The organism is Paracoccus versutus, assembly GCF_029909795.1.
Lineage (GTDB): Bacteria > Pseudomonadota > Alphaproteobacteria > Rhodobacterales > Rhodobacteraceae > Paracoccus > Paracoccus versutus.
The window spans coordinates 2,170,215-2,225,050 of the sequence record NZ_CP038197.1; the positions used below are offsets into that span (position 1 = coordinate 2,170,215).

Below are 54,836 nucleotides of genomic sequence, written 5' to 3' on the forward strand. Positions count from 1 at the left end.
GAGGGCTGCGAGATCGCCAGGTCCAGAAGCGCGATCTTGGCCTCGGCCGCCGCATCGCCCATGGTGGCCTTGGCCCATTGGCCGATCAGCTCGCCGGCCTTGAAATTGTCGGTGGCGAAGGTCGCGTCCGCCGCATCGACCGGGTCCAGCGGCGTGTCCAGCGCGATGACCAGCAGCCCGGCATCGCGCGCCGCCTGGAGGGAATCGACGATGGCCTTGGTGTCCGAGGCGGTGATCAGGATGCCCTTGGCGCCGTCCGCGATGCAGGCCTCGACCGCCGAGACCTGGCTTTCGTGGTCGCCGTCGATGCGGCCGGCATAGGATTTCAGCTCAAGCCCCAGCTCGGCGGCCTTGGCCTGCGCGCCTTCCTTCATCTTCACGAAGAAGGGGTTGGTGTCGGTCTTGGTGATCAGGCAGGCGCTGTCGGCCTGCGCCATGCCGGCGATCAGGGTCAGGGCCGTGCCCGCCAGCGCCGCGCGCAGCAGTTTGGTCTTGGTCATGATGTCCTTCCTCCTCTGGGCGGGTCTGACCGCCGCCTCCTGTAAAAGGCTGCCGAAGAAACGGGGGCTTGTCAATAAATCAATTTCGTTGATTTAATAGGGGAGGGAGGAAGCGACCATGCCGAACACCAATCCGGCGGCGACGCCGCAGGGGGTCCGCAGCCAGAACGAGCGGCTGATCCTGTGGCTGATTCGCCGCAACGGACCGATGCCGCGCGCCGCGCTGGCCCAGGCCACGGGCCTGTCTGCGCAGGCCGTCACCAACATCACGCGCGAGCTGATCGCCGCGGGCCTGCTGGATGCGGGGGGCGAGCGGCGGCGCGGCAAGGTCGGCCAGCCGCTACTGCCGCTGGCCCTGGCGCCGGAGGGGGCGCTGTTTCTGGGCCTCAAGGTCGGGCGCCGGGTGGCCGAGCTGGTGCTGGTCGATTTCGCCGGGGGCATCCGGCAGATCCGGGTGCTGCCCCATGCCTATCCGCAGCCCGACGCGATTCGCGACTTCGCCGTCGCCGGCGCGGCCGAGATCCTGGCCGAATTGACCCAAGCGCAGCGCGCGCGGCTGTCGGGCATGGGCATCGCCAGCCCCTTCTACCTGTGGGACTGGGCCGAGGAGATGGCCCCCTGGCGCGGCCGCGACCTGCGCGCCGAACTGGCGCAGGCGCTGGACCTGCCGGTCTGGCTGGAGAATGATGGCTCCTGCGCCTGCGGAGCCGAGATGATGTTCGGCACCCAGGAATTGCCGCAGGATTTCCTGTATTTCTATGTCGCGCATTTCGCCGGCGGCGGCGTGGTGCTGGACGGGCGGCTGCGGCTGGGGCCGTCGCGCAACGCGGGGGCGATGGGCTCCTATCCGGTGCCGGGGGGGCGGCAGGTGCTGGACGTGGCCTCGATTTCCGTGCTGGAATCGGCCTTGGGGGGCGACCTGCCGCTGGACGATGCGGCCTGGGATCTGCCGCCCGGTATCGTCCGGGAATGGCTGGACGAATCGGCGCGGGTGCTGTCCCATGCGGCTCTGGGGGCGGTGGCGGTGCTGGACCTGCCGCTGGTGGTGATCGACGGCGCCATGCCGGCCGTGCTGCGGGCCGGGCTGGTGCAGGCGACCGCGGCCAGCCTGGCCGGGATGCGCCACCACGGCGTCACCCTGCCCGAGGTGCGCGCCGGAGCCCTGGGCCGCCGGGCCCGCACGCTGGGGGCGGCCGCGCTGCCGCTGGGGGCGGGCTTCCTGCCGGGCGGCAGTTTCTCGGCCCCGCGGCCGGGCCGGAACGGGCATGAAACCCAGGGTGCGCCCGCGCGTTCCCGTGACGACAGGTGAAGAAAGGAAGCCGCGGCCATGGCCGACGATCCATACAAGGCGCTGGGGCTGGGCAAGAACGCCAGCCAGGACGACATCAAGCGAGCCTATCGCCGGATCGCCAAGACCGACCACCCGGACCTCAATCCCGATCCTGCCGCGCATGAGCGCTTCAAGGCCGCCTCTTCCGCCTATGACCTGCTGAAAGACCCCGAGCAGCGCGCCCGCTTCGACCGCGGCGAGATCGACGCCCAGGGGCAGGAGCAGCCGCAGCGGCATTACTATCGCGAATATGCCGAATCGGGCGACAACCCCTATCGCCAGCCGCATGGGTTCGACGATCTGTCGGACGTGTTCTCGGACCTGTTCGGCGGCCGTGCCGGCGGCGGCGGCCGGCGCGGCGGGGCGCGCAGCTTCGACATGCGCGGCCCCGACCAGCGCTTTACCCTGGAGATCGACTTCATGACGGCGGCCCGCGGCGGTTCGACCCGGATCACCATGCCCGACGGCAGCGTGCTGGAGGTCAAGATCCCCGAGGGCGCGCATGACGGCCAGGTCATCCGGCTGCGCGGCAAGGGCGGTCCCGGCATGGGCAATGGCGAGCCGGGCGACGCGCTGCTGACCCTGATCGTGGCCGAGGATCCCGACTGGAAGCGCGACGGCAACGACGTCGAGACCACGCTGCCCATCACCATCGACGAGGCCGTGCTGGGCGGCAAGGTCGAGGCGCAGACCATCGACGGCCCGGTGATGCTGACCGTCCCGCGCGGCGCCAGCTCCGGCCAGAAGCTGCGGCTGAAGGGCCGCGGCATCAGGGGCGCGGACGGGCGGCGCGGCGACCAGCATGTCGTGCTGAAGATCGTGATGCCGCCCAGGGTCGACGACGAATTGGCCCGCTTCATCGAAGAGTGGCGCCAGAACCATGCCTATGATCCGAGGAGGGGAAAATGACCCAGCCCCATCATACCCTGGCCGAGACGCTGGAGGCGATCAGCGACCTGACGCCCGAGCAGCTGGAGCGCTATATCCGCGCCGGCGTGGTCGTGCCGGTGCAATCCGAACAGGGTCCGCTGTTTCGCGACATCGACCTGGCGCGGCTGAGCCTGGTCGTCGACCTGGCCGAGGGCTATCACCTGGACGAAGAGGCGCTGGCCCTGGTGCTGTCGCTGGTCGACCAGCTGCACGGGCTCAGGGGCGACATGCGGGCGATCCTGGACGCGGTGGCGCGCGAGCCGGTCGAGACGCGGGTGCGGCTCAAGGCCGCGATCCGCGAGGTGCGGGTGGTGACGCGCTAGTCCGCCCTGCCGCAGCCGGGCAGGGCGCGGCCGGGCAGCTCGGCCATGATCGCCAGCCGCTCGGCCTCGGTCATGCGGCCCCAGCCGGCGATCTCGTCGATGCTGCGCAGGCAGCCGGTGCAAAGCCGGCTTGCCGGCTCGATCCGGCAGATGTTGACGCAAGGCGTCGAGGGCTTCATCCGCCGGCCCCCAGGAAGCGCAGCCGGTCCAGCGCACCTTGCAGGATATAGCCGGCCGCGACCTGGTCGATGACCTCGGCGCGGCGCTTGCGCGAGGTGTCGCCCTCCAGCAGCGCGCGTTCGGCGGCGACGGTCGACAGCCGCTCGTCCCAGAAGGTGATCGGCAGCGGCGTCAGCCGTTCCAGGTTGCGGGCAAAGGCGCGGGTCGATTGCGCCCGCGGCCCCTCGCTGCCGTCCATGTTGCGCGGCAGGCCCAGCACCAGCCCGACCAGCGCCCGGTCGGCGGCGATCTGCAGCAGCGCCTGCGCATCGACGGTGAACTTCGTGCGCCGGATCACCGTCAGCGGCGAGGCGACGCTGCGCAGCCCGTCGCTGACCGCGACGCCGATGGTCTTGGTGCCCAGGTCCAGCCCGGCGACGGCGCCGGTGCGGGGCAGGGCTGCGGCAAAGCTCTCGACGTTCTCGCAGATCATTCCAGCCCGGCCTGTTTTGCCGCCGCCTCGATCACCTCCAGCGCCGCGGCATCGCCGGCGAACTGCTTGCGCGCCTCGCCCAGGATGTCGTCGGCATGGTCCTTTTGCCCGATCACCGGCAGGGACGAGATCAGCCGCGCCCATTCCTCGGGCGTGCCGCCCTGGGTGGCCAGCCGGGTCTCCAGCCCCTTGACCATGCCCTCGACCATCTGCTGGCGCTCTTCGGCGGTCATTTCCTCGGCCGCGGCCATGGCGTCGGCATCCGGGCCGGGCATCGCGGGCAGGCTGGGCATGCCCGGCGTGCCCGAGGCGGCGGGTTCCGGCGGGGTATAGTCCGGGTGGCCGGCAAACCAGGCCAGATCCTGGATCGAGCCCCGGATCGGCGCGATCCAGGGCGCGTCCTCGGGCCCCTCGGCCAGCAGCCGGGCCCAGACCGGAAACGCCTGGTCGGGCCGGCCGTTCTGCAGGTGCAGCAGCCCGGCCATGAAGCGCGCCTGCGGATTGCGGGCATCGCGCGCCAGGGCCTGGGCCACGGTATCCTCGGCCTCGCGGGTGATGATGCCGCCCGCCGCCTCGATCGTCAGCCCGGCCAGCCGCGCCAGATCCTCGGCGCTGGCCTTGTCGCCGCGCAGGGCAACCAGCCGGCGCTGCGCATCCTTGGCGGCGACCAGGTTGCCCAGCCGCTCCTCGTGCTCGGCCAGAAGCTCCAGCCCGCGCGGGTCGTTGGGGTTCTTCATGACCGCCTCGCGCAGCCGCTCGATCAAGGCGACATAGTCGGCGTCGGGCTCGGGGCGGGCGGGGCGGGGGGCCTGCGCCTCGGCCTCGGCCTGGCTGGGGCGGGTGTCGTAAAGCTCCTGCGCCTGGGCGATGCGCTGCGCGATGGGGGCGTCGGGCCGGTCGGGCTGGCCCAGGCGCTGGTAGGTCAGGAAGGCCCCGCCCAGCAGCACGGCCAGCAACGCCAGCGCCGCCCAGCCGCCGGCGCTGCGCCGGGTGCTGCCGGCGCGTTCCAGCGCGCGGTCGGCGGCCAGCACCTTGCGCCCGATCTCGACCCGCAGCCGCTCGGCATCCGCCGTGTCGATCACGCCGCGCTCCAGATCGCGCTCGACCTCGCGCAGCTGGTCGCGATAGATTCGCAGGTCATAGGCGGCGGCGGGCTCGGCCGCCTCGCCCTGCCGGCGCAGAAGCGGCGCGGCGATGGCCACGGCCACCACCCCCGCCAGCGCGGCGCAGATGATCCAGAACATCGGCTTCCTCTCTTTGGCTGGTCCGGTGATAGCGGTTTTCCGCTGGCCGAGAAAGTCAAAGCCCTGCGACAAATCGCGAACTGGACCGCGGGACATCTGCGCCGACCCCTGACGCAATTCGACAATCGCCCCGTCGCAACGCGGCTTGCCCGAAAACCGCCCTCGCTTCACTCTGCATGGATCGAGTCGCAAGAGGTTCCCCCATGCCCGCATCTGCAAGTTCCAGCACCGGCCGCTATTCGGTCTTTGCCATCGCGAAAGAGGCGATGCGGCTGCATACCGGCTGGAAACGCGCCTGGGCCAGCCCCGAGCCCAGGAAGAAATACCAGGTCGTCATCGTCGGGGCCGGCGGCCACGGCCTGGCCACCGCCTATTACCTGGGCAAGAATTTCGGCATCACCGATGTCGCGGTGATCGAAAAGGGCTGGCTGGGCGGCGGCAACACCGGCCGCAATACCACCATCATCCGGTCGAACTACCTGCAAGACCCGTCGGCGGCGATCTATGACAAGGCGCTGAAGCTTTATGAAAACCTGTCGCAGGATCTGAACTACAACATCATGTTCAGCCCGCGCGGCCTTCTGATGCTGGCGCAGACCGAGCATGAGGTGCGCGGCTACAAGCGCACCGTCTATGCCAACCAGCTGCAGGGCGTGGCGACCGAATGGGTCAGCCCCAAGCGCATCAAGGACATGCTGCCGATCATCAATATCGAGGGGCCGCGCTATCCGGTCCTGGGCGGGCTTTACCAGGAACGCGGCGGCACCGCCCGCCACGACGCCGTGGCCTGGGGCTATGCCCGCGCCTGCTCGGCCATGGGCATGCATATCATCCAGAACTGCGAAGTGACCGGCATCGAGACCGAAAACGGCCAGGTCAGGGCGGTGAACACCGGCAAGGGCCGGATCGAATGCGACAAGCTGGCGCTGATCGCCGCCGGCCACAGCTCGGTCCTGGCCGAGATGGCGGGCTTCCGCCTGCCCATCGAATCGCTGGCGCTGCAGGCGCTGGTGAGCGAGCCGATCAAGCCCTGCTGCGACCTGGTCATCATGGCCAACACCGTCCACGGCTACCTGTCGCAATCCGACAAGGGCGAGATGGTGATCGGCGGCGGCACCGACGGTTTCAACAACTACACCCAGCGCGGCTCCTGGCACCATGTCGAGGAAACCGTGCGCGCGCTGATCGAGACCTTCCCGATGCTGTCGCGGCTCAAGATGCTGCGGCAATGGGGCGGGATCGTCGACATGACCGGCGACCGCTCGCCCATCCTGTCGGCCACGCCGGTCGGCAACATCTTCGTCAACTGCGGCTGGGGCACCGGCGGCTTCAAGGCCATCCCCGGCTCGGGCTGGGCCATGGCGGAACTGGTGGCCAAGGGCCAGCCCGGCCCGCTGGCCGCCGATTTCGGGCTGAACCGCTTCGTCCAGGGCCGCTTCATCGACGAAAGCGTCGCCGCGGGGGTGGCGCATTGATGCGCAGCGCGGGCATGATCCTGCCGGCGCATGCGGTTTTTGGGCCGATTTTTGCCCAAGTGCCGGTTGCGGCGGAAAATTTTTCGCAAGGGTTGGGAAACTGTTCCTCGTCTGGTGAATTGTTGGATTACGTCACCATGACCAAGGAGTTTTCTTCATGGCCGAACAGAACAAGAGCAACCTCTGGCTCATCGTCGGCGTCGTCGTCGTCGTGCTGGTCGTCATTTACTGGTTCGTGTCTTCAGGCACCGAGCCAACCGCGACCGAGCCGCCGACCGCGCCGGCCGTCTCGTCCGAACCCGCACCTGTCGATGACGGCGCCGTCTCGGTCGAGCCGCCGGCCGATGCTGCTCCGGCCGATCCCGCTGCTCCCGCCCCGGCCGAGCCTGCCACCCCGGCTCCGGCCAACTAAGGCGCCCCTTTCGGCGCCTTCGGGCGCCCTCTCTCTCCAGCGCCGGGGGGCGATTTGCCCCTCGGCTTCTGGCCATGCCGTGTTCGGCGGCCGCGCGGGCTGCCCCGGCGATGACCTGCTGCGCCCAAGCGCGGCGCACCCGCGCCCCCTCTCTGCAAGCCGCAAAGCCCGCGCCGCCGCGCCGGGCATTGCCGGCTGCGCGCCCTTCATCGACCTTTCGCTTTCCATTGCCGCCATGCGCGCCCGGCCGACCCCCTGGGCGCCGGCCCGCCTGCGCGTCCTGCCGCCCAAGGAGTGATCCATGCTGACCCTGACCTGTCCCTATTGCGGCGTCGCGGCCGAGGAAACCGAGCTGCAGCCCGGCGGCGAGGCGCATCTGAAGCGCTTCGGCCCCGGCTCGTCCGATGCCGAGTTCGAGGCCTATCTGTTCGCCCGCAAGAACCCCAAGGGCGTGCATTTCGAGCGTTGGCGCCATGCCTATGGCTGCGGCAAGTGGTTCATGGCGGCGCGTGACACCGCCACGCTGCAGGTCTTTGGCACCTACAGCGCCCAGACCCCGCATCCCACGCCCGAGATCGTCGCCGCAGTCCAGGCCGCCCGCCCGGATTGGCAGCCCGACTGGACGCCCGCCGCCGCCGAAACCTCCGCCGAAAGCCTGAACGCATGACCCAGACCGGACCCTTCCGCCTGCCGCGCGGCGGCCGCCTGATCGACCGCGCCTATCAACTGCCCTTCCGCTTCGACGGCCGCCAGATGCGCGGGGTCGCGGGCGACACGCTGGCCTCGGCCCTGCTGGCGAACGGCCAGCTGATGATGGGCCGCAGCTTCAAGTATCACCGCCCGCGCGGCCCGATCGCCTCGGGCGCGGAAGAGCCGAACGCGCTGCTGGGCCTTGGCCAGGGCGGCCGGTTCGAGCCGAACCAGCGCGCCACCACCACGCCGCTGGTCGGCGGCATGGCCACCACCAGCCAGAACTGCTGGCCCAGCCTGAACGCCGACATCGGCGCGATCAACAACTGGATGTATCGCTTTTTCCCGGCGGGCTTCTATTACAAGACCTTCATGCATCCGCGCCCGTTCTGGAAGCATGTGTTCGAGCCGATCATCCGCCGCTCGGCCGGCCTGGGCAAGGCGCCGACCGAGGCCGACCCGGACAAGTACGAACAGGCCTATGCCCATGTGGACGTGGTGGTCGTCGGCGGCGGCATCGCCGGGCTGACCGCCGCCCGCGACGCGGGCCGCGAGGGCAAATCGGTCTGGCTGGTCGAGCAGACGCCGCATTTCGGCGGCCGCACCCCCACCGACCATGCCGAGGGCCAGGCCCGCGTCGATGCGCTGCTGGCCGAGCTGCGGGGGATGGCCAATGTCACCCTGCGCCGCTCGACCCAGGCGACCGGGCTTTACGACCACGGCTATCTGCTGGTGCGGGAATCGCTGGCCGACCACGACCCGAACGCCGGCATTCCGCGCCAGCGCCTGTGGCGCCTCCGCGCGGGCCATGTGATCGTCGCCACCGGCGCGCTGGAGCGGCCGCTGAGCTTTGCCGGCAACGACGTGCCGGGCGTGATCCTGGCCTCGGCCGTGCGGGATTACATCGACAATTACGGTGTGGCGCCGGGCCGCCGGATCGTCGTCGTCACCAATAACGACGATGCCTATCGCACCGCGCTGGTGGCGCTGGATGCGGGGCTGGAAGTCGCCGTGGTGATCGACGCGCGCAGCACGGCCGAGGGCGCGCTGCCCGCGGCTGTCCGCGCCCGCGGCGTGCGCGTCCTGACCGGCTGCGCCGTTGCCGGCATCAAGGGCGGCCAGGCGGTCGAGGCGGTCAAGATCTGCGCCCATTCCGGTTCGGGCCAGGTGACCGAGACCGTGGATGCCGATTGCGTCGCCATGTCCGGCGGCTGGTCGCCGGTCGTCCACCTGTGGAGCCATTGCGGCGGCAAGCTGAACTGGTCCGACGCGCAGTCGATGTTCGCGCCCGATCCGAACCGCCCCCCGACCGGGGCCGACGGCAAGGCGATGGCCAGCTGCGTGGGTGCGGCGGCGGGCGACCTGCTGGTCTCGGAGTTGACCGGGGCGCAGGCCGAGGCGGCGACCATGCCGGTCTGGGTCATGCCGGCCCACGCCACGCGCAAGATGAAGTTCAAGATGTGGCTCGACTTCCAGAACGACGTGAAGGTCTCGGATGTCGAACTGGCCGCGCAGGAAGGCTATCACAGCGTCGAGCATACCAAGCGCTACACCACGCTGGGCATGGCGACCGACCAGGGCAAGGTCAGCAACATCAACGGCCTCGCCGTGCTGTCCAATGCGCTGAACCAGCCGATCCCGGCCACGGGCACGACGACCTTCCGCCCGCCCTATACGCCGCTGACGCTGGGCACCATCGCCGGCGAGGCGCGGGGCGAGATCTTCCAGCCCTTGCGCAAGACGCCGATGCATGGCTGGCACGAGGCGCAGGGCGCCTTCTTCGAGCCGGTCGGCCATTGGCGCCGCCCCTATTGCTACCCCAAGGGCGGCGAAAGCCATGGCGACGCGGTGGCGCGCGAGATCCGCGCGGTGCGCGCCTCGGTCGGCACGCTCGACGCCTCGACCCTGGGCAAGATCATCGTCAAGGGCCCGGATGCGGGCAAGTTCCTCGACATGATGTATACCGGCATGATGTCCACCCTGCCGGTCGGCAAGTGCCGCTATGGCCTGATCTGCAACGAGAACGGCTTCCTCATCGACGACGGCGTGGCCGCGCGGCTCAGCGAGGACACCTGGCTGGTCCATACCACCACCGGCGGCGCCGACCGCATGCACGGTCATTTCGAGGACTGGCTGCAATGCGAATGGTGGGACTGGAAGGTCTGGACCGCCAACGTCACCGAGCAATGGGCGCAGGTCGCCGTGGTCGGCCCCAAGGCCCGCGTGCTGCTGGAGCGGCTGGGCGGCCAGATCGACCTGTCGCCCGAGGCGCTGCCCTTCATGGGCTGGATCGAGGGCGAGATCGCCGGCATCCCGGCGCGGGTCTATCGCATCAGCTTCTCGGGCGAGCTTTCCTTCGAGGTGGCGGTGCCCGCGAACCGGGGCCTGGAGCTTTGGGAAAAGCTGCATGAGGCCGGGCGCGACCTGAACATCACCCCCTACGGCACCGAGGCCATGCACGTCATGCGCGCCGAAAAGGGCTTCATCATGATCGGCGACGAAACCGACGGCACGGTGATCCCGCAGGATCTGGGCATGTCCTGGGCGATCAGCAAGAAAAAGACCGACTATATCGGCAAGCGTGCGCAAGAGCGCAGCTTCATGACCGATCCCGGCCGCTGGAAGCTGGTGGGCCTGGAAAGCGTGGACGGCCGGGTGCTGCCCGACGGGGTCTATGCGGTCGACCAGGGCGTGAACGCCAATGGCCAGCGCAAGGTGCAGGGCCGCGTGACCTCGACCTACATGTCACCGACGCTCGACCGGCCCATCGCCATGGGCCTGGTGCGGCAGGGGCCGGACCGCATGGGCGAGGTGCTGGAGTTCCCCGTCGCGGGTCAGGAAAGCTACAAGGCGCGGATCGTCGATCCGGTCTTCTATGACAAGGAAGGGAGCCGGGCGAATGGCTGAGGCACTGGCGAAGATCTCTCAGGTGCAGGACTGGGGCATGATCCAGATCCGCGCCGACCTGGCGCGGGCGGGCGATGCCATCGCCGGGGCGGCAGGGGTCGCGCTGCCCGAACAGGGCCGCATCACCGCTGACGGCAGCCGTTCGCTTGGCTGGATGTCGCCGGACGAGCTGCTGCTGATCCTGCCGCGGGCCGAGACGGCCGAGGCGCTGGCCGCGTTGCAGGACGCGCTTGCGACCGAGCACGCGCTGGCGCTGGATGTCAGCGACATGCGCGCGGTGTTCCGCATCCAGGGCGCCCGCGCGCTGGACGTGCTGATGAAGCTGTGCCCGACCGACCTGGCGGCCATGCCCGAGGACGGGCTGCGCCGCACCCGCGCGGCCCAGGTCGCCTGCGGCATCTGGCGCGAGCCGGGCGGCTATGTGCTGATCGGCTTCCGCTCTGTCACCGACTATCTGCGCGGCATCCTGACCGGCGCGGCGGCGCCGGGCACGCAGCTTAGCCCGCGCTAGGACTTGTGGCCGCGGCAGGGCGGCGTATGGATGGGGTGAAAGCCACCCGGTTGATTCCATGCGCCCCGCCCTGCCTCTGCCCATTCTTCTGGCCGGCCTGATTTTGCCGGTTCCCGCCGCCATGGCGCAGGACTGGGGGCAAGAGCCGCCGGTGGTGATGATGTGCCAGATCATCGACCACAGCGGCACCGGCTGGGTGCCCGAGTTCATCATGATGACCCGCCAGACCTCCGGCCCGCGCCAGGGCCGGATCGAGGTTTTCGACCCGATCCTGCAACGCATCCTCGGCCAGCCGATCGAGGCCAGGATCACCGCCGACGACCGCACCAGCCGCACCTATGGCTGGGCGCTGGCCGGGGTGCGCAATGCCTCGGGGCAGCGGACCGAGCGGCTGGACTACCGGCTGACGGTGCAAAAGGCCGATGGCAGCGCGCGGGTGACGGCGACGGCGCTTGGCTATGACAATGTCATGACCGGGACCGGGGCCTGCGGCTCGCCCGGCGGGGGATAGGGCAGGAACCCGCGCCGCCTTGAAGGCGTTTAGCGGCCGACAGGGCTTTTCCCCGACTGGCTCCTGTGCCAGAACACAATCCGAAACCGTTGGAAAGGAAATCGAAAATGGCCTTCACGCTTCCCGATCTTCCCTATGCTCACGACGCGCTGGCCGCTGGCGGCATGTCCAAGGAGACGCTGGAATACCACCACGACAAGCACCACAAGGCCTATGTCGACAAGCTGAACGAGCTGATCGCCGGCACCGAATGGGAAGGCAAGAGCCTCGAGGACATCGTCAAGGGCACCTACCAGTCGGGGGCCGTGGCGCAGAACGGCATCTTCAACAACGCCAGCCAGCATTGGAACCATGCCCAGTTCTGGGAAATGATGGGCCCGAACCCCGGCGCCATTCCGGGCGAGCTGGAAAAGGCCCTGACCGAAGCCTTCGGTTCGGTGGACGAGTTCAAGAAGAAATTCGCCGAGGCCGGCGTCGGCCAGTTCGGCTCGGGCTGGGCCTGGCTAGTCAAGGACAAGGACGGCAGCCTCAAGATCACGAAGACCGAGAACGGGGTGAACCCGCTCTGCTTCGGCCAGACCGCGCTGCTGGGCTGCGACGTGTGGGAACACAGCTATTACATCGACTTCCGCAACGCGCGGCCGAAATACCTGGAAAACTTCCTCGACAAGCTGGTGAACTGGGAAAACGTGGCCTCGCGCCTCTGACCCCCGGCAAGACGCCGCATCAAGGCCCGCCCCGTTCGGCGGGCCTTTTCCATGGCGGGCGGAATCGGGTTGCGGCGGGGCGCATCCGGCGCCAGGCTTTGCCCGATGCGCAAGGAGACGAGATGAAACCGCTGCTGCCCGCCCTTTGCCTGGCCCTGATCCCCCTTGCCGCGCCGGCCCAGGATGCGGCGCTGGTCGTCCGTGACGGCTATGCCCGCGCCGCCAATCCGCGCTCCGGCGCCGCCTTCATGGTGATCGAGAATCGCGGCGCCGATGCCTGCACGCTTTCCTCGGTCGCCTCGGACGCGGCCGAGCGCGTCGAATTGCATACCCATCGCGACGAGGGCGGCGTGATGCGGATGGTCAAGGCGGATCCGATCCGCATTCCCGCCGGCGAGTGGCACGAACTGGCGCGAGGCGGCGACCATGTGATGCTGATGGGGTTGAAGCAACCGCTTGCGGATGGCGACCAGCTGGCGCTGACGCTGGACTTCGGCCCCTGCGGCAGGGTCGAAACCCGCCTGCCGGTGGATAACGGGCGCATGCCCGGACCCGCTGCGGGGCATTAGCGCCGGCCTTCGGCCTTTTCGATCAGCGCCTCGACCTTGGGGCCCAGCGATTGCACGATCAGCCCGACGCCTTCGGCCGAGGCATGCAGCCCGTCGGCTTGCAGCATGGTCCTGTAGCCTTCGTCCGGCAGGTCGAAAAGCGGCTGATACAGGTTCTCCATCAGCAGCGCGTCGTGCTGCGCGGCCATGCGCGGCCAGATCCCGGCCCAGTCGCGGCTGAGCGGCTCGTCATGGTCGGGCGAGGCGATGCCGACCAGCAGCAGCGGCCGGCCGGTCTTGCCGGCCTGGCCCAGGATCGAATCCAGGTTGTCCTCGACCATGGCGGGGGAAAAGCCCATCAGCAGGTCGTTGCCGCCCAGCTCGACGATCACCGCGTCGGGCTTGTGGCGGGCCAGCGAATAGCTGATCCGCACCCGCCCGCCGGCGGTGGTGTCGCCCGAAAGCCCGCCGTTCAGCACCAGCACGTCATGGCCGCGCGCCCTTAGCCAGTCCTGCAATTGCGGCACCAGCCCGTGCTTGCGCGGCAGGCCGTAGCCCTCGGTCAGGCTGTCGCCAAAGGCCAGGATGCGCAGCGGCGTCGCCGCCGCCATCGGTGCGGCCGCAAGGGCCAGGATCAGGGCAAGGGCTTTCAGCTTCATGCGGCACGCCTCAATCGCAACGCGTTACTGACCACGAAGACCGAGGACAGCGCCATCGCCCCGGCCCCCAGCATGGGTGACATCTGCGGCCCGCCAAAGGGCACCAGCGCCCCCATGGCCACGGGAATCAGGGCCACATTGTAACCGAAGGCCCAGAACAGATTCTGCCGGATATTGCGCATGACGCTGCGTGACAGGCGGATGGCCCGCGCCACGCCCATCGGATCGCCGCCGACCAGCACCACCTCGGCCGATTCGATGGCGACGTCGGTGCCGGTGCCGATGGCGATGCCGGTTTCGGCCGCGGCCAGCGCCGGGGCGTCGTTGATGCCGTCGCCGACGAAGACCGTGCCCGGCCCCATCTCGCGGATGGCGGCCAGCTTGCCCTCGGGCAGCACGCCCGCGGTCACGCGGTCGATGCCCAGCTTGCGGCCCACCGCCTCGGCCGTGGCCTGCACGTCGCCCGAGATCATCTCGGTTTGCAGGCCGAGCGCGTGCAGCTCGGCCACGGTCTGGGCCGCCTCGGGGCGGATCGGATCGGCCAGCGCCATGGCGGCGGCGTGCCGGCCGTCCACGGCCAGATGCACCGGGGTCGCGCCGTTCGCCGCCCAGCCCTCGGCCGCGGCGATCAGGGCGGGGGCGGCGGGAATGCCCGCCTCGGCCAGCGCGGCGGCATTGCCGATCAGCAGCGCGCGCCCCTCGACCCGCGCCGAAAGCCCGCGCCCGGCATTGGCCGCGACCGCCTCGGCCGGGGGCAGGTCCAGCCCCTTGTCCCGCGCGGCGCCGACGATGGCGGCGGCCAGCGGATGCTCGGAACGCGACTCGGCCGCGGCGGCAAGGCGCAGGGCGTCCAGGGGGGCGATGTCCTCGGCCTCCAGCGCGGTCAGGGCGGGGGCGCCCTGGGTCAGCGTGCCGGTCTTGTCGAAGCCGACGATGCGCGCCTCGGCCAGCCTTTGCAGCGCATCGCCGCGCCGGAACAGCACGCCCAGCTCGGCCCCGCGCCCGGTGCCGACCATGATCGAGACCGGCACCGCCAGCCCCATGGCGCAGGGGCAGGCGATGATCAGGACCGAGATCGCCGCAACCAGTGCCTGTCCCAGCGCGCCGGTGAAGATCATCCACAGCACGAAGGTCAGCAGCGCCAGCCCCATCACCAGCGGCACGAAGACCGCGGTGATGCGGTCCACCAGCGCCTGCACCGGCAGCTTGGTGGCTTGCGCGTCCTCGACCATGCGGATGATGCGGGCGAGCACCGTGTCGCCGCCGGTCGCGGTCACGCGATAGGCCAGCGCCGCATTGCCGTTCACCGTGCCGCCGGTCACGGGATCGCCGGGCTGCTTGGCGACCGGCACCGGCTCGCCCGTCAGCATGGATTCGTCCACCGCGCCGCTGCCCTCGGTCAGCACGCCGTCTACCGCCACCCGCTCGCCAGGGCGCAGATGCACGATATCGCCGGGGCGCAGCTCGGCCACCGGGACTTCCACGATCTGGCCGCCGCGTTCCACATGGGCGCTGTCGGGCGCAAGTTCGATCAGCCGGCGGATGGCGTCGCCGGCCTGGCCCTTGGCGCGCGCCTCGAGCCAGCGGCCCAGCAGGATCAGCGTCACGATGACGGCGGCGGCCTCGAAATAGACATGCACCGAATCCGGCGGCAGCACGCCCGGCGCAAAGGTCGCCACCGTCGAATAGAGCCAGGCCGCCGAGGCGCCAAGCGCGACCAGGCTGTTCATCTCGGGCGCGCGGCGCATCAGCGCCGGAAAGCCGATGCGGAAGAACATCCGCCCCGGCCCGGCCAGGACCGCCGTGGTCAGCAGGAACTCCAGCACCCACAGCGTGCGCTGGCCAAGCGCCATGTGCAGCCAATGGTGGAAGGCCGGGAAGGCATGGCCGCCCATCTCGGCGACAAAGACCGGCAGGGTCAGCGCAAGGGCGATCAGGAAGTTGCGCTTCAGCGCTGCCGCGTCGCCGCCATGGTCGTGCATGTGATGGCCGGCCTCGGCCTGCACCTGCGCCGGATAGCCCTTGGCGGTCACGGTATCGGCCAGCGCCTGCGGCGCGACGGCGGGGGAATGGCGGATGGTGGCGCTGGCGGTGGCCAGGTTCACCTGCGCCGAATCCACGCCGGGCAGCGCGGCCAGCGCCTTTTCGACCCGGCCCACGCAAGAGGCGCAGCTCATGCCCTCGATCGCCAGGCGGGTTTCAAGCGGCTCGGCCGGGTAGCCGGCGCTTGCCAGCGCCTCGACGGCGCGGGGCAGGGCCTCGGGCGCGGCCAGGCGGAAATGCGCCCGGCCGGTGGCCAGGTTGACCCGCGGCTCCTCGACCCCCGGCACGGCGGCCAGCGCCTTTTCGACGCGGGTCACGCAAGAGGCGCAGCTCATGCCCGAGACGGTCAGCTCGGCATCGTTTGGGTGATGTTTCATCGTTTTGTCCTGTCAGAATGGCGGAAAAGACGCGATTCAGACAGGATGGGGCGGGGCCTGCGGATGTTGCGGCACATGGTGCAGGCCGGGCTGCCGCGGCGGCCCCTCGCCCGGCGCGGGGCGCCAGCGCAGCGGATGGCCGTCGCCCGCCAGCACGGGGCGGGCCAGGCGCGGACGGGCCGCGACATGGCAGCGGCAACCGCGACCGCCCCGGCCCCGGCACAGATGCGGGGCGCGCGTGGGCGCGCGGCGCGGCGGGCGGCGGATGGAGGCACAGGTCGCGCAGGTCATGGCAGGGCGGTCCTTTCCCGATGCAAGCTAGGCACGTTTGCCGCGCGTTTCAACCGCGTCACGGCGCTTTGAGTTGATCCCGGACGCCCAAGCGGTTAGGCGCATGGTCAAGAAACGCAAGGATTCAGGACGGACAGATGAACCGCAGACAGATGCTGATGGCCGCCTTGCCGCTGGTGGCCGCGCCTTCGCTGGTTTTCGCACAGGGACAGGCGCAGCCGGCGGCGCTGACCACCCAGGCCGAGCCCAAGCGCGACCCCTATGCCCCGACCGAGGTCTCGATCCGCAACGATTTCGAGGTCGGCAGCATCGTCGTCGTCTCGAAGGACTTCTTCCTCTACCACGTCGTCGCTCCGGGCCGGGCGGTGCGCTATGGCGTCGCCGTCGGCAAGGCCGAGCTGGTCTGGAAGGGCCGCGCCACCGTCGGGCGCAAGACCGAATGGCCCAGCTGGACGCCGACGCCGGCGATGATCAAGCGCAATCCCGGCCAATATGCCCGCTGGGCCGACGGCATGCCGGGCGGCCCCGGCAACCCGCTGGGCGCGCGGGCGCTGTATCTTTACGACGCCAAGGGCAACGACACCTCGATCCGCATCCACGGCACGACCGAGCCCAATTCGATCGGCCGCGCCGTCTCGAACGGCTGCATCCGCATGCGCAACGAGGCGGTGATGGACCTGTTCGAGCAGGTGCCGATCGGAACCCCCGTCTACGTCTACTAGGTGGACATCCGACTGACATCGCTGTCGGACCCGGCGCTGTCCGGGTTCGATACCGTCATCGATACGCGCTCGCCCTCGGAATATGCCGAGGATCACCTGCCGGGCGCGATCAACCTGCCGGTGCTGTCCGACGAAGAGCGCGCGCAGGTCGGCACGATCTACAAGCAGGTCTCGCCCTTCGACGCCCGCAAGCTGGGCGGCGCCATGGTCGCCGCCAATGCCGCGCGCCATATCGCCGGGCCGCTGGCGGGGCTGGGCGGCGCCTGGCGGCCGCTGGTCTATTGCTGGCGCGGCGGCCAGCGCTCGGGCGCCTTTGCCGGCATCCTGTCGCAGATCGGCTGGCGCGTCGGGCGGCTCGAGGGCGGCTACAAGGCCTGGCGGGCGCTGGTGGTGGCGCGCGTCGCCGCGCGCGTCGCCGCGCCGGTGCTGGTGCTGGACGGCAATACCGGCAGCGCCAAGACCGAGATCCTGGCGCGGCTTGCCGCGCGCGGGCATCAGGTCGTCGACTTGGAGGGGCTGGCGAACCACCGCGGCAGCCTGTTCGGCGCCATGCCGGGCGGCCAGCCGTCGCAGAAGCGCTTCGAAAGCCGCCTTGCCATGGCGCTGGAGGCGCTGGACCCCGCGCGGCCGCTGCTGGTCGAGGCCGAAAGCTCGCGCATCGGCGATCTGAACCTGCCCCGTGGCATCTGGCAGGCGATCACCGCGGCGCCGCGCATCCGCCTGGCGGCGCCGGTCGAGGCCCGCGCCGCCTATACCGCCCGCGCCTATGCCGAGACCTGCGCCGACCCCGAGGCGGTGGCAAGGATCGTGGGCCTGTTGCGCCCGCTGCACCCGGCCGACCGGATCGAGGGCTGGCTGCGCATGATCGACGCGGCCGACTGGGGCGGGTTGGCCGAGGGGCTGATGCGCGACCATTACGACCCGCGCTATGAAAAGCACCGCGCGCGTCATGACGACGGGCGCGGGCCGGTAGTGGCACTGGACGGGCTGGAAGACCTGGAGGCCGCCGCTTCGGCGGTCGAGGCGGTGCTGGTCGGGCTTGACCCTGCCATGCCGGCGCCGGTGGTGCGGCCGGCGGCCTCCGGCGGGGATATTTGAACACGAAAGAAGCCGGGGTCAGGCGCCCTGGGCGAGAAAGCGGCGCAGGATGCGTTCCAGCTTGGCCGCACCCAGGGGTGCCATGGCCTTGGTGTGTTCATGGCTGATCGATTCGTCCGAGAGGCCCGCGCCCATATTGGTGATGACCGAGACGGCGGCGCAGCGTAGGCCGAGGAAGTGCGCCAGGATCACTTCGGGCACGGTGGACATGCCGACCGCATCGGCGCCCAGGATGCGGGCGGCGCGGATTTCGGCCGGGGTTTCGAACGAAGGCCCCGAGAACCAGCAATAGACCCCCTCGGGCAGCGCGATCCCCTCGGCCTCGGCGGCGGCTTTCAGCCCGGCGCGGATGCCTGGGTCATGGGCTTCGGTCATCGGCACGAAGCGCGCCTCGGAAGGCTCGCCGATCAGCGGGTTGGTGCCGGCGAAGGCGATGTGGTCCGACAGCAGCATCAGCGAGCCCGGCGGCATCGCGGCGCGCAGGCTGCCGGCCGCATTGGTCAGGATCAGACGCTCGGTGCCGAGCGCCTTGAGCACCTCGAGCGCGGGGCGCATGACATCGGCGCGGCCGGATTCGTAGTAATGCGCCCGCCCGCCGAGGACCGCGACGCGCCGGCCCTCCAGCGCTCCGACGACCAGTTGCGGCACATGGCCCGACACCCCGGCATGGGGAAAGCCCGGCAGGTCGGAATAGGGAATGGCCACGCCCTCGACCGCCGCCGCCAGATGCCCGAGGCCGGAGCCGAGGACCAGCCCGTATTCCGGCGGCGCCGCGCCGGCGCGGTCGCGGATCAGGCGGGCGAGTTCAGCGTTCCTTGACATAGGGCTCTCCTCCCGCACGCGGCGGTATGGCGCGGCCGACGAAACCGGCCAGGATGACGACGGTCAGGATATAGGGCAGGGCGTTCATGAACATCGAAGGCACGGTGACGAAACCCAGATCCAGGTTCGGAAAACGGTTCGCCACCGCCTCGAGCAGGCCGAAGAGGAAGGTCGCCCCCAGCGCCCCCCAGGGCCGCCACTTGGCAAAGATCAGCGCCGCCAGCGCGATGAAGCCGCGCCCGGCGGTCATTTCCTTGACGAAACCGGCCGAGATGCCGGTGGCCAGATAGGCCCCGGCGATGCCGCACAGCATCCCGCAGATCATCACCGCGGCAAAGCGCAGCCGGACGACCGAGACGCCGGCGGTATCGACCGAGGCCGGGTTCTCGCCCACGGCGCGCAGCCGCAAGCCGAAGCGGGTGCGGTAAAGCACCCACCAGGTCAGCGGCACCATGGCGAAGGCGACATAGACCAGGACGGTGTGGCCCGAGACCAGCTCGGCATAGATCGGACCGATCACCGGCACCGGGCGCAGGCTGTCGGCGAAGGGCAGGGTGATCTCGCCGAAGCGCGCCGCGCCGGAAAGCGAGGGCGTGCGCCCGCCCAGCCCGAAGATCTTCTGTCCCAGCAGCACCGTCAGCCCCGAGGCGAGGAAGTTGATCGCCACGCCCGAGATCAGCTGGTTGCCGCGAAAGCCGATCGAGGCCAGCCCGTGCAGCCCGGCCATGGCCGCCGCCCCGGTGATGCCTGCCAGCAGCCCCAGCCAGGCGCTGCCGGTGGCATAGGCGACCGAGGCCGAGGCGAAGGCCGCCATCAGCATCTTGCCCTCGAGCCCGATGTCGAAGACCCCGGCGCGTTCCGAATAAAGCCCGGCCAGGCAGGCCAGCAGCAGGGGCGTCATCAGCCGCACCGCCGAATCGAGGATCTGGATCAGCGTCGCGAAATCCATCACGCCCCCTTTCGGCGCAGCGCCGCGAACAGCCGCTCCAGCGGCATGCGCACCATGTTGTCCAGCGCCCCGGTGAACAGGATCACCAGCGCCTGGATGACCACGATCAGCTCGCGCGGGATCGAGGTCCACAGCGCCAGCTCGCCCCCGCCCTGGTAGAGGAAGCCGAAGAGCAGCGCCGCCAGCAGCACGCCAAGGGGATGGTTGCGCCCCATCAGCGCCACGGCGATGCCGATGAAGCCGGCGCCCTCGACCGCGTTCAGCACCAGCCGCTCGGCCTCGCCCATGACGTTGTTGACCGCCATCAGCCCGGCCAGCGCGCCCGAGACCAGCATGGCCAGCACGGTGATGCGCACGGGCGAGATGCCGGCGTAAAGCGCGGCGGGCTCGGACTTGCCGAAGGCGCGGATCTCATAGCCCAGCCGCGTGCGCCAGATCAGCAGCCAGACCAGCAGGCAGGCGGCGATGGCCAGAAAGAAGGTGACGTTGGCGGGGGTGTTGCGGCCCCATTCGACGCCCAGCCCCAGCGCCATCTCGGAAAGTTTCGGCAGATGCGCCGCCTCGGGGAAACGGGCCGAGGCCGGATCCATGCTGCCCACCGGCCGCAGCACGTTCACCAGCATATAGTTCAGGGCCGCGGCGGCGATGAAGTTGAACATGATGGTGGTGATGACGATATGGCTGCCGCGCCGGGCCTGCAACCAGGCCGGGACCAGCGCCCAAAGCGCGCCGAACAGCGCCGCCCCCATGGCCGCCGCCGGCAGCGCCAGGGCCCAATGCGGCCAGGGCAGGGCCAGCACCACCAGCGCCACGCCCAAGCCCCCCATGGCGGCCTGCCCCTCGCCGCCGATGTTGAACAGCCCCGCATGATAGGCAACCATCACCGCCAGGCCGGTAAAGACGAAATTCGTCGTGTAATACAGGGTGAAACCCCAGCCATAGCTGGACCCCAGCGCGCCCTGCACCATCACCTTCAGCGCCTCGGCCGGGCTTTCGCCGATGGCCAGGATCACCAGCGCCGAGATGGCAAAGGCCAGCACCAGCGAGATCAGCGGCGTCAGGATCACATCCGCCCATTTCGGCATTCGCTCCATCAGCCCGCCTCTCCCGGCTTTCTCCGTTTTCCAAATACCCCCGCCGGAGGCATGCGACGCCTCATCCCGCACCGCCGCCGGCATCGGCGCGCGGCGGTTCCACCCCGGCCATCAGGCAGCCCAGGTCGCCGGTCGTCGCCTCGGCGGGCAGCCGTTCGCCCATGATGCGGCCATCGAACATCACCAGGATGCGGTCGGACAGCGCCATGATCTCGTCCAGCTCGACCGAAACCAGCAGCACCGCGCGGCCGGCGTCGCGCAAGGCGACGATGCGCTTGTGGATGAATTCGATGGCGCCGATGTCCACCCCGCGCGTCGGCTGGCCGATCAGCAGCAGCTCGGGGTTGCGCTCGACCTCGCGCGCCACCACGATCTTCTGCTGGTTGCCGCCCGAGAAGCTTTTTGCCGCAAGGTCCGGGTTCGGCGGGCGGATGTCGAAACGCTGGATCTTGCCCATCGCATCGGCGCGGATGGCGGCATTGTCCATCAACGGGCCGCGCTGGAACTCCGGTGCATGGTGATAGCCGAAGGCGATGTTTTCCCAGGCGGTGAAATCCATGATCAGCCCCTCGGCCTGCCGGTCCTCGGGGACATGGCCGATGCCGGCGCGGCGGCGGGCGCGGCCGTCGGCCCCCGGACCCTGCAGCGGCAGGGGCCGGCCGCCAAGCCGGATCTCGCCCTGCAGCCGTGCCCCCGCCTCGGGAAAGCCGCCCAGGATCTCCAGCAGCTGCGTCTGGCCGTTGCCGGCGACGCCGGCGATGCCCAGGATCTCGCCGGCGCGGATCTCCAGGTCGATGCCGCGCAGCCGCTCGACGCCCTCGGCATCGACCATGCGCAGGCCCCGCACTTCCAGGACCGGGGCGCCGGGCCGGGCGGGGGGCTTGTCCACCCGCAGCAGCACCTTGCGGCCCACCATCAGCTCGGCCAGCTCGGCCGGGCCGGTCTCGGCGGTCCTGACCGAGGCCACCATCTCGCCCCGCCGCATGACCGAGACATTGTCGGTGATCTCCATGATCTCGCGCAGCTTGTGGGTGATCAGGATGATGGTCTTGCCCTCGTCCTTGAGCCCGCGCAGGATGCGAAACAGGTGGTCGGCCTCGGCGGGGGTCAGCACGCCCGTCGGCTCGTCCAGGATCAGGATGTCGGCGCGGCGATACAGCGCCTTCAGGATCTCGACCCGCTGCTGGTGGCCGACCGACAGCTCCTCGACCAGCGCGTCGGGATCGACCTGCAACCCGTATTCGGCTGCCAGCCGCTTCAGCTCGCCGCGCGCCCGCGACAGCGAGGGGCGCAGCAGGCGGCCGTCCTCGGCGCCCAGGATCACGTTTTCCAGCACGGTGAAGTTCTGCACCAGCTTGAAATGCTGGAACACCATGCCGATGCCGGCGCGGATCGCGGCCTGGCTGTCGGCGATGGCGACGGGCTTGCCGCCGACCAGGATCTCGCCCGCGTCGGGGCGATAGAAGCCGTTGAGGATCGACATCAGCGTCGACTTGCCGGCGCCGTTCTCGCCGATGATGCCGTGGATGGTGCCGCGCGGCACCACCAGGTCGATGTCCCTGTTGGCCTGCACCGGCCCGAAAGCCTTGGAGATCCCCCGCAATTCGATCGCCGGGGCGGGCGTGGCCGTCATTCACTGCACCGGGCAGGTGTTGTCGGCCATGTAGTCGTGAACCTTGATCTCGCCCGCCTCGATGGCCTTGGCGGCGGTATCGATGGCGCCGGCGATCTCGTCCGAGATCAGCGGCTTGTTGTTCTCGTCCATGGCCAGCGACACCCCGCCCGAGGCCAGGTCCATGACCCTCACGCCCGGCTCGACCTCGGTCCCGGCCTTGAAGGCCTCGTAGACGGAATTGTCCACGCCCTTGACCATCGAGGTCAGCACCTTGCCCGGATGCAGGTGGTTCTGGTTGCTGTCCACGCCGATCGACAGCACGCCGGCATCCGCCGCCGCCTGCAGCACGCCGATGCCGGTGCCGCCCGCCGCGGCATAGACCACGTCCGCGCCTTGCGAGACCTGCGCCTTCAGCAACTCGCTGCCCTTCACCGGGTCGTTCCAGGCCGCCGGCGTGGTGCCGGTATAGTTGATGATCAGCGTGCCGTCCGGCCGGGTGGCCTTGAAGCCCTGGGCATAGCCGCATTCGAACTTGTGGATCAGCGGGATGTCCATGCCGCCGATGAAGCCGACCGTGCCCGATTTCGACGCCAGCGCCGCCGCGACGCCGGCCAGGTACGAGCCCTGCTCTTCGGTGAAGACCACGGATTGCACATTGGGCTGCTCGACCACCATGTCGATGATGACGAATTTCGTGTCGGGATAGTCCGGCGCGATCTTGGCCAGCACCTCGCCAAAGGCAAAGCCGGTCATCACGATGGGATTGGCCCCGGATTGGGCCAGCCGGCGCAGGGCCTGTTCGCGCTGCGCCTCGGATTGCATCTCCAGTTCCTTGTAGGTGCCGCCGGTCTCGGCCTTCCAGCGCTCGGCGCCGTTATAGGCGGCCTCGTTGAAGGATTTGTCGAATTTGCCGCCGAGGTCGAAGATCAGCGCCGGATCGGCCAGGGCCGCGACGGGCAGCAGGGTCAGGCAGGCGCCGGCGAGCAGGGATTTCATCAGGGACATGTCGGACCTCAGGACGGTTTGCGGGCGAGTCGGCCCAGGATTGTCGGATTAGGGCGCATGGGCCGGAATCCGTCAACAATCTTGTCTGGGGTCAGAGCGCCTGCCGCATCAGCACCGCATCCAGTCCGGGGGCGTAATAATTCCGCCGCTTTCCAAGGGTTTCCCAGCCCGCGCCGGCATAAAGCGCGATGGCGGCCGCGTTGTCCGCGGCGACTTCCAGGAAGGCTTCGCGCGCGCCCCGCGTCCGTGACGTCGCGGCGAATTCGGCCAGCAGCGCCGAGGCCAGCCCGCGGCGGCGCGCCTCGGGGGCGATGGCCAGCGTCAGCAGCTCGGCCTCGTCGGCGATGGCACGGCCCAGCAGGAAGCCCTGCGGCCGGGTCAGCAGGAAATTCGGCGGGCCGGCCAGCAGCGCCTGGAACTCGGCCGCCGTCCAGGGCCGCGGATGCGCGGCAAAGCAGCGGCCATGCAGCGCTGCCAGATCCTCGGGCGTCATGACAGGATCAGCGGGCCGCGGTCGCGCGCCGGCGCGGCATCGGCCGGGCGTAGATAGATCGGCGCCGGGCGCGGCAGGTCCGGCTGGTCGCGCCGTGCGGCGGCGATGCGGGCGATGGCTTCGGCCAGCGGCATGGCCGCGGGCAGCGGCGCGGGGCCGGGCGGCAATTCATGCGCGGGGGCCTGTTGCGACCGGGTGGCGGCGCCGGTGCCGAAATCCTGCCAGATCACCTCGCCCATGCGCGAGGGCACGGCGACGCGGCAGGGGCGGGGCAGGCCATGCGCGGCCGCCTCGGTCACGCTGACGCCGACGGCGGGGATGCCCAGCGACAGCGCCAGCCCGCGCGCCGCCGCCACCGATATGCGGATGCCGGTGAAATTGCCCGGCCCGATGCCGCAGCCGATGACGGAAAGGTCGCGCCAGCCGACGCCCGCCTCGGCCAGCACTTGGCCAAGCAGCGGAAACAGCCGCTCGGCCTGGCCGCGGGCCATGTCCTCGTGGCGCTGGACCAGCAGGCGGTCGCCTTGCAGCAAAGCGGCCGCGCAATGCGCGGCCGATGTGTCGAAGCCCAGCGAGAGCGGCTCAGCCAACGGGACGGACCTCGGTCACTTCCGGGATGTAGTGGCGCAGCAGGTTCTCGATCCCCATCTTCAGCGTCAGCGTGGACGAGGGGCAGCCGGCGCAGGCGCCTTGCATGTGCAGGTAGACCACGCCGCGGTCGAAGCCGTGGAAGGTGATGTCGCCGCCGTCCTGTGCCACGGCCGGGCGCACGCGGGTATCCAGCAGCTCCTTGATCTGGCTGACGATTTCCGCATCCGGTCCGTCCTGGTCGTTATGGCCGCCGGCGGATGCGCCCTCGATGGCCGGGGCGCCGGACTGGTAATGCTCCATGATCGCGCCCAGGACCGAGGGCTTCAGGTGGTCCCAGACCGCGTCGTCGGCCTTGGTCACGGTCACGAAATCCGAGCCGAGGAAGACCCCGGTCACGCCCGGCACGGCAAAGATGCGGCGCGCCAGCGGGCTGGTGGCCGCGGCTTCGGCTGCGGGGAAATCGGCGGTGCCGCTGCCCAGGACGGTTTCGCCCGGCAGGAATTTCAGCGTCGCGGGGTTCGGGGTGGTTTCGGTCTGGATGAACATGGCGCAGGGCTCCTTTGAGGCGGATATGGGGATCGAAGGGCGGACAAGTCAAGTCGGAGGCCGCCCCCATCCCCGCCGGGCGGCCTTGAAAATGCGGCGCAAACCATCGGCGCATGACCCAGGGCCGCCGCCGGGGGGCGGCGGCATTCGCCAGGTGCCGCGACCATCCGCCGCAGCGGGCGGCTCAGGTAATCTGTTCCAGCCGCTCGCGCGAGATGTCGCCGGGCACGATGGTGACGGGGCAGGGCAGGTTCGCCACCTCGCGCATCAGCCGCGTGACCAGCGGCCCCGGCCCCGCGCTTTCGGTCGAGGCGGCCAGCACCACCACGCCGATCTCGGGGTCGTCGTGGATCTGGGCCAGAAGCTCGGCGCCCGGCTCGCCCTCGCGCACCACCAGCTCGGGCTCGATGCCGGGGCGGTCGCGCATCCATTTGGCGAAGACCTCGTAATGCGCCTCGATCCGCTCATAGGCTTCGGCGCGCATCACGTCGGCGACGCCCATGCCGTGCTGGATGGCCGTGGTGGGGATGACCGCCAGCACCTGCACCCCGCCTCCGGTCTTTGCCGCGCGCAGGGCGGCATAGCGGATGGCGTTCAGGCATTCGCGGGAATCGTCCAGAACCACCAGAAATTTCCGCATGAATCCCGCCCCGGTTGCCTTGGAATGAGCAAAGACTGGCCGAAAGGACACGCTTGCGCAAGTCCGGCACAGTTTTCGCCCTTGCGCTCATTCAAAATTAACGAGTGCTATGGTAGGCGGGAGAAGTAGCCACAGCGCCAAAACGCGGGACGGAATTGTGACGATTCACCAGGACTGGGAAAAAGCCGATATCGCACGGCTCGCCACAGTGGCCCAAGCCGAGATGTCGTGGTTCAAGGACCAGGCGCATGCGCCCGCCACGGCCACCATGCCCCTGTCGAAGCGGGTCTTCGACATCACCCTGGCGCTGGTGGCCCTGGTGCCGCTGTCCATCGTCATGGCGGTCTTTGCCCTGATCCTGCTGGTCTTGCAGGGGCGGCCGATCTTTTATGCGGCGCCGCGGATGGCGGCGCCGGGGCGGACCTTCACCCATCTCAAGTTCCGCACCATGCTGTGCCAGCAGGACGATTTCGGCGTCACCGGCGCGCACAAGGCCTGGCGCATCACGCCGCTCGGCCATTTCATGCGCCGCACCCGCATCGACGAATTGCCGCAGCTGTTCAACATCCTCAAGGGCGACATGAGCTTTGTCGGCCCGCGCCCGACCATCCGCGAATATGTCGAACGCTATCCCGCGGTCTATGGCCAGGTGCTGAAAAGCCGGCCCGGCGTCACCGGGCTGGCGACGCTGATCTATCACCGGCACGAGGACCGCATCCTGCGCCGCTGCAAGAGCGCCGAGGCAACCGAGGCCGCCTATGCCCGACGCTGCCTGCCGACCAAGCTCAAGATCGACCTGATCTACCAGAAGAACCGGACGCTGGCGCTGGACCTTTGGATCATCTGGCGCACCGTGCTGATCGTGCTTTACAAGGACGAGCGGCCTCGCCGCCGCGGCCGCAAGTAAGGCCCCCGGCGATTTTTCCGATGCGCGCGGATCCCCCGCCCCCGCCGGGCGTTATGGCGGTATATCCATCCTAGGCCTACAGGATTCTGACGCCACCGGCGCGGAAACGGAAAGGGAAATGCTTGCAGCGTAAGGCTCTCGTCACCGGAGGGGCAGGGTTCATCGGCAGCCACCTCGTCGACCGGCTGCTGGCCGGCGGAGAGGAGGTCGTCGTCCTGGACGATCTCTCCAGCGGCAGGGTGGACAATCTGCCCGCGGAGGTGCGGCTGGTCCGGGGCGACGTCTGCGATGCCGATCTGGTCGGCAGGCTGCTGGCCGGGGTGGACTGCATCTTTCACCTTGCCGCGCGGGTTTCGGTGCAGCTTTGCATCACCGACTGGATGGCCGCGCATCGCGTCAACCTGGGCGGCACCATGGCCGTGCTGCACGCCGCGCACCGGGCCGGCAACATTCCCGTGGTCCATGCCTCGTCCGCGGCGGTCTATGGCAACCGCGCCGGCGCCACCTGCCGCGAAAGCGACCTGCCCCTGCCGATTTCGCCCTATGCCGCCGACAAGCTGGCCGCCGAGCATCAGGCCGGCGCCATGGCGGCGGTGAACGGCCTTTCTTCGGTCGGGCTGCGGTTCTTCAACGTCTATGGCCCGCGCCAGGACGCGGCCTCGCCCTATGCCGGGGTGATTTCGCGATTCTGCGCCAACCGGCTGGCGGACCGGCCGCATGTGATCTTTGGCGACGGGCAGCAGAGCCGGGATTTCATCTATGTCGCCGATGTGGTCGAGGGCCTGCTTTGCGCCCGCGACCTGGCCGGGAGGGCGCCGGGCGCCCAGGTCTTCAACCTCTGCACCGGGGTCGAAACCACGCTGCTGGATCTGGTGCGCCAGATCGACGCGGTCGCGGGGCGGGGGGCCAGCGCCATCGAACACGCGCCGGCGCCCCCCGGCGACATCCGCGCCTCTTGCGGCTGTCCGCAGGCCGCGCGCGACCGGCTGGGCTTCGTCGCCGCCACGGACATGCGATCGGGGCTGGACATGCTTTGGGACAGGCTGGGTCCGGCCGGCTAGAGGGCATCTGCATCTGGGGATGCCCACCTTGCCCGAACTCTGTTTCAGGATCGAGAACCGGGGCGATCTTGAGCAGGCGAGCCCTGATCGATGGGCAATGGGGGGCGAATTGGACCACCTCTGCCGGGCAAGGCGGGTGACCGGGGCGGCAGCGGGACCGACAACCGGCTCCCGCATCGACGCGGTTCTGCGGCTGGCGCGTCGCGTGTCGCGACCTGCCGCCGGAGCCGGGGCGCTGGAAGAGCGCCTGCACTCGATTCCGCCGCGGGCCTCGCGCCAGGGTGTGGGGTTGTCTTTTCAAGGAGTTGAGAGCCGATCTCCGTCGATCGATGCCCCGATCTCAAGGGTCCATGCCGATGCGATCTCGCAGATGGTGCCGCGGCGGGCTGACCACGAGAGTTCATGCCGCGGTGGATGCACCCTGCCCGGCAAGGTTCCCAGTGACGCCTAGCCATGGCGCCGGTAGCCCGCAGGCCAAGGGATTGCTCTGCGGCCTGGCCGGCCCCTGCCAAGCCATCGCCGATGCCGGATGCGGCAGGGATTTGCCGGATGCGGCAGGGATTCCTGCGCCGGTTCATTTTTGGCGATCTGCGCGCCACCGCAGCCGGGCTGGAAGGCACCCCCCCGGCCGGAGTCTCCGTAAGAAGCGCCGCACGGTGGCATGTTTTCTTAAACCGGATCAAACCCTTCCGCCGCATCGCGCCCCGCTGCGAGGAAACCGTCGCCTCGTCAAAGGCATTCCCCGACAGCGCCGGCGCAATCGCATGGTTTCCTAAATGAAGGCGCCGGCTTGGTTCAGCGCCTCGGGGAAGGGCGGGGTGCCATAGCCGACCCCGGTCAGGTAAAGCCCCTGCGGCGGGCAGACCGGCCCGCAGGCGGCGCGGTCGCGGGCGGCCAGCGCCTCGGCCACGCGTCCGGGCGGCCAGGCGCCGGCGCCGACCCGCTCCAGCGTGCCGACGATCGAGCGCACCTGGTTGTGCAGGAAGGACCGCGCCCGCAGGGTGAAGCGGTATTCGCGGCCCTGCGGGATCGGGGTTTCCTGGATGGTCAGCTCGTCCAGCGTCTTCACCGGGCTCTGCGCCTGGCACATGGTCGAGCGGAAGGTGGTGAAATCGTGCCGGCCCAGCAGATGCGCCGCGCCCGCGCGCATGGCGGCCAGGTCCAGGGGGTGCTGCACCTGCCAGGCGCGGCCGCGGTCATGGGTCAGCGGCGCGCGGCGCGCGACCAGCCGGAACAGGTAGCGCCGCTCATGCGCCGAGAAGCGGGCGTGGAAGTCGTCCGCCACCCGCGCCGCGGCCAGCACGGCGACGGGGGCGGGCTTCAGGTGCCAGTTCAGCGCCTCGGACAGCCGGAAGGGATCCCAGTCGCGCTGCAGGTCGGCATGCGCGACCTGGCCGGTGGCATGGACCCCGGCATCGGTGCGCCCCGCCGCGGCGATCCGCGCCCCGGCCGTGAAACCGGGATCGAGCCGGCCGAGCGCCGCCTCGATGGCGCCCTGCACGCTGGGCCGGTCGGCCTGGGCCTGCCAGCCGGCAAAGGGTCTGCCGTCATATTCGATCAACAGGGCGAAACGGGGCATGGCTAGCGGCGCGGCTTGTCGGATTCGCGCGGGATCAGCAGGTCGTCGAGCGTCATCGAGCGCGGCAATTCGGCGGGCTCGGCGGGCTCGGCTGGCGCGGGCCGGGGCCGCACGCCTTCCCGTGCCAGCCGGTCGCGCAGCACGCCGATCTCGATGTCCAGGTCGCTGCGGCCGCCTTCCAGCAGCTTGGCGCTGCGGGCGGCAAACTCGGTTTCCAGGTCGTCCAGCAGCGTCTCGTAATCCCGGCGCGCGCGCGGGTCGCGGGTCTGGGCGTAGAGGTCGGCGAACTTGACCGTCGCGTCGCGCGCGCCTTGCAGGTAGACGCTGAGATAGCGGCGCAGGGCGGCGATGGTGTCGGGATTGTCCTCGACATGGGCGAAGAGTTCGCGCGCGGTGGCGGCGAACATGCCGACACGGGCTTCGAGCCGGCGGTCGCCACTGCGCAGGATGGCGTCCTGCATGGCCTTCAGATGCGCCTCGCCCTCGGCGACGATGCGTTGGGCGCGGTCCTGGCGGACGCCGTCGATGCCCTCCATGCCCTTGTCGCGCATCGGGTCGCCGCCGAAGGCGAGCCAGTGCAGCATGGCCCCGGCGACGCCGATCACCCCGGCGCCGGCCTCGGCCCCCGGCACATAGGCGCCCAGGGCAAGGCCGAGCCCGGTCAGGATGCCGCCGAAGAGCTTGCGCGGGATCGCCGGGCGGTGGGCGATGCGGCGGGCGTCATAGGCGGCCTCGGCCTGCAGCCCCTGGCGTGTCATCCACATGCCCGAGGCGATGGTGCCGAAGGCGATCAGATGCAGGGCGAGCCCGGCCGGATCCTGCCAGAAGGCGCTGATGAGAAAGGGGGCCGCCATGATCGTGACCCAGCGCGTTCGCGATTCCAGCGGATGCCGGATCTCGCCCGGTGCGGGGCGCGCGGGCGGGCGCGGGCCGGGGCCGTCCGGCCGGGGCTGCGGCGAGAAGCGGCCGCCGAAACGCCTTGCCATCGCCGCGCCCTCAGCCCGCGCCCAGGAAGGAGGCATAGAGCGTCAGGCCCATCAGCAGAAAGAAGGACAGGCGCTGCATGGCTTTCCGGGACATGGGCTTCCTTTCGGCGCGTCGGGCAATGTTGCCCGCAGGATATAGGGCCTTGCGGGCGGGAACGGAAGGGCGCGGCGGTCGGGGGGCTCTGCCCCCCGCGCCTCATGCGCCCCTTGATGGGGCGCGTGAGGCGCTCCCCCCGGAGTATTTGGGAAACGGAGAAAGCCGGTTTCGGGCGGGCGGTGCGGCATGCGGGGAAGGGGTGGAGCGGGTGATGGGAATCGAACCCACGTATTCAGCTTGGAAGGCTGCTGCTCTACCATTGAGCTACACCCGCGTCGCGCCTTTCTATAGGGGGCGGCGCGGGTTCGTGCAAGCGTCGCGCGCTTGACGCCTGCGGGGCGGCGGGGCAAGCAGGGCGGCATGATCGATATCCGTCCCGTGGCCAATATCGTCGGCAAGGTCGTCGTCACGCTGGGGACGGCGATGGCGCTGCCCATGCTGGTCGATTGGTGGCATGGCGACCCGCATTGGCTGATCTTCCTGGAATGCGGCATCCTGACCATGCTGGCCGGCGGGCTGGTGGCGCTGTCCACGCGGCAAAAAGACAAGTCGCTGACCATCCAGCAGGTGTTCCTGCTGACCGCGATGCTGTGGCTGGTGGTGCCGGTGGCCGGTGCGCTGCCCTTCATGCTGGGCGCGCCGCAGGCCAGCTTCACCGACGCCTATTTCGAGGCCATGTCGGGCGTCACCACCACCGGCACCACCGCATTCCCCGATCTCGACAACCTGCCCAAGGGCACCAACCTGTGGCGGGCCTTCCTGAACTGGGCGGGGGGGCTGGGGATCATCGTCGTCGCCATGATCTTCCTGCCGGTGATGAAGGTCGGCGGCATGCAGTTCTTTCGCTCGGAAGGCTTCGACACGCTGGGCAAGATCCTGCCCCGCGCCTTCGATATCGCGCGCGAGATGACCGGGGTCTACATCGCCATGACCGCAAGCTGCATGGTGGTCTATATCCTGCTGGGCATGAAGGGCTTCGATGCGCTGGTGCTGGCGCTGTCCACCTGTTCCACGGGGGGCTTTTCCAATTACGACGCCAGTTTCGCGCCCTTCATCGGGCCGGCGGAATATGCCGCCGCCTTCTTCATGATCCTGGCCTCGATCCCCTTTATCCGCATGGTGCAGCTGATCCGCGGCTCGGCCGAGCCGATCTGGCGCGACATCCAGGTCCGCGCCTATCTGCGCTGGACCTTCTATGCCATCGCGCTGGTGGTGCTGTACCGGCTGTTGTGGCTCGAGGCGAAGAACCCCTTCGACGTGATCCGCGAGACCACGTTCAACGTCGTCTCGACCTTTTCGGGCACCGGCTTCGCCTCGACCGACGTGACGCAATGGGGGCATTTCCCCTTTGTCGTGCTGATCGTGGTCGGGCTGATCGGCGGCTGCACCGGCTCGACCTCGTGTTCGGTCAAGGTGTTCCGCTATCTGGTGCTGTTCCAGGCGGTCAGGGCGCAGCTCAAGCGCATGCAGTCGCCGCACCGGGTGTTTCCGCTGCTTTATGGCGGCCGCCCGCTGGAAGAGGACGTGGTCGATTCGGTGATGGCCTTCTTTACCCTGTTCATTCTCAGCTTCGGCCTGCTGATCGTCGGGCTGGCGCTGACCGGGCTGCATCCGCGCACGGCGCTGACCGCGGCCTGGACCGCCATCGCCAATGTTGGCGTGGTCTGGGGGCCGGAGCTGACGCCCGAGGGGGCGGTGACGAATTTCCCCACCGCCTCGAAATGGCTGATGATCTGGGGGATGTATCTGGGCCGGCTGGAGTTGATCTCGGTGCTGGTGCTGCTGTTGCCGCGGTTCTGGCGCGGCTAGTCCTGCGCGATCGCCGGGGCGATGGCGGGCGCCTCGGGCCGGGCCTCGGTCGCGCCGGGGGCGAAGCGGGCCAAGTTGTCCGAGATCTCGGCCGCCAGCCGGTGCTGGTCCTGGGGGTCCGAGATCGGCCAGATCAGCACGAAGCCCTGCACCCGGCCGTCGACCACCCGGCCTTCGGCATGGCCGATATGGGTCTGGTTGCGCCCGTCCAGCGTGACGCTGCCGCGTTCCACCTTGCGCTCGGGCGCCGGCACCCAGCCGAGCGCGGTGACGAGGCCGGCGAGGTCCAGCATCTCTTGCTGGCCGCCGGGCTGCGAGAACAGGATCAGCGCCGCGCCCGAGCCGTCCTTGGGCCCATAGATCGACAGCGCGCGCTCGGCCCGGTCGAATTGCAGCTTCTCCATCGGCGCGGGCAGCATCAGGCCGGTATGGGCGTCGCGCAGCTCGGCCAGGCCCATCTCGGCCCGCCAGGCTTCGCGGCGGCGGATCAGTTCGGCCATGGCGGTCGCGGTATCGGGCGAGGCGCGCAGGCGCACGATTTCCTCGGCGATGGCGGCGCGGGTCTTGGGGCCGTCCTTGCCGTCGATGCCCCCGTCGTAATGGCCGGCCCAACGCAGGGCGCGCTGGATTTCCTCCAGCGGCGGCATGGGCACGGGGGCCGCATCCGGGGCAGGGGGGGCGCCCAGGTCCGGCACCTTGCCGATGATCGCGATCTCGCCCATCTCCTCGCCCGGCGCGAGGAAGGCGTCCTTGGGCACCGCGCCCGCATCCCGGAACGCCTGAAGCCAGGCGGTGCCGGTCGCCCGGTCCATCGGGCCAAAGCCGATGGTCAGCCGGCCGCCCGGCAGGGTCCACAGCCCGGCCTCGGGCAGGGTCTCGCGCCATTTCGCCAGCAATTCCTCGGCCCGCGCGCGGTCGGTGGTGGATTCGAGGCGCAGGAAGAACTGCTCGGGCGCGGGTTCGGGCTCTGCCAAGGCGCCGGCATCGGCGGTCGGGGTCGCAGCCTTGCCGGCCAGGTCGCCGGGGACGGGCTCGTCCCCTGCGGTCGCGGGCTGGGCCTGGGGGAAGGTCGAGGCATTGCCGCCGGGCGTCGTCGCCTGGGGATCGGCGGGGGGTTCGGCGGGCGCGGCGTCGCCGATCCGGGTCAGCTCGCGCCCCTCGGCGGCGGCCAGGAAGCTGTCGCCCGGCACCTTGCGCTGCAGCTTCAGCTGCTCCAGCCGCGCCGCCGCCTCTTCGCGCGGCATCGGGCCAAGCGCGATGCCGACCCAGCCGTCGGCCAGCGGGAAGGTCACGACATCGGGGAACTCCGCGCCCCAGTTCCGGGCGGTGGCGGCCGCGGCTTCCGTGCCGCGCTTGGCCTCGATGCGGATCACCACGTCCTCGGCCTGCGCCGCAAAGCCCAGAGACAGCGGCAGAGCCGCACCGATGACGAATGCAAAGCGCCGCATGGGCATGTCCCTCTCATTGACCCTGCGCCGCCCTCTGCCTAGAAGGCGGCAGACATTTCCTGCCAGTTATGCCGAAGGAAGCCCCGATGACCAGCCCAAAGGACAATCAGACGGCGAAACCCGTCTGCTTCCAGGACGTGATCCTGCGCCTGCAATCCTATTGGGCCGCACAGGGCTGCGCGGTGCTGCAACCCTATGACATGGAGGTCGGCGCCGGCACCTTCCACCCGGCGACCACGCTGCGCAGCCTTGGCGCCCGGCCCTGGGCCGCGGCCTATGTCCAGCCCTCGCGCCGGCCGACCGACGGCCGCTATGGCGAGAACCCGAACCGGTTGCAGCACTACTACCAGTATCAGGTCATCATCAAACCCTCGCCGCCGAACCTGCAGGAGCTTTACCTGGGCAGCCTTGCCGCCATCGGCCTGGACCCGATGATCCACGACGTGCGCTTCGTCGAGGACGACTGGGAAAGCCCGACGCTGGGCGCCTGGGGCCTGGGCTGGGAGGTCTGGTGCGACGGCATGGAGGTCAGCCAGTTCACCTATTTCCAGCAGGTCGGCGGGCATGACTGCCGCCCGGTCTCGGGCGAGCTGACCTACGGGCTGGAGCGGCTGGCCATGTATGTGCTGGGGGTCGAGCATGTGATGGACATGCCCTTCAACCCGCCCGGCAGCCCGATCCCGCTGAGCTACGGCGACGTCTTCCGCCAGGCCGAGCGCGAATATTCCCGCTGGAACTTCGAACAGGCCGATACGGACATGCTGCTGCAGCATTTCAAGGATGCCGAGGCGGAATGCGACCGCATCCTGGCCGCCGCGGACACGGACGGCGCCGGGCGGCGCATCCCGATGGCGCATCCGGCCTATGACCAGGCGATCAAGGCCAGCCACCTGTTCAACCTGCTCGATGCGCGCGGCGTGATCTCGGTCACGGAGCGCCAGGCCTATATCGGCCGCGTCCGGGCGCTGGCGAAACGCTGCGCCGACCTGTTCGTGACCACCGAGGCGGCTGGCGCGGTAGGGGGAGAGGCGGCATGAGCTCGGGCAAGATCGTCGCCTCGATGCTGGTGCTGGTGGCCGTCATGGCCGGCCTGGCCGTCTGGTATCTGCAGGTCTATGGCTTCTACGACCAGGTGGACGAGATCAGCGGTGCGCAGGACATCGTCGTCACCGATGCGCAGGGCGCCACCCATCCGGTCGCGGTCGCGGACTTCAAGGCGATCGACGCCACAAGCTCGCCCATCCGCTATCGCGCCTGCTTCACGCTGGACCCGGCCGAGCTGGCCGATGCCGCGCCCTATGCCGGTGCGACGCCGCTGAACGGGCCGGGCTGGTTCAAGTGCTATTCCGCCAGGGCGCTGACCGCCGACCTGGAATCGGGCGCGGCCCGCGCCGTGCTGGGCCAGGCCGAGATCCGCCCCGACGTGGACCGGGTGATCGTGGTCTATCCCGACGGCCGCGCCTTTGCCTGGCACCAATTCAACGACAAGACCCCCGAACGCGGAGTGATGGACTGATGCCCGACCTTCTGATCGAGCTTTTCTCGGAGGAGATCCCGGCGCGGATGCAGGCCCGCGCCCGCGAGGATCTGAAGAAGCGCGTCACCGACGGGCTGGTCGAGGCGGGCCTGACCTATCGCTCGGCCGGCGCCTTCTCGACCCCGCGCCGGCTGGTGCTGGCCGTCGAGGGGCTGACCGCGGAAAGCCCGACCACGCGCGAGGAACGCAAGGGCCCCCGCACCGACGCGCCCCAGGCGGCGCTGGAGGGCTTCCTGCGCTCGACCGGCCTGACCCGCGAGCAGCTGGAGGCGCGCGACGACAAGAAGGGCCAGGTCTGGTTCGCGGTGGTCGCCAAGCCCGGCCGTCCCGCCGCCGAGATCGTGGCCGAGGTGCTGGAGCGCACGATCCGCGACTTTCCCTGGCCCAAGTCGATGCGCTGGGGCGCGGGATCCCTGCGCTGGGTGCGGCCGCTGCATTCGATCATCTGCCTGCTCTCGGACGAATCCGGCGCCAGCGTGGTGCCGCTGGAGATCGAGGGCATCCGCGCCGGTGCCACCACCCGCGGCCACCGCTTCATGGCGCCGGATCAGATCACCGTCTCGGGCTTCGAGGACTACGCCGCCAAGCTGCGCCGCGCCCGCGTCATGCTGGACCCCGCCGAACGCGAGGCGGCGATCCGGCAGGAGGCGGCGAACCTCGCCTTCGCCCGCGGCTGGGAGATCGTGCCGGACGAGGGCCTGCTTTCCGAGGTCGCGGGCCTGGTCGAATGGCCGGTGGCCCTGATGGGCGCCATCGAGGACCGTTTCCTGTCCCTGCCGCCCGAGGTGCTGCAAACCTCGATGAAGGAACACCAGAAGTTCTTCTCGGCCCGCAATCCCAAGACCGGCCGCATCGAGGGCTTCGTCACCGTGGCGAATATCGAAACCCCCGACCATGGCGAGACGATCCTGAAAGGCAACCAGCGCGTGCTGGCGGCGCGGCTGTCGGACGCGGCCTTCTTCTGGGACAACGACCTGCGCGAGGCGAAAGCGGGCATGCAGGACTGGGCCGAGGGGCTGCGTTCGGTGACGTTCCAGAGCAAGCTCGGTAGCCAGGCCGACCGCATCGCCCGCATCGCGGCGCTGGCGCGCGAGATCGCGCCGCTGGTCGGTGCCGACCCGGACCAGGCGGAACAGGCGGCCAGGGTGGCCAAGCTCGACCTGCGCTCGGCCATGGTGGGCGAGTTCCCGGAACTGCAGGGCACCATGGGCCGCTATTACGCGCTGGCGGCCGGCCTGCCCGAGCCGGTGGCCGACGCCGCCCGCGACCATTACTCGCCGCTCGGCCCCTCGGACGCGGTGCCCTCGGCGCCGGTGTCGGTGGCGGTGGCGCTGGCCGACAAGCTCGACACGCTGACCGGCTTCTGGGCCATCGACGAAAAGCCCACCGGCTCGAAAGACCCCTTCGCGCTGCGCCGCGCCGCGCTGGGGGTGATCCGGCTGGTGCTGGTGAACGGGGTGAGGGTTGGGCTGCTCAAGCTACTTTCTGAAAAGTTAGAAACGCAACTGCACCCTATCTTTGAAAGCCAGGAGGAAAGAGGCGGTCTTGCTGTGGAAGAGCGGCTTAATCAGCGGGCAGCCGATAAAGCCTCTGACCTTCTCGCCTTCTTCCACGACCGCCTGAAAGTCCACCTGCGCGACCAGGGCATCCGCCACGACATCATCGACGCCGTGCTGGCGATGCCCGGCAGCGACGACCTCGTGCTGCTGGTCAACCGCGCCACCGCGCTGAACGACGTGCTCAAGACTGCGGACGGCACCAACCTGCTGCAGGGGCTCAAGCGCGCCGGCAACATCCTCGCCCAGGCCGAAGAGAAGGACGGCGTCGAATACAGCTTCGGCGCCGATCCGAAATTCGCCGAGACCGACGAGGAACGCAGCCTGTTCGCCGCCCTCGACAAGGCGGAACCGGCGATCCGCGAGGCGGTGCGGCTCGAGGATTTCCAGGCCGCGACCCAGGGCATCGCCAGCCTGCGCGCGCCCATCGACGCCTTCTTCGAGGCGGTGCAGATCAACACCGACAACCAGATCACCCGCCGCAACCGGCTGAACCTGCTCTCGCGCATCCGCGAGGCCGGCCGGCTGGTCGCGGATTTCGGCCGGATCGAGGGCTGACCCCCTTTTCTCCGTTGCAAAAATACTCCGGGGGGAGCGCCTCCGGCGCCCCGTCGAGGGGCGCAGGAGGCGCGGGGGGCAGAGCCCCCCGGCCCGCCGCACCACCTGCTGTTCTTCGCACTTGCAGCAATGCGCCGGCCATGCCTAATGTGACGGCATCATGACCGCGCTGACAGACCTAGGTGCCATCGTCGAAATCACCCCCTCGGCGGGGATCCAGACCGCACGCCACGGCTGGCGCGCGAAATGCCTGCAGCGCCTGATCCGCATGGAACTGCCGGTGCCGACCAGCTTCGCGCTGTCGGCCGAGGCGGTGCGCGCCATCGCCGCCGGCCAGATGCCCGACCGCGCCCGTCTTGCCGCCATCATCGAGCGCGCCGACGGGCTGGTCAGCGTGCGGCCCTCGGCGATGAACCCGGCCTGGGGCGGGCCGGGCACGGTGCTGAACGTGGGCATCAACCACGAATGCCACGCCCGGCTGGTGAAAAGCCGCGGCCAGGCGGCGGCGGATGCGATCTACCTGGGCTTCGTGCAATCCTATGCCATCCATGTCGCAAGGCTGGACCCCGACATGTTCTCGGACAGCGAGGGCGGGCTTGCCGCCGCCCTGCGCGCCTATGAGGACGAGACCGACGAGGAATTCCCCCAAGATCCGACCCGGCAGCTGGCCGAGGTGCTGCGCAGCATGGCGCGCGCCTGGGACGGGCCGACTGCGCGGCTTCTGCGCCAGGCCAAGGGCGCGCCGGCCAATGCGCCGCTGGGGCTGGTGGTGCAGGACATGGCGCTGGCCATCGGGCCGGGCGTCACCGGCTCGGGCACCATCCAGTTCATCGACAGCGTGACCGGCGCGCCGCGCCTGACCGGCCGGTTCCGCGGCCAGACCCAGGGCCGCTCCAAGGGCGAGGGGGCCGAGACGCTCTACCTGACCCGCGACCCGCGCGGCCCCTCGCTGGAGGAAGCGGCGCCCGAGGTCTTTGCCGATCTGGTCCGCTTCGGCGTCGCCGCCCGCGAACGCCTGCGCGAAGAGATGCAGATCGAATTCGTCGTCTCGGACAGCCGGCTTGCGATCATCGACGCGGTGCGGGTCAGCCGCAGCTCGCGCGCCAGCGTGCGAATCGCCGTGGCGCTGGCCCGCGACGGCATCATCCCGGCCGAAGAGGCGGTGATGCGGGTCGAGCCGCGGGCCCTGTCGGACCTGCTGCACCACCAGGTCGATCCGCGCGCGCCCCGCGACGTGATCGCCCGCGGCATCAATGCCAGCCCCGGCGCCGCCACCGGGCGCATGGTCTTTACCGCCGCCGCCGCCCAGGCCTCCGAGGCGCGGGGCGAGCGCTGCGTGCTGGTGCGCCGCGAGACCGTGCCCGAGGACATCCGCGGCATGCATGCCGCCGTCGCCGTGCTGACCGAGCGCGGCGGCATGACCAGCCATGCCGCGGTGATCGCCCGCGGCATCGGCCTGCCCTGCATCGTCGGCGCCAGCGGCATCTCGATCGACACCCGCGCCCGCACCATGCTGGTCGGCGGAAGGCTGTTCCACGAGGGCGAGGAGATCACCATCGACGGCACCTCGGGCGAGGTGCTGGCCGGCGCCGCCGAGATGCTGGAGCCGGCGCTGGACGAAAGCTTCACCCAGCTTCTGGAATGGGCCGACGCGCATTGCCGCATCAGGATCCGCGCCAATGCCGACACGCCCGAGGACGCCCGCACCGCCCGCATGTTCAACGCCCAGGGCATCGGCCTGTGCCGCACCGAGCACATGTTCTTCGACGACGAGCGCCTGCCGGCCATGCGCGAGATGATCTTCGCCGGCAAGCCCGAGGACCGGCGCCTGTCGCTGGAACGCCTCTTGCCGATGCAGCGCAGCGATTTCGCGGCGCTGTTCGAGATCATGGCCGGGCTGCCCGTCACCATCCGCCTGTTCGACCCGCCGCTGCACGAATTTTTGCCACATGACCGCGAAGGCATGCGGGAACTTGCCGAATCGCTGGATCTGCCCTTGTCGGACGTGACCCGCCGGGTCGAGGCGCTGTCGGAATTCAACCCGATGCTGGGCATGCGCGGCGTGCGGCTGGGCATCACCGTGCCCGAGATCTATGACATGCAGGCCCGCGCCATCTTCGAGGCCACCATCGAGGCCAGCCACAACGGCGACCCGGTGGTGCCCGAGATCATGATCCCGCTGGTCAGCGCCCGGCGCGAGGTCGAGCTGGTCAAGAACCGCATCGACGCGGTCGCCGCCGCCGTCAGGAACGAGACGCGCAAGGATTTCACCTATCGCCTGGGCGTGATGGTCGAGACGCCGCGCGCCGCGCTGCGCGCCGGCGACATCGCGGAACATTCGGCCTTCTTGTCCTTTGGCACCAACGACTTGACGCAGATGACCTATGGGCTGTCGCGCGACGACGCCGGCCGCTTCATGGGCACCTATGTCAACCAGGGCGTCTATTCCGAGGATCCGTTCCACATCCTCGACCGCGACGGGGTGGGCGAACTGGTCGCCATCGGCACCGAGCGCGCCCGCAGCCACAAGCCCGACATCACCATTTCGGTCTGCGGCGAACATGGCGGCAACCCCGAATCCATCGCCTTCTGCCTGCGGGCCGGGGTGAACTACGTTTCCTGCTCGCCCTTCCGGGTGCCGGTGGCGCGGCTCGCCGCGGCGCAGGAATCGATTCTCATGGGCCGGGAAGAGGCGGAATCGGCGGCCGGGACGGAGTCCTAGGACCAGCCGGTTTTGGCCGGAATCTGCCCGTTGGCCGTTTTGTCGTCGGCGGGTTTCCGCCAAAATCGTTTGATTTCAAGCGAATCGCGTCCCTCACGTCCATGTGGGCTGGATCGGCCCGCCTTGTTTCGGGCCTTTAACGCCAGACCGCCGCCCACGGGGCACCCCTCGGGCGGACCTTCCGACGAACCAGACCGGGCCGGGCCCGGACCGAAAACAGGACCAACATGTCGATTAGCAAGTCATGGCTGGCGCGCGTTTCCGTGTGTGTGGCTGTCGCCCTTTCCCCTGTCGCAACCACTCCGGCCATGGCCGACGGCAAGCACCAGGTCGCTTATGAAACCAAGTCCGGCCGCGCGACGCGCCAGGCGACCGTCCAGATCAATCCCGCCGATCTGCAATGCCTGTCCGAGGCGCTGTATTTCGAGGCCCGCGGCGAGGGCGTGCAGGGCCAGCAGGCCGTGGCCGAGGTGATCCTGAACCGCGTCGATCATCCGCGGTTTCCCAAGACCGTCTGCGGCGTGGTGAACCAGCGCGGCCAGTTCACCTATAACAAGAACGCCCGCATCCGCGAAAAGGGCACCTACGCCAGGGTGCAAAGGGTGGCCATGGCCGCCCTGGCCGGCGCGCCGCGCACCCTGACCAACGGCGCGACCTATTTCCACGCCCGCGGCGTCAGCCCCTCCTGGTCCAAGCGGTTCGAGCGCACGATTCGGATCGGCAGCCATACCTTCTACCGTTCGGACCGCCGGCTGGCCTCGAACTGAGGCGGCGACCCAGGGCGGCGACGCAAATCTGCCATGCCATGCGCGGCCCTGTCCCTTGCGGCGGGGCCGTTTTCCTGAAAACACGGGCGGCATGGACCAGCCTGACCGTATCCACCTGCGCGACTATATCCTTTCGGCCGAGATCGGCGCGTTCCAGACCGAACGCGGCCAGCCGCAGCGCCTGCGCTTCAACATCGACGTGGAACTGGCGACCCATGTCGTCGGCGTCAACGACGAGGTGGACCGGATCCTTTCCTATGACATCCTGACCGGTGCCGTGGCGGCCGGGCTGGCGGATCGCCGCTATGACCTGCTCGAGACGCTGGCCGAGAAGATCGCGGCGCAGATCCTGGCGCATCCGCGCGCGGCGCAGGTCTCGGTCACGGTCGAGAAGCTGGACCGCATCCCCGGCGCGCTGGGGGTGACGCTGGTGCGCCGCCAGGCGCGGGTCGAGGCCGACCAGGTCCGGGCGCCGATCCGGGTGGTCTTTCACGGCCGCGACCTGGCCCTGCCCGAGGGCGCGGTGGCGCTGGTTCCCGATGCGCCGGGCCTGCCGCTGCCGCAGGGCGGCAACCTGCGCGAGATCGCGCTGCTGGCGCTGGACCAGGCCGCCTGGGCCTTGGCCGGCCGCCTGGGGCTGACCGTGGCCGACAGCCGCACTGAGCTGGACTGGGCCGCGACCGAAGGCCGCGCCGTGGTCTGGGCGCCCGCGCGCATGGTGCGCGACGTGGCCGGGCTGGCGGCCGAGCCGCAGGCGCTTGCGCTGTGGCTGGCCGAGCGGCTGGGGGCAAGCCGCCTCGACTGGGCGCTGCCCGAGGGCGCCGCCCAGCCGGCGTTGCCGGCAGGTTTTTGCATTCCGACCGCACGTCTTTGATCTTCGTGCTTGAATCGGCCGTGCGCCGGCGTAGAGACGCAAGGCATGACCGATTACTTCCGCCCCATCCCATCTGAGACGGGCCGCTGGCAGCTGGCCGGCGGCTGGGTGCGTTTCTCGCAATGCGAGCTTTTGCGCCGCGGCGAGGCGCCGCGCGTGGTGGACAGCGCCCCGGATGCGGTGCTGGCGGCGCTGACCGCGCCCCGCGCGCCGCTGCTGGGCCTGTCCCTGGACCGGCCGCGCATCATGGGCATCGTCAATGCCACGCCCGACAGCTTCTCGGACGGTGGCGCCTATGACGGGGCCGAGCAGGCGCGGCTGCTGGCCGCACAGGGGGCCGAGATCCTGGACATCGGCGGCGAATCGACCCGGCCCGGCGCGCGCGAGGTGCCGGTGGCCGAGGAAATCGCCCGCCTCGCCCCCGCCATCGCTGCGGGCTGTGGCCTGGCGGCGATCTCGGTCGATACCCGCAAGGCCGAGGTGGCGCGGGCCGCCATCGCAGCCGGGGCGGGGCTGGTCAACGATGTCTCGGGCTTCGACTTCGACCCGGCCATGGCCGGGACGGTGGCCGCGGCGGGCGTGCCGGTCTGCCTGATGCACGCCCAGGGCATCCCCGAGACGATGCAGGACAACCCGAGCTATGGCGACGTGCTGCTGGACGTCTATGACGCGCTGGCCGAGCGCATCGCGCGGGCCGAGGCGGCGGGCATCCCGCGCGACAGGATCGTGATCGATCCGGGCATTGGTTTCGGCAAGACGCAAGAGCATAATCTGGCCATCCTGCGGCGGATCTCGGTCTATCACGGGCTGGGCTGCGCCGTGCTGCTGGGCGTGTCGCGCAAGCGGTTCATCGGCGGCATCGGCGGGGCCGAGCGGCCGGCGGACCGGGTGCCGGGGACGCTGGCGGTGACACTCTACGGGATCGCGCAGGGCATACAGATCCACCGCGTCCATGACGTGGCAGAAACAAGGCAGGGCCTCGCCCTCTGGCGGGCCGTGACCATATAGACAAGATGAGCGGGGCAAGATGAGCAGGAAACTTTTCGGCACCGACGGCGTCCGGGGCCGCGCCAATACCCATCCGATGACGGCCGAGATGGCGCTGCGCCTGGGTGCCGCCGCCGGCCGCTATTTCCGCCGCAACGGCGAGGATCACCACCGCGTCGTCATCGGCAAGGACACGCGCCTGTCGGGCTACATGCTGGAAAACGCGCTGACGGCGGGGCTGACCTCGACCGGCATGAACGTGCTGCTCCTGGGCCCGGTGCCGACGCCGGCGGTGGGCTATCTGACGCGGTCCATGCGGGCGGATGTCGGCATCATGATCTCGGCCAGCCACAACCCGGCGCAGGACAACGGCATCAAGTTCTTCGGCCCCGACGGCTTCAAGCTGTCCGACGAGGCCGAGGCCGAGATCGAATCCATCGTCGCGGGCGAGATCGTCCCGGCCCAGCCGCAGAACATCGGCCGCGCCAAGCGCATCGACGACGGGCGCGGGCGCTATGTCGAATATGCCAAGACCACCTTCCCCTCGGGCCAGCGGCTTGAGGGGCTGAAGGTGGTGGTGGATTGCGCCAACGGTGCCGCCTATCGCGCCGCGCCGGACGTGCTGTGGGAACTGGGCGCCGAGGTGATCCCGCTGGGGGTTTCCCCCAACGGGCACAATATCAACGACGGGCTGGGCTCGACCCATCCCGAGGCCTGCGCCCGCGCGGTGCTGGAACATGGCGCCGACATGGGCATCAGCCTGGACGGCGATGCCGACCGGGTGATGATCGTGGACGAAAAGGGCCAGGTGGCGGATGGCGACCAGATCATGGCGCTGCTGGCCGACCGCTGGGCGGCGCAGGGCCGGCTGCGCGGCGGCGCGCTGGTGGCGACGGTGATGTCGAACCTGGGGCTCGAACGCTTCCTGCAAAGCCGCGGGCTGCGGCTGGAGCGCACCGCCGTCGGCGACCGCTACGTGGTCGAGCGGATGCGCGGCGCAGGCTTCAACCTGGGCGGCGAGCAGTCGGGCCATATCGTGATGACCGACTACGCCACCACCGGCGACGGGCTGATCGCCAGCTTGCAATTCCTGGCGGCGCTGGCGGACAGCGGCTGGCGCGCCTCGGACCTGGTGGCGCAGTTCGAGCCGGTGCCGCAACTCCTCAAGAACGTGCGCTATGCCCAGGGTGCCGATCCGCTGTCCCAGGATAGCGTCCAGGCCGAGATCGCGCGGGCCGAGGCGCGGCTGAACGGCTGCGGCCGGGTGCTGATCCGCAAGTCCGGCACCGAGCCCTTGATCCGGGTCATGGCCGAGGCCGAGGACGAGACCGTGCTGCGTGAGGTGGTCGAGAACATCGTCGCGGCGGTCGAGAGGGCCGCCTGACCGTCTGCGCCATCGCCTTGGTGGCGGCGTCGGCGGGAGTATTTGAGAAACCGTGAAACAGGCCTGGGCGCGCCATGGGGGCGCGGCCCGGCATTTTCTCTGTTCCCCAAATACCCATGCGACCGTGCCGGCGTCGCTGCCGTATGGGTATTTGGGGAACAGAGAAGTTCGGGTGCCCGGCTAAAGGGCCGTCGGGTCGTGGTCGTAGAGCCAGGCGAAGCGCTCGATCAGCCGGGTCGGGGCGAGGCGCGAGACGGCGCGCAGCCCGGCATGGGCGACCGCGCGGGTCGGGCCGCGCAGGTGATAGTTGCGGGCATTGGCATTGGCCGCCTCGACGATGCGTCGGCAGCGCGGCTGGCGCAGCGTCTGGAACCGCGCCAGCGCGGCTTCCTGGTCCGGGCCCGCGTCGAGGCAGGCGGCCAGCACCCAGGCATCCTCGATCGCCATGACCGCGCCCTGCGCCATGAAGGGCAGGGTGGGATGGGCCGCGTCGCCGATCAGCGCCCGCCGGCCGTCCTGCCAATGCGCGGCGACCGGGTGGCGGAAGAGGCCCCAGATGCCGACCTGCTCGACCCGGTCCAGCCAGCCGGGCACCGGGCCGCCGAAGCGGGCGAAGGCGGCGCGCAGCTCGGAGGGCTCGCCGAGGATGGACCAGCCTTCCTCCTGCCAGTCCGGCCGTTCGACCACGGCGACGATATTGCGCTGGCCCTGGCCCAGCGGATAGCTGACCAGGTGCCGGCCCGGTCCCATGAAGACCTGCGCCACCGGCGCGGCATCGGGTTCGGCCGGGATCAGCGCGCGCCAGGCGGTCTGGCCGGTGAAGAAGGGGGTTTCGGGGCCGTTCAGCACCGCGCGCAGGCGGCTTTTCACCCCGTCCGCACCGATCAGCAGCGGCACCTCGGGCAGTTCGGCGACGTCATGGCCCAGTTCGATGCGGGCGCCGGCTTCGCGCGCGGCCTCTTCCAGCAGGGCGACCAGCCGCGCGCGATGCACGAGGCGGAACGGATCTCCGGGGCGATGCCGCGCCAGGTCCAGCCGCGCCACCATGCGGCCGGTCGAATCGCGCAGCTCGACCCGTTCGGAGGGCAGCGAGATCGCCCGGAACCGCGATTCGAGCCCCAGCGCCGCAAGGACCCGGCAGGCATTGGGCGAGATCTGCAAGCCTGCGCCCACCTCGCGCAGGGCGCCGGCGCGTTCCAGCACCGTGACCTCTGCCCCGCGCTGCGCCAGGGCGCAGGCCGCGGTCAGGCCGGCCACGCCTGCGCCGATGATGGTGACGGGGTGATGCTTCAGGCCGGACATGGCGCCCTTGGCTGCGAAAGCGGCCCCCGAAGGGGCCGGCGGGTCAGTCGTCGCGATGCACGCGCTCGCGCCGTTCGTGGCGTTCCTGCGCTTCCAGCGTCATGGTGGCGATGGGGCGCGCGTCCAGCCGCTTGAGGCTGATCGGCTCGCCGGTCATTTCGCAATAGCCGTATTCGCCGGTCTCGATGCGGCGCAGCGCGGCGTCGATCTTGGTCACCAGCTTGCGCTGGCGGTCGCGGGTGCGCAGTTCCAGCGAGCGGTCGGTTTCCTCGGAGGCGCGGTCGGCCAGGTCCGGCACGTTGCGGGCGCTGTCCTGAAGACCTTCCAGCGTTTCCGCGGATTGGTCCAGAAGTTCCTGCTTCCATGCGATCAGCTTGCGGCGGAAATACTCCAGTTGCCGTTCATTCATGAAAGGTTCGTCTTCGGCGGGGCGATAATCTTCGGGCAGAAAGGTCTGGGCTTTCATCGTTCCTCCGGGAGCCGGGCGACTGGATGCCCGATCCTTGGCGCCCGCATAAAGTATGGCAGACCAATTGTCACTAGCCCATTCCGACAGGTTTTCCTCGGCGGCTTGCGAAGCCGGCGGGTGCTGGCTAGGGTCGCGCAGATTGCGCAAAGGACAGGCGAATGCAGTTTTCATCGACCGAAACCTATGTGGCTCCTGCCGACCTGGCCATGGCCGTGAACGCGGCGATCACGCTGGAGCGCCCGCTGCTGGTCAAGGGCGAGCCGGGCACCGGCAAGACCGAACTGGCGCGCCAGGTCGCGGCCAGCCTGGACCTGCCCATCGTCGAATGGAACGTGAAATCGACCACCCGCGCGCAGCAGGGGCTTTACGAATACGACGCCGTGTCGCGGCTGCGCGACAGCCAGCTGGGCGAGGCGCGGGTTCACGACATTTCGAACTACATCCGCAAGGGCAAGCTGTGGCAGGCCTTCGAGGCGCCCGGCAAGGTGGTGCTGCTGATCGACGAGATCGACAAGGCCGACATCGAGTTTCCGAACGACCTGCTGCAGGAACTCGACCGCATGGAGTTCCATGTCTACGAGACCGGCGAGATGGTGCGGGCGCGGCACCGGCCCGTTGTCATCATCACCTCGAACAACGAAAAGGAGCTGCCCGACGCCTTCCTGCGCCGCTGCTTCTTCCACTACATCCGCTTTCCCGATGCCGAGACGCTGAAGCGCATCGTCGACGTGCATTATCCGGGACTGAAGCCGCGGCTGCTCGATGAGGCGCTGAGCCAGTTCCTGGAACTGCGCGAGGTGCAGGGGCTGAAGAAGAAGCCCTCGACCAGCGAACTCCTGGACTGGCTCAAGCTGATCCTGGCCGAGGATCTGGCGCCCGAGGATCTGCGCCGCCCCGCCGGCGAGATGCTGCCCAAGCTGCATGGCGCGCTGCTGAAGAACGAGCAGGACGTGGCGCTGTTCGAGCGGCTGGCCTTCATGGCGCGGCGGCAGCGATGATCCGCGCCCTGCGTCCCGATGACCGCAAGGGCTGGCAGCGGCTTTATGAGGGCTACCAGGCCTTCTACGGTTTCGCGGACCGGCCGCCCTCGTTTTACGACCGCGCCTTTGGCAGGCTGATGGCACGCGATCCGCGCGATTTTCACGGGCTGGTGGCCGAGGCGGACGGCCGGCTGCTGGGCCTGACGCATTACGTCTTTCACCCGAACCTGTGGCGCGACGAGGGGGTCTGCTATCTGCAGGATCTGTTCACCGCCCCCGAGGCCCGCGGCCGCGGCATCGCCCGCGCCCTGATCGAGGGCGTCTATGCCGAGGCCGATCGCGCCGGCATTCCCGCCGTCTACTGGCTGACGGCCGAGGACAATTATCCGGGGCGGATGCTCTATGACCGGGTGGGGCAGAAGTCGCCCTTCATTCGCTACAACCGCAAGCTGTAATGCAAGGGGCGGCCCGAAGGCCGCCCCCGCGATCTTCTGTCCCTCGCCTCAGCGCAGGCCGGTGGCTTGCAGCAGGCCCTTGCGCTTGGCCTCGTAGTAATAGCCGCGGGAATACCATTTCACCGCGGCGTCCTTGTTGCCGTCGGCGACCATATAGGCGCCGCGGAGGTATTTGACGCCGTACTTCAGGTTCGTCTCGGCATCCAGCAGCCCGGCGGGCTGGCCGCGATAGCCCATGCCGCGCGCGGTGGCGGGCAGGATCTGCATCAGCCCGTAATAGGGGCCGTTGCGGGCGCCCGGCCGATGGGTCGATTCGCGGATGATGACGCGATGCACCAGGTCCACCGGCACGTCGTATTCCGCGGCGTATTTGTTGATCAGCCGGCGCAGTTCCAGCGTCTCGTTGGGGTGCAGCGCGGCGACCTGGGCCGCCGAGGCGCGGGGTTCGACCAGATAGCGGCGGTCGGGATCGACCCGGTTGTCGCCGCAGGCGCCGACGGCCAGCGTGCCGGCCAGCGCCAACAGTCCGATAATGGATTTCATGACTGCCCCTTGTCTTTTCATTGACCAAGGGATTAGCCGCAGCTGCCAGAGTCGGGGAAATCAAAAGAAAGGACCGCCCGGTTCAGGGGCGGTCCGTCGGCGGAAACCCGCCGCAGCGCAGCGGCGGTTTCGGTGGCGATCCGCCGATCAGGCGTGGATCGCGCCGTCGCCGCAGGCCAGGGCGGCCTCGCGCACCGCTTCCGAGCAGGTCGGATGCGCGTGGCAGGTCAGCGCGATGTCCTGGGCCGAGGCGCCGAATTCCATCGCCACGCAGACCTCGTGGATCATCTCGCCGGCGTTCGGGCCGATGATGTGGCAGCCCAGCACCCGGTCGGTCTCGGCATCGGCGATCATCTTGACGAAGCCCTCGGCCTGGAACAGGGCCTTGGCGCGGGCATTGCCCATGAAGGGGAACTTGCCGACCTTGACCTTGCGGCCGCTTTCCTTTGCGGCTTCCTCGGTCAGGCCGACCGAGGCGACCTCGGGCGTGGTATAGATCACGCCGGGGATCACGTCGTAGTTCACATGGCCATGCTTGCCGGCGATGACTTCGGCCACCGCCATGCCCTCGTCCTCGGCCTTGTGGGCCAGCATCGGGCCGGGCACCGCGTCGCCGATGGCATAGATGCCCTTGACGCTGGTCTGCCAATGCTCGTCGATCTGGACGAAGCCGCGGTCGGTCAGCGCGACGCCGACCTTGTCGAGGCCAAGCCCGGCGACATAGGGGCGGCGGCCGGTGGCGACCAGCACGCATTCGGCCTTGATCTCATGCTCGCTGTCGTCCTTGCGCAGCTTGTATGTGACTTCGGCCTTGCCCTTTTCGACCTCGACCTCGGACACTGCGGCGCCGAGGACGAATTTCAGCCCCTGCTTGGCCAGGATCTTCTGGAACTGCTTTTGCACCTCGCCGTCCATGCCGGGGGTGATGGCGTCCAGGAACTCGACCACCGTCACCTCGGCCCCCAGGCGGGCATAGGCCGAGCCCAGCTCCAGCCCGATCACCCCGGCGCCGATCACCACCATCGACTTGGGAATCTTGGGCAGGGACAGGGCGCCGGTCGAATCGACCACCACGCCGGCGGCGTTGTCGACCTCGACCCCCTTCAGGCTGGCCGGTTCCGAGCCCGAGGCGATGACGATGTTCTTCGTCTCATGGATCTGGTCGCCGACCTTGACCTTGCCGGGCGCCTCGATGCTGGCCCAGCCCTTGAGCCAGTCGATCTTGTTCTTCTTGAACAGGAACTCGATGCCCTTGGTGTTGCCGGCGACCGTTTCGGCCTTGTAGCCCTGCATCTTTTCCCAATCGACCTTGGGCTTGGCGCCCATCAGGCCCATCTTTTCGAAGTTCTCGTGGGTTTCGTGCAGCATGTGGCTGGCATGCAGCAGCGCCTTGGAGGGGATGCAGCCGACGTTCAGGCAGGTTCCGCCCAGCGTCTCGCGCCCCTCGACGCAGGCGACCTTCAGGCCCAGCTGGGCGGCGCGGATCGCACAGACATAGCCGCCGGGACCGGCGCCGATCACGATCAGGTCATAGGTGGACATTCGGGTCTCCTTGCAGTTCGCGGCGCCTTTCGCGGTGCCGCCCGTTCGATTCAGGTGAATAAGGCGATCAGGATCATCGTCAGCGTGGCGACGAACCCCACCCCCCAGATGACCGAGCGCCAGGGCGACCAGCCATAGGCATAGGCGGGAACATAAAGCAGCCGCGCCAGCAGGTAGCTCCAGGCGCAAAGCACGGTCAGGGCCGAGCCGGCATCCGAAAGCACTACCAGCACGACGGCGATGGTAAAGAGGATCAGCCCCTCGAAATGGTTGTCCACGGCGCGGCGCAGGCGGCCGGTCAGGGCGGAAAACTCGGGCTGGCGGTCGCGCGGGCTGGCGTTCCACTTCGCGCCGACATCGCGGTTCATCGAGGCGGCGGCCAGGCCGATCTGCACGGCTTGCAGCAGCGCGGCCAGCGCCAGGGCGGTGGTCTCGGCGGCCATCAGGCGGTCTCGACGAAATGGAATGCGGTGGCCGAGACGCCGGCCTGGCTGTTGAAGACGCCCGCGGCGCCTTCCAGGTAAGCCTTCGCGGCGGCCGCGTCCCCGACCTGGAACAGCGCCCAGGCGCTCTGGTCGCTTTCGCGCCACAGTTGCAGCAGCGACAGGCCGTTATTGCCGCGATCCTCGGCATCCGCGTCGAAGGCGGCGCGGAAGCGGGCGTAATCGGCGATGCTGTAATGGGCGATCATCTGGGTCATGGAAGACTCCTCCGTTTCGGCCCGGCTTCCCGTCGGGATGAGCGGCAAGGCGGCCCCGTGCGGGTCAACGGGAACAGGCCGGAAAGAGTTGCGCGGCGCCTTGGGCTGGCCGGGGGCGGGCCTGCCGCCCCCGGAAGGCAGGGATCACAGATCCATCAGCAGGCGGCGCGGATCCTCCAGCGCTTCCTTGACGCGGACCAGGAAGGTCACGGCGCCCTTGCCGTCGACGATGCGGTGGTCGTAGCTCAGCGCCAGATACATCATCGGCCGGATGACGATCTGCCCGTCCACCACCACGGGGCGGTCCTGGATCTTGTGCATGCCCAGGATGCCCGATTGCGGCGGGTTCAGGATCGGCGAGGACATCAGCGAGCCATAGACGCCGCCGTTCGAGATGGTGAAGGTGCCGCCCTGCATTTCCGCCATGGTCAGCTTGCCGTCGCGGGCGCGCAGGCCCAACTCGGCGATCTCCTTCTCGATCCGGGCGAAGCTCTTCTGGTCGGCGTCGCGCACCACCGGGACCACCAGGCCGTTCGGCGTGCCCACCGCCACGCCCATGTGGACGAAGTTCTTGTAGACCACGTCGCCGCCGTCGATCTCGGCATTGACCTCGGGCACTTCCTTCAGCGCGTGGCAGCAGGCCTTCACGAAGAAGGACATGAAGCCCAGCTTGACCTTGTGCTTCTTCTCGAACTGGTCCTTGTAGGTGTTGCGCAGGTCCATGATGCCCTTCATGTCCACCTCGTTATAGGTGGTCAGCATCGCGGCGGTGTTCTGCGCGTCCTTGAGCCGGCGGGCGATGGTGGCGCGCAGGCGGGTCATCTTGACGCGCTCCTCGCGGGCGGCGTCCTCGGCGGAACTCGGCGCGCGCGGCGCCTGGGCGGGGGCCGGGGCGGGCGAGGCGGCGGCAGGGGCGCGGGCCACGTCCTCTTTCATCACCCGGCCGTCGCGGCCGGTGCCGGTGACGGCATCGCGGCCGACCCCGGCCTCGGCCATGGCCTTCTTGGCCGAAGGGGCGTCCTCGACATCCTTGCGCGGCGCGGGCGTTTCCGGGCCGGCGCCGGGCGATTGCACGGCGGCTGCGGCGGCCGCCGGGGCCTCGGCCTTGGGGGCCGCGGTCGCGCCTTCGGTGATGATGGCCAGCCTGGCGCTGGCCTCGACCGTCGCGCCCTCGGGGGCCAGGATCTCGGCCAGCACGCCCGCGGCGGGGGCCGGCACCTCGACCGAGACCTTGTCGGTCTCAAGCTCGCACAGCATCTCGTCCTGCGCGACCGCGTCGCCGACCTTCTTGAACCAGGTCGCGACCGTCGCTTCGGTCACGCTTTCGCCCAGGGTGGGCACCATCACGTCGACGGATTTTCCGCTCATCTTCCTCTGTCCTTCCTGAGCCTTCGTGCCCGCATCAGCCTTGGGCAACATTTCTTCCGGGCCGGCATCGCCCTGTTCCATGATCTGCGCGAGCAGCGCGTTCGGCGCGACCACCGTGCCCTCGGGCGCGACGATCTCGGCCAGCTTGCCGGCGACGGGCGAGGGCACCTCGACCGTCACCTTGTCGGTTTCCAGCTCGCACAGCATTTCATCCACGGCGACGCGGTCGCCCGGTTTCTTGAACCAGGTGGCCACCGTCGCCTCGGATACCGATTCCCCAAGCGTGGGGACGCGTAGTTCCACTGCCATGTCAGGCCCCGATGGTGATCGCTTCGTGGACCAGGGCCTCCTGCTCGGCCTTGTGGCGCGAGGCAAGCCCGGTGGCCGGCGAGGCCGCGGCATGGCGGCCGACATAGCGCGGCCGGCCGTGCTTGGCGCCGATGCGCGACAGCACCCATTCGATATTGGGCTCGACGAAGCTCCAGCCGCCCTGGTTCTTGGGTTCTTCCTGGCACCAGACGATCTCGGCATCCTTGAAGCGTTCCAGCTCCTTGGACATGCTCTGGGCCGGGAAGGGATAGAACTGCTCGAGCCGCAGGATATGCACATCCTCGGCACCGGCGGCGTCGCGGGCCTGCGCGAGGTCGTAATAGACCTTGCCCGAGCAGATCACCACGCGGCGGATCTTGTCGTCCGGGGCCAGCTTGAACTCGGACTTGCCGCGGTCGGCATCGTCCACCAGCACGCGGTTGAAGGTCGAGCCGGCCAGGAACTCGTCCGCCGTGGACACCGCCAGCGGGTGGCGCAGCAGCGATTTCGGCGTCATCAGCACCAGCGGCTTGCGGAAGGGCCGCTTCAGCTGCCGGCGCAGGATGTGGAAATAGTTCGCCGGCGTGGTGCAGTTCGCCACGATCCAGTTGTCCTCGGCGCACATCTGCAGCCAGCGCTCCAGCCGGGCCGAGCTGTGTTCCGGGCCCTGGCCCTCATAGCCATGCGGCATCAGCATGACGAGGCCGGACATGCGCAGCCATTTCTTTTCGCCCGAGGTGATGAACTGGTCGAACATGATCTGGGCGCCGTTGGCGAAATCGCCGAACTGGGCCTCCCACATGACCAGGCTGTTCGGCTCGGCCAGCGAATAGCCGTATTCGAAGCCCAGCACCGCATATTCCGACAGCATCGAGTCGATGGCCTCGTAGCGCGCCTGCCCGCCGCGGATGTGGTTCAGCGGGTAGTAGCGTTCCTCGGTCGCCTGGTCGACGAAGGCCGAATGGCGCTGCGAGAAGGTGCCGCGGGTCGAATCCTGCCCGGCGAGGCGCACCGGATGCCCCTCCAGCAGCAGCGAGCCGAAGGCCAGCGCCTCGCCCGTGGCCCAGTCGAAGCCCTGGCCGGTCTCGAACATCTGCTTCTTGGATTCCAGCAGGCGGCCGACGGTCCTGTGCAGGTCGAAGCCTTCGGGCACGCGGGTCAGCGCGCCGCCGATCTCGGCCATGGTCTCGGGCGCGATGCCGGTCTGGCCCAGGTTCTCCTCGGCATGCTCGGCCTCGAGCCCCGACCATTTGCCGTCCAGCCAGTCGGCCTTGTTCGGCTTGAAGTTCTTGCCGACCTCGAACTCCTCGTTCAGATGGGCCTGGAAGGCGGCCTTCATCTCTTCGATCTCGCCCTCGGGGACCAGGCCGTCGGCGACCAGCCGCTCGGTATAGCGTTGCAGCGTGGTCTTCTGGCCCTTGATCTTCTTGTACATCACCGGGTTGGTGAACATCGGCTCGTCGCCTTCGTTGTGACCGAAGCGGCGATAGCAGAAGATGTCGATGACCACGTCCTTGTGGAATTTCTGCCGGAACTCGGTCGCGACCTTGGCGGCATGGACCACCGCCTCGGGGTCGTCGCCGTTGACGTGGAAGATCGGCGCCTCGACCATCAGCGCGATGTCGGTCGGATAGGGCGAGGTGCGGCTGAAATGCGGCGCGGTGGTGAAGCCGATCTGGTTGTTCACCACGATATGGATGCAGCCGCCGGTGCGGTGGCCCTTGATGCCGGAAAGCTGGAAGCATTCCGCCACGATGCCCTGGCCGGCAAAGGCCGCGTCGCCATGCAGCAGGATCGGCAGCACCGCCGTGCGATAGGTCTGGTCGGACAGCTGGTCCTGCTTGGCGCGGACCTTGCCCAGCACCACCGGGTTCACCGCCTCGAGGTGCGAGGGGTTCGCGGTCAGCGACAGGTGGACGGTGTTGTCGTCGAAAGTGCGGTCCGACGATGCGCCGAGGTGATATTTCACGTCGCCCGAGCCGTCCACGTCGTCGGGCTTGTAGCTGCCGCCCTGGAATTCGTGGAAGATGGCGCGATAGGGCTTGCCCATCACATTGGCCAGGACCGACAGGCGGCCGCGGTGCGGCATGCCGATCACCACGTCCTTGACGCCAAGCGCGCCGCCGCGCTTGATGATCTGCTCCATCGCCGGGATCAGCGCCTCGCCGCCGTCAAGGCCGAAGCGCTTGGTGCCCATATACTTGACATGCAGGAACTTCTCGAAGCCCTCGGCCTCGACCAGCTTGTTGAGGATGGCGCGGCGCCCCTCGCGGGTGAAGGCGATCTCCTTGCCGTAGCCCTCGATCCGCTCCTTGAGCCAGCCGGCCTCTTCGGGGTTCGAGATATGCATGAACTGCAGCGCGAATGTGCCGCAATAGGTGCGGCTCATCAGGTCGACGATCTGGCGGATCGTGGCGATCTGCAGGCCAAGCACGTTGTCGATGAAGATCGGCCGGTCCAGGTCGGCCTCGGTGAAGCCGTAGGTCTTGGGGTCCAGCTCGCCGTGGTCGGGGATCTCGCGCATGCCCAGCGGATCCAGGTCGGCATGCAGGTGGCCGCGGATGCGGAAGGCGCGGATCAGCATGATGGCGCGGACGCTGTCCAGCACGGCGCGCTTGAGCTGCTCGTCGGTCAGGTTCACGCCCTTTTCGCCGGCCTTGGCGGCGATCTTGTCCAGCGCCGCCTTGGCCTCGGACTTGGGCAGCATCGGCCATTCGCCGGTCAGCGCCGCGGTGGTGTCGTCGGCGGGCACCGGCGGCCAGTCGGCGCGCTGCCAGCTTGCGCCCTTGGCCTCGCGGGTGACGACGGTCTCCTCGTCGCCCAGGCTGCGGAAGAAGGCGTCCCACGCCTGATCCACCGCCGCCGGGTTCTGGGCCCATTGGCCGTAAAGCTGCTCGACATAGGCCGCGTTATGGCCCTGCAGGAAGCTCGAATCGTGGAAGGCCGAGTTTGGGGATTGATCGTTCATTGGCTTGCCTCCGGGAAATCCTATCCGTTCGCGCCTTGATCAGGGGCGGTCGCATTGTTCGGGCCATGTCCGGGGGTGGTCCCGGCCATCAGCCTGGTCTGAAGATCCTGATACCATGCCGGCAGCCCGGCGCGCGGCTGGCGCAGCAGGGCGGGCAGGTTGCGGCCGGCCAGCAGGGCGCCGCGGAATTGCGGCAGATCCCAGCGGCCTCCGGCGATGTCCTTGGGCAGTTCGGCCAGCGTC

55 protein-coding genes and 1 tRNA gene (2 of these 56 cut by a window edge) are annotated in these 54,836 nt (G+C 69.3%); 27 read left to right on the forward strand and 29 right to left on the reverse strand.

Annotated elements, in window-relative coordinates; genetic code table 11:
• Positions 1-500, reverse strand: partial view of a sugar ABC transporter substrate-binding protein gene (locus tag E3U25_RS22015; RefSeq protein WP_036751878.1) — the start only. It extends 520 nt beyond the left edge of the window; the window shows 500 of its 1,020 coding nt (coding positions 1-500); it begins with the start codon at positions 498-500; its stop codon lies off the left edge, out of view.
• Between the two features lie 118 nt (positions 501-618).
• Between E3U25_RS22015 and E3U25_RS22020 the strand changes: the two genes are divergently transcribed.
• The 3 genes from E3U25_RS22020 to E3U25_RS22030 are packed head-to-tail and all read left to right on the forward strand — an operon-like array spanning position 619 to position 3,083.
• On the forward strand, positions 619-1,809 hold the full coding sequence (locus E3U25_RS22020; RefSeq protein ID WP_116223056.1) for an ROK family transcriptional regulator: 1,191 nt from the start codon (positions 619-621) through the stop codon (positions 1,807-1,809).
• An 18-nt stretch (positions 1,810-1,827) separates the two neighbouring features.
• Positions 1,828-2,739, forward strand: a complete 912-nt coding sequence (locus E3U25_RS22025; protein WP_036751873.1) for a DnaJ C-terminal domain-containing protein — start codon at positions 1,828-1,830, stop codon at positions 2,737-2,739.
• On the forward strand, positions 2,736-3,083 hold the full coding sequence (locus E3U25_RS22030) for a hypothetical protein (RefSeq protein ID WP_036751871.1): 348 nt from the start codon (positions 2,736-2,738) through the stop codon (positions 3,081-3,083). Before E3U25_RS22025 ends, E3U25_RS22030 begins: the two co-directional genes overlap by 4 nt.
• On the opposite strand, the gene E3U25_RS22035 is transcribed toward E3U25_RS22030, so the two are convergent.
• Genes E3U25_RS22035 through ccmI form a run of 3 tightly spaced genes read right to left on the reverse strand, consistent with a single transcriptional unit; the run spans position 3,080 to position 4,979 of the window.
• Complete coding sequence (locus E3U25_RS22035; protein ID WP_116223055.1) at positions 3,080-3,262, reverse strand: DUF1289 domain-containing protein; 183 nt, start codon at positions 3,260-3,262, stop codon at positions 3,080-3,082. The genes E3U25_RS22030 and E3U25_RS22035 overlap by 4 nt on opposite strands.
• Complete coding sequence (gene ruvX, locus E3U25_RS22040; RefSeq protein ID WP_036751867.1) at positions 3,259-3,735, reverse strand: Holliday junction resolvase RuvX; 477 nt, start codon at positions 3,733-3,735, stop codon at positions 3,259-3,261. The genes E3U25_RS22035 and ruvX overlap by 4 nt, the downstream gene beginning before the upstream one ends.
• A complete protein-coding gene (gene ccmI, locus E3U25_RS22045; protein WP_116223054.1) occupies positions 3,732-4,979 on the reverse strand; it encodes a c-type cytochrome biogenesis protein CcmI in 1,248 nt (415 codons plus the stop codon). Before ccmI ends, ruvX begins: the two co-directional genes overlap by 4 nt.
• 203 nt (positions 4,980-5,182) lie before the next feature.
• On the opposite strand from ccmI, the gene E3U25_RS22050 reads away from it, so the two are divergent.
• From E3U25_RS22050 to E3U25_RS22085, 8 genes are all read left to right on the forward strand, one after another.
• Positions 5,183-6,454 carry a sarcosine oxidase subunit beta family protein gene (locus E3U25_RS22050; RefSeq protein ID WP_036750370.1) on the forward strand — a complete coding sequence of 424 codons (1,272 nt, stop codon included), beginning with the start codon at positions 5,183-5,185 and terminating at the stop codon, positions 6,452-6,454.
• Positions 6,455-6,611: 157 nt separating this feature from the next.
• Positions 6,612-6,866 carry a hypothetical protein gene (locus E3U25_RS22055; protein ID WP_036750368.1) on the forward strand — a complete coding sequence of 85 codons (255 nt, stop codon included), beginning with the start codon at positions 6,612-6,614 and terminating at the stop codon, positions 6,864-6,866.
• Positions 6,867-7,167: 301 nt separating this feature from the next.
• Positions 7,168-7,533 carry a sarcosine oxidase subunit delta gene (locus tag E3U25_RS22060; protein WP_116223052.1) on the forward strand — a complete coding sequence of 122 codons (366 nt, stop codon included), beginning with the start codon at positions 7,168-7,170 and terminating at the stop codon, positions 7,531-7,533.
• Positions 7,530-10,463, forward strand: coding sequence for a sarcosine oxidase subunit alpha family protein (locus E3U25_RS22065; RefSeq protein WP_116223051.1), 2,934 nt, complete (start codon positions 7,530-7,532; stop codon positions 10,461-10,463). Before E3U25_RS22060 ends, E3U25_RS22065 begins: the two co-directional genes overlap by 4 nt.
• Complete coding sequence (locus tag E3U25_RS22070) at positions 10,456-10,974, forward strand: sarcosine oxidase subunit gamma (RefSeq protein WP_116223050.1); 519 nt, start codon at positions 10,456-10,458, stop codon at positions 10,972-10,974. Before E3U25_RS22065 ends, E3U25_RS22070 begins: the two co-directional genes overlap by 8 nt.
• 58 nt (positions 10,975-11,032) lie before the next feature.
• A complete protein-coding gene (locus tag E3U25_RS22075) occupies positions 11,033-11,485 on the forward strand; it encodes a hypothetical protein (RefSeq protein ID WP_036750353.1) in 453 nt (150 codons plus the stop codon).
• Between the two features lie 107 nt (positions 11,486-11,592).
• Positions 11,593-12,192 (forward strand): superoxide dismutase, encoded by a 600-nt coding sequence (locus E3U25_RS22080; RefSeq protein ID WP_116223049.1) that lies wholly within the window; start codon positions 11,593-11,595, stop codon positions 12,190-12,192.
• Positions 12,193-12,314: 122 nt separating this feature from the next.
• Positions 12,315-12,761, forward strand: a complete 447-nt coding sequence (locus E3U25_RS22085; protein ID WP_116223048.1) for a copper chaperone PCu(A)C — start codon at positions 12,315-12,317, stop codon at positions 12,759-12,761.
• Here E3U25_RS22085 and E3U25_RS22090 read toward each other — a convergent pair.
• From E3U25_RS22090 to E3U25_RS22100, 3 genes are read right to left on the reverse strand one after another with little or no spacing between them, the layout of a single operon-like run.
• Positions 12,758-13,399 (reverse strand): arylesterase, encoded by a 642-nt coding sequence (locus tag E3U25_RS22090; RefSeq protein ID WP_116223047.1) that lies wholly within the window; start codon positions 13,397-13,399, stop codon positions 12,758-12,760. The two genes, E3U25_RS22085 and E3U25_RS22090, sit on opposite strands and share 4 nt — an antisense overlap.
• Entirely contained in the window at positions 13,396-15,819 is a 2,424-nt protein-coding gene (locus E3U25_RS22095) for a heavy metal translocating P-type ATPase (RefSeq protein ID WP_116223046.1), read from the reverse strand. The genes E3U25_RS22090 and E3U25_RS22095 overlap by 4 nt, the downstream gene beginning before the upstream one ends.
• A gap of 36 nt (positions 15,820-15,855) precedes the next feature.
• Complete coding sequence (locus E3U25_RS22100) at positions 15,856-16,110, reverse strand: hypothetical protein (protein WP_072461057.1); 255 nt, start codon at positions 16,108-16,110, stop codon at positions 15,856-15,858.
• A gap of 137 nt (positions 16,111-16,247) precedes the next feature.
• Here E3U25_RS22100 and E3U25_RS22105 point away from each other — a divergent pair, with 137 nt between their 5' ends.
• Both E3U25_RS22105 and mnmH read left to right on the forward strand, forming a co-directional pair.
• Positions 16,248-16,832, forward strand: coding sequence for a L,D-transpeptidase (locus E3U25_RS22105; protein WP_072461056.1), 585 nt, complete (start codon positions 16,248-16,250; stop codon positions 16,830-16,832).
• On the forward strand, positions 16,833-17,930 hold the full coding sequence (mnmH, locus tag E3U25_RS22110; RefSeq protein ID WP_116223045.1) for a tRNA 2-selenouridine(34) synthase MnmH: 1,098 nt from the start codon (positions 16,833-16,835) through the stop codon (positions 17,928-17,930).
• An 18-nt stretch (positions 17,931-17,948) separates the two neighbouring features.
• On the opposite strand, the gene E3U25_RS22115 is transcribed toward mnmH, so the two are convergent.
• From E3U25_RS22115 to E3U25_RS22155, 9 genes are all read right to left on the reverse strand, one after another.
• Positions 17,949-18,752, reverse strand: coding sequence for a purine-nucleoside phosphorylase (locus E3U25_RS22115; RefSeq protein WP_116223044.1), 804 nt, complete (start codon positions 18,750-18,752; stop codon positions 17,949-17,951).
• Positions 18,736-19,701 carry an ABC transporter permease gene (locus E3U25_RS22120; RefSeq protein ID WP_116223043.1) on the reverse strand — a complete coding sequence of 322 codons (966 nt, stop codon included), beginning with the start codon at positions 19,699-19,701 and terminating at the stop codon, positions 18,736-18,738. The genes E3U25_RS22115 and E3U25_RS22120 overlap by 17 nt, the downstream gene beginning before the upstream one ends.
• Entirely contained in the window at positions 19,701-20,795 is a 1,095-nt protein-coding gene (locus E3U25_RS22125) for an ABC transporter permease (RefSeq protein ID WP_036750330.1), read from the reverse strand. Before E3U25_RS22125 ends, E3U25_RS22120 begins: the two co-directional genes overlap by 1 nt.
• A 61-nt stretch (positions 20,796-20,856) precedes the next feature.
• Positions 20,857-22,428 carry an ABC transporter ATP-binding protein gene (locus E3U25_RS22130; protein WP_116223042.1) on the reverse strand — a complete coding sequence of 524 codons (1,572 nt, stop codon included), beginning with the start codon at positions 22,426-22,428 and terminating at the stop codon, positions 20,857-20,859.
• Positions 22,429-23,415 carry a BMP family lipoprotein gene (locus tag E3U25_RS22135; protein ID WP_072461052.1) on the reverse strand — a complete coding sequence of 329 codons (987 nt, stop codon included), beginning with the start codon at positions 23,413-23,415 and terminating at the stop codon, positions 22,429-22,431.
• A gap of 91 nt (positions 23,416-23,506) precedes the next feature.
• Positions 23,507-23,908: a GNAT family N-acetyltransferase gene (locus E3U25_RS22140; RefSeq protein WP_116223041.1), complete on the reverse strand. Its 402-nt coding sequence runs from the start codon at positions 23,906-23,908 to the stop codon at positions 23,507-23,509.
• Positions 23,905-24,498, reverse strand: coding sequence for a tRNA (adenosine(37)-N6)-threonylcarbamoyltransferase complex dimerization subunit type 1 TsaB (tsaB, locus tag E3U25_RS22145; RefSeq protein WP_116223040.1), 594 nt, complete (start codon positions 24,496-24,498; stop codon positions 23,905-23,907). The genes E3U25_RS22140 and tsaB overlap by 4 nt, the downstream gene beginning before the upstream one ends.
• Positions 24,491-25,045: a NifU family protein gene (locus tag E3U25_RS22150; RefSeq protein ID WP_036750316.1), complete on the reverse strand. Its 555-nt coding sequence runs from the start codon at positions 25,043-25,045 to the stop codon at positions 24,491-24,493. The genes tsaB and E3U25_RS22150 overlap by 8 nt, the downstream gene beginning before the upstream one ends.
• Positions 25,046-25,229: 184 nt before the next feature.
• A complete protein-coding gene (locus E3U25_RS22155) occupies positions 25,230-25,685 on the reverse strand; it encodes a universal stress protein (RefSeq protein ID WP_036750313.1) in 456 nt (151 codons plus the stop codon).
• Between the two features lie 157 nt (positions 25,686-25,842).
• Between E3U25_RS22155 and E3U25_RS22160 the strand changes: the two genes are divergently transcribed.
• The 3 genes from E3U25_RS22160 to E3U25_RS22170 all read left to right on the forward strand — a co-directional run bounded on the left by E3U25_RS22160 (position 25,843) and on the right by E3U25_RS22170 (position 28,433).
• Positions 25,843-26,592, forward strand: a complete 750-nt coding sequence (locus tag E3U25_RS22160; RefSeq protein WP_116223039.1) for a sugar transferase — start codon at positions 25,843-25,845, stop codon at positions 26,590-26,592.
• Between the two features lie 122 nt (positions 26,593-26,714).
• A complete protein-coding gene (locus E3U25_RS22165; protein WP_116223038.1) occupies positions 26,715-27,653 on the forward strand; it encodes an NAD-dependent epimerase/dehydratase family protein in 939 nt (312 codons plus the stop codon).
• 549 nt (positions 27,654-28,202) lie between these two features.
• Complete coding sequence (locus E3U25_RS22170) at positions 28,203-28,433, forward strand: hypothetical protein (RefSeq protein ID WP_139293896.1); 231 nt, start codon at positions 28,203-28,205, stop codon at positions 28,431-28,433.
• Here E3U25_RS22170 and truA read toward each other — a convergent pair.
• From truA to E3U25_RS22185, 3 genes are all read right to left on the reverse strand, one after another.
• Positions 28,426-29,232, reverse strand: coding sequence for a tRNA pseudouridine(38-40) synthase TruA (truA, locus tag E3U25_RS22175; protein ID WP_116223037.1), 807 nt, complete (start codon positions 29,230-29,232; stop codon positions 28,426-28,428). The genes E3U25_RS22170 and truA overlap by 8 nt on opposite strands.
• A 2-nt stretch (positions 29,233-29,234) precedes the next feature.
• A complete protein-coding gene (locus E3U25_RS22180; protein ID WP_116223036.1) occupies positions 29,235-30,218 on the reverse strand; it encodes a 5-bromo-4-chloroindolyl phosphate hydrolysis family protein in 984 nt (327 codons plus the stop codon).
• Between the two features lie 297 nt (positions 30,219-30,515).
• A tRNA-Gly gene (locus tag E3U25_RS22185) sits at positions 30,516-30,589 on the reverse strand.
• A gap of 86 nt (positions 30,590-30,675) precedes the next feature.
• Between E3U25_RS22185 and E3U25_RS22190 the strand changes: the two genes are divergently transcribed.
• Positions 30,676-32,124, forward strand: a complete 1,449-nt coding sequence (locus E3U25_RS22190) for a TrkH family potassium uptake protein (protein ID WP_072461046.1) — start codon at positions 30,676-30,678, stop codon at positions 32,122-32,124.
• Here E3U25_RS22190 and E3U25_RS22195 read toward each other — a convergent pair.
• Positions 32,121-33,572 (reverse strand): peptidoglycan-binding domain-containing protein, encoded by a 1,452-nt coding sequence (locus tag E3U25_RS22195; protein WP_244295370.1) that lies wholly within the window; start codon positions 33,570-33,572, stop codon positions 32,121-32,123. The genes E3U25_RS22190 and E3U25_RS22195 overlap by 4 nt on opposite strands.
• A gap of 86 nt (positions 33,573-33,658) precedes the next feature.
• On the opposite strand from E3U25_RS22195, the gene E3U25_RS22200 reads away from it, so the two are divergent.
• The 8 genes from E3U25_RS22200 (at position 33,659) to glmM (ending at position 43,957) form a co-directional block, all read left to right on the forward strand.
• The gene (locus E3U25_RS22200; RefSeq protein WP_036750389.1) at positions 33,659-34,609 is read left to right on the forward strand and encodes a glycine--tRNA ligase subunit alpha; all 951 of its coding nucleotides are present in this window, start codon (positions 33,659-33,661) and stop codon (positions 34,607-34,609) included.
• Entirely contained in the window at positions 34,606-35,088 is a 483-nt protein-coding gene (locus E3U25_RS22205) for a DUF6446 family protein (RefSeq protein ID WP_011746884.1), read from the forward strand. Before E3U25_RS22200 ends, E3U25_RS22205 begins: the two co-directional genes overlap by 4 nt.
• Positions 35,088-37,223 carry a glycine--tRNA ligase subunit beta gene (gene glyS, locus E3U25_RS22210; protein WP_116223035.1) on the forward strand — a complete coding sequence of 712 codons (2,136 nt, stop codon included), beginning with the start codon at positions 35,088-35,090 and terminating at the stop codon, positions 37,221-37,223. Before E3U25_RS22205 ends, glyS begins: the two co-directional genes overlap by 1 nt.
• Positions 37,224-37,383: 160 nt before the next feature.
• A complete protein-coding gene (locus tag E3U25_RS22215) occupies positions 37,384-39,945 on the forward strand; it encodes a putative PEP-binding protein (protein WP_116223034.1) in 2,562 nt (853 codons plus the stop codon).
• A gap of 308 nt (positions 39,946-40,253) precedes the next feature.
• Positions 40,254-40,712: a cell wall hydrolase gene (locus tag E3U25_RS22220; RefSeq protein ID WP_240540279.1), complete on the forward strand. Its 459-nt coding sequence runs from the start codon at positions 40,254-40,256 to the stop codon at positions 40,710-40,712.
• Positions 40,713-40,803: 91 nt separating this feature from the next.
• Positions 40,804-41,586, forward strand: a complete 783-nt coding sequence (locus E3U25_RS22225; protein ID WP_116223033.1) for a dihydroneopterin aldolase — start codon at positions 40,804-40,806, stop codon at positions 41,584-41,586.
• Positions 41,587-41,631: 45 nt separating this feature from the next.
• Positions 41,632-42,594 (forward strand): dihydropteroate synthase, encoded by a 963-nt coding sequence (gene folP / locus E3U25_RS22230; protein WP_116223032.1) that lies wholly within the window; start codon positions 41,632-41,634, stop codon positions 42,592-42,594.
• Positions 42,595-42,613: 19 nt separating this feature from the next.
• Positions 42,614-43,957: a phosphoglucosamine mutase gene (gene glmM / locus E3U25_RS22235; protein ID WP_116223031.1), complete on the forward strand. Its 1,344-nt coding sequence runs from the start codon at positions 42,614-42,616 to the stop codon at positions 43,955-43,957.
• Between the two features lie 180 nt (positions 43,958-44,137).
• Here the strand turns inward: glmM and E3U25_RS22240 are convergent, their stop codons facing one another.
• Both E3U25_RS22240 and dksA read right to left on the reverse strand, forming a co-directional pair.
• Positions 44,138-45,316: an FAD-dependent oxidoreductase gene (locus E3U25_RS22240; protein ID WP_255469742.1), complete on the reverse strand. Its 1,179-nt coding sequence runs from the start codon at positions 45,314-45,316 to the stop codon at positions 44,138-44,140.
• Positions 45,303-45,725, reverse strand: coding sequence for an RNA polymerase-binding protein DksA (dksA, locus tag E3U25_RS22245; RefSeq protein WP_036750287.1), 423 nt, complete (start codon positions 45,723-45,725; stop codon positions 45,303-45,305). The genes E3U25_RS22240 and dksA overlap by 14 nt, the downstream gene beginning before the upstream one ends.
• A gap of 161 nt (positions 45,726-45,886) precedes the next feature.
• Here dksA and E3U25_RS22250 point away from each other — a divergent pair, with 161 nt between their 5' ends.
• Both E3U25_RS22250 and E3U25_RS22255 read left to right on the forward strand, forming a co-directional pair.
• Complete coding sequence (locus tag E3U25_RS22250) at positions 45,887-46,726, forward strand: AAA family ATPase (RefSeq protein ID WP_116223030.1); 840 nt, start codon at positions 45,887-45,889, stop codon at positions 46,724-46,726.
• Positions 46,723-47,163 carry a GNAT family N-acetyltransferase gene (locus E3U25_RS22255; protein WP_116223029.1) on the forward strand — a complete coding sequence of 147 codons (441 nt, stop codon included), beginning with the start codon at positions 46,723-46,725 and terminating at the stop codon, positions 47,161-47,163. Before E3U25_RS22250 ends, E3U25_RS22255 begins: the two co-directional genes overlap by 4 nt.
• A 48-nt stretch (positions 47,164-47,211) precedes the next feature.
• On the opposite strand, the gene E3U25_RS22260 is transcribed toward E3U25_RS22255, so the two are convergent.
• The 7 genes from E3U25_RS22260 to E3U25_RS22290 all read right to left on the reverse strand — a co-directional run.
• Positions 47,212-47,706, reverse strand: coding sequence for a lytic transglycosylase domain-containing protein (locus E3U25_RS22260; RefSeq protein WP_116223028.1), 495 nt, complete (start codon positions 47,704-47,706; stop codon positions 47,212-47,214).
• Positions 47,707-47,853: 147 nt separating this feature from the next.
• A complete protein-coding gene (gene lpdA / locus E3U25_RS22265) occupies positions 47,854-49,248 on the reverse strand; it encodes a dihydrolipoyl dehydrogenase (protein ID WP_036750277.1) in 1,395 nt (464 codons plus the stop codon).
• A gap of 50 nt (positions 49,249-49,298) precedes the next feature.
• A complete protein-coding gene (locus tag E3U25_RS22270; RefSeq protein ID WP_036750274.1) occupies positions 49,299-49,691 on the reverse strand; it encodes an MAPEG family protein in 393 nt (130 codons plus the stop codon).
• Positions 49,691-49,948 (reverse strand): hypothetical protein, encoded by a 258-nt coding sequence (locus E3U25_RS22275; RefSeq protein WP_036750271.1) that lies wholly within the window; start codon positions 49,946-49,948, stop codon positions 49,691-49,693. The genes E3U25_RS22270 and E3U25_RS22275 overlap by 1 nt, the downstream gene beginning before the upstream one ends.
• A 144-nt stretch (positions 49,949-50,092) precedes the next feature.
• Positions 50,093-51,625, reverse strand: coding sequence for a 2-oxoglutarate dehydrogenase complex dihydrolipoyllysine-residue succinyltransferase (gene odhB / locus E3U25_RS22280; protein ID WP_116223027.1), 1,533 nt, complete (start codon positions 51,623-51,625; stop codon positions 50,093-50,095).
• A 1-nt stretch (position 51,626) separates the two neighbouring features.
• Positions 51,627-54,593, reverse strand: a complete 2,967-nt coding sequence (locus E3U25_RS22285) for a 2-oxoglutarate dehydrogenase E1 component (RefSeq protein WP_036750265.1) — start codon at positions 54,591-54,593, stop codon at positions 51,627-51,629.
• Positions 54,594-54,613: 20 nt separating this feature from the next.
• A protein-coding gene (locus tag E3U25_RS22290; RefSeq protein ID WP_116223026.1) for a glycosyltransferase family 2 protein crosses the window boundary here: on the reverse strand, positions 54,614-54,836 show its 3' portion. The gene runs 941 nt beyond the window's last position; the window shows 223 of its 1,164 coding nt (coding positions 942-1,164); its start codon lies beyond the right edge, outside the window; its stop codon occupies positions 54,614-54,616.

Bases quoted from the DNA above. Each gene is read 5' to 3' on its own strand.
- E3U25_RS22020 (WP_116223056.1), top strand. From the start codon at position 619: ATGCCGAACACCAATCCGGCGGCGACGCCGCAGGGGGTCCGCAGCCAG.
- E3U25_RS22025 (WP_036751873.1), top strand. From the start codon at position 1,828: ATGGCCGACGATCCATACAAGGCGCTGGGGCTGGGCAAGAACGCCAGC.
- E3U25_RS22030 (WP_036751871.1), top strand. From the start codon at position 2,736: ATGACCCAGCCCCATCATACCCTGGCCGAGACGCTGGAGGCGATCAGC.
- E3U25_RS22035 (WP_116223055.1), bottom strand. From the start codon at position 3,262: ATGAAGCCCTCGACGCCTTGCGTCAACATCTGCCGGATCGAGCCGGCA.
- ruvX (WP_036751867.1), bottom strand. From the start codon at position 3,735: ATGATCTGCGAGAACGTCGAGAGCTTTGCCGCAGCCCTGCCCCGCACC.
- ccmI (WP_116223054.1), bottom strand. From the start codon at position 4,979: ATGTTCTGGATCATCTGCGCCGCGCTGGCGGGGGTGGTGGCCGTGGCC.
- E3U25_RS22050 (WP_036750370.1), top strand. From the start codon at position 5,183: ATGCCCGCATCTGCAAGTTCCAGCACCGGCCGCTATTCGGTCTTTGCC.
- E3U25_RS22055 (WP_036750368.1), top strand. From the start codon at position 6,612: ATGGCCGAACAGAACAAGAGCAACCTCTGGCTCATCGTCGGCGTCGTC.
- E3U25_RS22060 (WP_116223052.1), top strand. From the start codon at position 7,168: ATGCTGACCCTGACCTGTCCCTATTGCGGCGTCGCGGCCGAGGAAACC.
- E3U25_RS22065 (WP_116223051.1), top strand. From the start codon at position 7,530: ATGACCCAGACCGGACCCTTCCGCCTGCCGCGCGGCGGCCGCCTGATC.
- E3U25_RS22070 (WP_116223050.1), top strand. From the start codon at position 10,456: ATGGCTGAGGCACTGGCGAAGATCTCTCAGGTGCAGGACTGGGGCATG.
- E3U25_RS22075 (WP_036750353.1), top strand. From the start codon at position 11,033: ATGCGCCCCGCCCTGCCTCTGCCCATTCTTCTGGCCGGCCTGATTTTG.
- E3U25_RS22080 (WP_116223049.1), top strand. From the start codon at position 11,593: ATGGCCTTCACGCTTCCCGATCTTCCCTATGCTCACGACGCGCTGGCC.
- E3U25_RS22085 (WP_116223048.1), top strand. From the start codon at position 12,315: ATGAAACCGCTGCTGCCCGCCCTTTGCCTGGCCCTGATCCCCCTTGCC.
- E3U25_RS22090 (WP_116223047.1), bottom strand. From the start codon at position 13,399: ATGAAGCTGAAAGCCCTTGCCCTGATCCTGGCCCTTGCGGCCGCACCG.
- E3U25_RS22095 (WP_116223046.1), bottom strand. From the start codon at position 15,819: ATGAAACATCACCCAAACGATGCCGAGCTGACCGTCTCGGGCATGAGC.
- E3U25_RS22100 (WP_072461057.1), bottom strand. From the start codon at position 16,110: ATGACCTGCGCGACCTGTGCCTCCATCCGCCGCCCGCCGCGCCGCGCG.
- E3U25_RS22105 (WP_072461056.1), top strand. From the start codon at position 16,248: ATGAACCGCAGACAGATGCTGATGGCCGCCTTGCCGCTGGTGGCCGCG.
- E3U25_RS22115 (WP_116223044.1), bottom strand. From the start codon at position 18,752: ATGTCAAGGAACGCTGAACTCGCCCGCCTGATCCGCGACCGCGCCGGC.
- E3U25_RS22120 (WP_116223043.1), bottom strand. From the start codon at position 19,701: ATGGATTTCGCGACGCTGATCCAGATCCTCGATTCGGCGGTGCGGCTG.
- E3U25_RS22125 (WP_036750330.1), bottom strand. From the start codon at position 20,795: ATGGAGCGAATGCCGAAATGGGCGGATGTGATCCTGACGCCGCTGATC.
- E3U25_RS22130 (WP_116223042.1), bottom strand. From the start codon at position 22,428: ATGACGGCCACGCCCGCCCCGGCGATCGAATTGCGGGGGATCTCCAAG.
- E3U25_RS22135 (WP_072461052.1), bottom strand. From the start codon at position 23,415: ATGTCCCTGATGAAATCCCTGCTCGCCGGCGCCTGCCTGACCCTGCTG.
- E3U25_RS22140 (WP_116223041.1), bottom strand. From the start codon at position 23,908: ATGACGCCCGAGGATCTGGCAGCGCTGCATGGCCGCTGCTTTGCCGCG.
- E3U25_RS22150 (WP_036750316.1), bottom strand. From the start codon at position 25,045: ATGTTCATCCAGACCGAAACCACCCCGAACCCCGCGACGCTGAAATTC.
- E3U25_RS22155 (WP_036750313.1), bottom strand. From the start codon at position 25,685: ATGCGGAAATTTCTGGTGGTTCTGGACGATTCCCGCGAATGCCTGAAC.
- E3U25_RS22170 (WP_139293896.1), top strand. From the start codon at position 28,203: ATGCGGCAGGGATTCCTGCGCCGGTTCATTTTTGGCGATCTGCGCGCC.
- truA (WP_116223037.1), bottom strand. From the start codon at position 29,232: ATGCCCCGTTTCGCCCTGTTGATCGAATATGACGGCAGACCCTTTGCC.
- E3U25_RS22180 (WP_116223036.1), bottom strand. From the start codon at position 30,218: ATGGCAAGGCGTTTCGGCGGCCGCTTCTCGCCGCAGCCCCGGCCGGAC.
- E3U25_RS22190 (WP_072461046.1), top strand. From the start codon at position 30,676: ATGATCGATATCCGTCCCGTGGCCAATATCGTCGGCAAGGTCGTCGTC.
- E3U25_RS22195 (WP_244295370.1), bottom strand. From the start codon at position 33,572: ATGCGGCGCTTTGCATTCGTCATCGGTGCGGCTCTGCCGCTGTCTCTG.
- E3U25_RS22200 (WP_036750389.1), top strand. From the start codon at position 33,659: ATGACCAGCCCAAAGGACAATCAGACGGCGAAACCCGTCTGCTTCCAG.
- E3U25_RS22205 (WP_011746884.1), top strand. From the start codon at position 34,606: ATGAGCTCGGGCAAGATCGTCGCCTCGATGCTGGTGCTGGTGGCCGTC.
- glyS (WP_116223035.1), top strand. From the start codon at position 35,088: ATGCCCGACCTTCTGATCGAGCTTTTCTCGGAGGAGATCCCGGCGCGG.
- E3U25_RS22215 (WP_116223034.1), top strand. From the start codon at position 37,384: ATGACCGCGCTGACAGACCTAGGTGCCATCGTCGAAATCACCCCCTCG.
- E3U25_RS22220 (WP_240540279.1), top strand. From the start codon at position 40,254: ATGGCCGACGGCAAGCACCAGGTCGCTTATGAAACCAAGTCCGGCCGC.
- E3U25_RS22225 (WP_116223033.1), top strand. From the start codon at position 40,804: ATGGACCAGCCTGACCGTATCCACCTGCGCGACTATATCCTTTCGGCC.
- folP (WP_116223032.1), top strand. From the start codon at position 41,632: ATGACCGATTACTTCCGCCCCATCCCATCTGAGACGGGCCGCTGGCAG.
- glmM (WP_116223031.1), top strand. From the start codon at position 42,614: ATGAGCAGGAAACTTTTCGGCACCGACGGCGTCCGGGGCCGCGCCAAT.
- dksA (WP_036750287.1), bottom strand. From the start codon at position 45,725: ATGAAAGCCCAGACCTTTCTGCCCGAAGATTATCGCCCCGCCGAAGAC.
- E3U25_RS22250 (WP_116223030.1), top strand. From the start codon at position 45,887: ATGCAGTTTTCATCGACCGAAACCTATGTGGCTCCTGCCGACCTGGCC.
- E3U25_RS22255 (WP_116223029.1), top strand. From the start codon at position 46,723: ATGATCCGCGCCCTGCGTCCCGATGACCGCAAGGGCTGGCAGCGGCTT.
- E3U25_RS22260 (WP_116223028.1), bottom strand. From the start codon at position 47,706: ATGAAATCCATTATCGGACTGTTGGCGCTGGCCGGCACGCTGGCCGTC.
- lpdA (WP_036750277.1), bottom strand. From the start codon at position 49,248: ATGTCCACCTATGACCTGATCGTGATCGGCGCCGGTCCCGGCGGCTAT.
- E3U25_RS22270 (WP_036750274.1), bottom strand. From the start codon at position 49,691: ATGGCCGCCGAGACCACCGCCCTGGCGCTGGCCGCGCTGCTGCAAGCC.
- E3U25_RS22275 (WP_036750271.1), bottom strand. From the start codon at position 49,948: ATGACCCAGATGATCGCCCATTACAGCATCGCCGATTACGCCCGCTTC.
- odhB (WP_116223027.1), bottom strand. From the start codon at position 51,625: ATGGCAGTGGAACTACGCGTCCCCACGCTTGGGGAATCGGTATCCGAG.
- E3U25_RS22285 (WP_036750265.1), bottom strand. From the start codon at position 54,593: ATGAACGATCAATCCCCAAACTCGGCCTTCCACGATTCGAGCTTCCTG.